The sequence below is a fragment of the Wolbachia endosymbiont (group A) of Crataerina pallida genome (assembly GCF_964028475.1).
GTDB lineage: Bacteria > Pseudomonadota > Alphaproteobacteria > Rickettsiales > Anaplasmataceae > Wolbachia > Wolbachia pipientis.
Map to the genome: position 1 here is coordinate 1,499,458 of NZ_OZ034785.1, position 57,671 is coordinate 1,557,128.

At 36.2% G+C, this 57,671-nt stretch carries 55 protein-coding genes, 5 tRNA genes and 5 pseudogenes (2 of these 65 only partly in view); 29 read left to right on the top strand and 36 right to left on the bottom strand.

The genetic code is table 11. The annotated features are described in order from the left end of the window. The 4 genes in view from ABWU55_RS07465 to ccmE are tightly spaced (at most 4 nt apart) and all read left to right on the top strand, a layout consistent with a single transcriptional unit that may run on beyond the window. Positions 1 to 188, top strand: the final stretch of a protein-coding gene (locus tag ABWU55_RS07465) for an NADH-quinone oxidoreductase subunit N (RefSeq protein WP_209472428.1). The gene continues 1,198 nt to the left of window position 1, outside the view; 188 of the gene's 1,386 nt are visible here — the last part of the coding sequence; its start codon lies off the left edge, out of view; the stop codon is at positions 186 to 188. 4 nt (positions 189 to 192) lie between these two features. After that, positions 193 to 1,065, top strand: a complete 873-nt coding sequence (locus ABWU55_RS07470; protein WP_209472430.1) for a biotin--[acetyl-CoA-carboxylase] ligase — start codon at positions 193 to 195, stop codon at positions 1,063 to 1,065. After that, positions 1,062 to 1,199 (top strand): hypothetical protein, encoded by a 138-nt coding sequence (locus tag ABWU55_RS07475; RefSeq protein ID WP_209472432.1) that lies wholly within the window; start codon positions 1,062 to 1,064, stop codon positions 1,197 to 1,199. Before ABWU55_RS07470 ends, ABWU55_RS07475 begins: the two co-directional genes overlap by 4 nt. Further along, positions 1,183 to 1,575: a cytochrome c maturation protein CcmE gene (gene ccmE / locus ABWU55_RS07480; RefSeq protein ID WP_174515681.1), complete on the top strand. Its 393-nt coding sequence runs from the start codon at positions 1,183 to 1,185 to the stop codon at positions 1,573 to 1,575. The genes ABWU55_RS07475 and ccmE overlap by 17 nt, the downstream gene beginning before the upstream one ends. A gap of 70 nt (positions 1,576 to 1,645) precedes the next feature. On the opposite strand, the gene ABWU55_RS07485 is transcribed toward ccmE, so the two are convergent. Next, on the bottom strand, positions 1,646 to 2,080 hold the full coding sequence (locus tag ABWU55_RS07485; RefSeq protein ID WP_209472434.1) for a hypothetical protein: 435 nt from the start codon (positions 2,078 to 2,080) through the stop codon (positions 1,646 to 1,648). Positions 2,081 to 2,143: 63 nt separating this feature from the next. On the opposite strand from ABWU55_RS07485, the pseudogene ABWU55_RS07490 reads away from it, so the two are divergent. Continuing rightward, positions 2,144 to 2,976: pseudogene (locus ABWU55_RS07490) on the top strand (IS5 family transposase). A gap of 89 nt (positions 2,977 to 3,065) precedes the next feature. Then, positions 3,066 to 3,736 (top strand): annotated as a pseudogene (locus tag ABWU55_RS07495) (IS630 family transposase); the annotation flags it as partial. Positions 3,737 to 3,765: 29 nt separating this feature from the next. On the opposite strand, the gene ABWU55_RS07500 reads toward ABWU55_RS07495, so the two are convergent. The 4 genes from ABWU55_RS07500 to ABWU55_RS07515 form a co-directional block, all read right to left on the bottom strand. After that, a protein-coding gene (locus tag ABWU55_RS07500) for an IS630 family transposase (protein WP_156518142.1) occupies positions 3,766 to 4,625 on the bottom strand; the annotation gives its coding sequence in 2 pieces (ribosomal slippage) (positions 3,766 to 4,301 and positions 4,301 to 4,625; 861 coding nt in all). Between the two features lie 60 nt (positions 4,626 to 4,685). Continuing rightward, positions 4,686 to 4,841, bottom strand: a complete 156-nt coding sequence (locus ABWU55_RS07505; RefSeq protein ID WP_353286310.1) for a hypothetical protein — start codon at positions 4,839 to 4,841, stop codon at positions 4,686 to 4,688. An 82-nt stretch (positions 4,842 to 4,923) separates the two neighbouring features. Beyond that, entirely contained in the window at positions 4,924 to 6,426 is a 1,503-nt protein-coding gene (locus ABWU55_RS07510; protein WP_341810263.1) for a magnesium transporter MgtE N-terminal domain-containing protein, read from the bottom strand. Between the two features lie 212 nt (positions 6,427 to 6,638). Next, positions 6,639 to 6,714, bottom strand: a tRNA-Ala gene (locus ABWU55_RS07515). A 341-nt stretch (positions 6,715 to 7,055) separates the two neighbouring features. On the opposite strand from ABWU55_RS07515, the gene ABWU55_RS07520 reads away from it, so the two are divergent. Next, positions 7,056 to 7,128: transfer RNA gene (locus ABWU55_RS07520), tRNA-Lys, on the top strand. A 19-nt stretch (positions 7,129 to 7,147) separates the two neighbouring features. Further along, a complete protein-coding gene (gene nuoF / locus ABWU55_RS07525; RefSeq protein WP_353286312.1) occupies positions 7,148 to 8,401 on the top strand; it encodes an NADH-quinone oxidoreductase subunit NuoF in 1,254 nt (417 codons plus the stop codon). A 28-nt stretch (positions 8,402 to 8,429) separates the two neighbouring features. Here nuoF and infC read toward each other — a convergent pair whose 3' ends face one another. The 4 genes from infC to nuoI form a co-directional block, all read right to left on the bottom strand. Next, entirely contained in the window at positions 8,430 to 8,948 is a 519-nt protein-coding gene (infC, locus tag ABWU55_RS07530; RefSeq protein WP_353286313.1) for a translation initiation factor IF-3, read from the bottom strand. A 12-nt stretch (positions 8,949 to 8,960) separates the two neighbouring features. Continuing rightward, positions 8,961 to 10,862, bottom strand: coding sequence for a threonine--tRNA ligase (gene thrS / locus ABWU55_RS07535; protein WP_353286314.1), 1,902 nt, complete (start codon positions 10,860 to 10,862; stop codon positions 8,961 to 8,963). Further along, entirely contained in the window at positions 10,855 to 11,142 is a 288-nt protein-coding gene (locus ABWU55_RS07540; RefSeq protein WP_049973587.1) for a hypothetical protein, read from the bottom strand. Before ABWU55_RS07540 ends, thrS begins: the two co-directional genes overlap by 8 nt. Positions 11,143 to 11,257: 115 nt before the next feature. Then, positions 11,258 to 11,740, bottom strand: coding sequence for an NADH-quinone oxidoreductase subunit NuoI (gene nuoI, locus ABWU55_RS07545; protein WP_341820516.1), 483 nt, complete (start codon positions 11,738 to 11,740; stop codon positions 11,258 to 11,260). A gap of 131 nt (positions 11,741 to 11,871) precedes the next feature. Between nuoI and mnmE the strand changes: the two genes are divergently transcribed. The 4 genes from mnmE (at position 11,872) to ABWU55_RS07565 (ending at position 15,454) form a co-directional block, all read left to right on the top strand. After that, complete coding sequence (gene mnmE / locus ABWU55_RS07550; RefSeq protein ID WP_353286315.1) at positions 11,872 to 13,398, top strand: tRNA uridine-5-carboxymethylaminomethyl(34) synthesis GTPase MnmE; 1,527 nt, start codon at positions 11,872 to 11,874, stop codon at positions 13,396 to 13,398. 47 nt (positions 13,399 to 13,445) lie between these two features. Further along, a tRNA-Ser gene (locus ABWU55_RS07555) sits at positions 13,446 to 13,533 on the top strand. 168 nt (positions 13,534 to 13,701) lie between these two features. Next, positions 13,702 to 14,718: an NAD(P)/FAD-dependent oxidoreductase gene (locus ABWU55_RS07560; RefSeq protein ID WP_038199260.1), complete on the top strand. Its 1,017-nt coding sequence runs from the start codon at positions 13,702 to 13,704 to the stop codon at positions 14,716 to 14,718. Between the two features lie 613 nt (positions 14,719 to 15,331). Next, on the top strand, positions 15,332 to 15,454 hold the full coding sequence (locus tag ABWU55_RS07565; protein WP_255317430.1) for a hypothetical protein: 123 nt from the start codon (positions 15,332 to 15,334) through the stop codon (positions 15,452 to 15,454). Positions 15,455 to 15,474: 20 nt separating this feature from the next. On the opposite strand, the gene ABWU55_RS07570 is transcribed toward ABWU55_RS07565, so the two are convergent. From ABWU55_RS07570 to rpmF, 3 genes are read right to left on the bottom strand one after another with little or no spacing between them, the layout of a single operon-like run. Further along, positions 15,475 to 16,431: a beta-ketoacyl-ACP synthase III gene (locus ABWU55_RS07570; RefSeq protein ID WP_209472442.1), complete on the bottom strand. Its 957-nt coding sequence runs from the start codon at positions 16,429 to 16,431 to the stop codon at positions 15,475 to 15,477. Next, a complete protein-coding gene (plsX, locus tag ABWU55_RS07575) occupies positions 16,424 to 17,461 on the bottom strand; it encodes a phosphate acyltransferase PlsX (RefSeq protein WP_209473375.1) in 1,038 nt (345 codons plus the stop codon). The genes ABWU55_RS07570 and plsX overlap by 8 nt, the downstream gene beginning before the upstream one ends. 10 nt (positions 17,462 to 17,471) lie before the next feature. Next, positions 17,472 to 17,654 (bottom strand): 50S ribosomal protein L32, encoded by a 183-nt coding sequence (gene rpmF, locus ABWU55_RS07580; RefSeq protein ID WP_010962967.1) that lies wholly within the window; start codon positions 17,652 to 17,654, stop codon positions 17,472 to 17,474. Positions 17,655 to 18,237: 583 nt separating this feature from the next. Between rpmF and ABWU55_RS07585 the strand changes: the two genes are divergently transcribed. From ABWU55_RS07585 to ABWU55_RS07615, 7 genes and pseudogenes are all read left to right on the top strand, one after another. Beyond that, entirely contained in the window at positions 18,238 to 19,020 is a 783-nt protein-coding gene (locus ABWU55_RS07585; RefSeq protein ID WP_015589313.1) for an MlaE family ABC transporter permease, read from the top strand. Continuing rightward, positions 19,013 to 19,714 carry an ABC transporter ATP-binding protein gene (locus ABWU55_RS07590; protein WP_006279859.1) on the top strand — a complete coding sequence of 234 codons (702 nt, stop codon included), beginning with the start codon at positions 19,013 to 19,015 and terminating at the stop codon, positions 19,712 to 19,714. Before ABWU55_RS07585 ends, ABWU55_RS07590 begins: the two co-directional genes overlap by 8 nt. Before the next feature lie 320 nt (positions 19,715 to 20,034). Next, on the top strand, positions 20,035 to 20,532 hold the full coding sequence (locus ABWU55_RS07595) for a hypothetical protein (protein ID WP_010082318.1): 498 nt from the start codon (positions 20,035 to 20,037) through the stop codon (positions 20,530 to 20,532). A 72-nt stretch (positions 20,533 to 20,604) separates the two neighbouring features. After that, a complete protein-coding gene (gene dxr, locus ABWU55_RS07600) occupies positions 20,605 to 21,768 on the top strand; it encodes a 1-deoxy-D-xylulose-5-phosphate reductoisomerase (RefSeq protein ID WP_070356952.1) in 1,164 nt (387 codons plus the stop codon). Between the two features lie 287 nt (positions 21,769 to 22,055). Next, positions 22,056 to 22,301, top strand: a pseudogene (locus ABWU55_RS07605) (PD-(D/E)XK nuclease family transposase); the annotation flags it as partial. Between the two features lie 633 nt (positions 22,302 to 22,934). Further along, a complete protein-coding gene (gene ltrA / locus ABWU55_RS07610; protein WP_151807757.1) occupies positions 22,935 to 24,482 on the top strand; it encodes a group II intron reverse transcriptase/maturase in 1,548 nt (515 codons plus the stop codon). Continuing rightward, positions 24,479 to 25,291 carry an Rpn family recombination-promoting nuclease/putative transposase gene (locus ABWU55_RS07615; RefSeq protein WP_353286316.1) on the top strand — a complete coding sequence of 271 codons (813 nt, stop codon included), beginning with the start codon at positions 24,479 to 24,481 and terminating at the stop codon, positions 25,289 to 25,291. Before ltrA ends, ABWU55_RS07615 begins: the two co-directional genes overlap by 4 nt. A gap of 34 nt (positions 25,292 to 25,325) precedes the next feature. On the opposite strand, the gene ABWU55_RS07620 is transcribed toward ABWU55_RS07615, so the two are convergent. Then, entirely contained in the window at positions 25,326 to 26,573 is a 1,248-nt protein-coding gene (locus tag ABWU55_RS07620; protein ID WP_010081919.1) for an IscS subfamily cysteine desulfurase, read from the bottom strand. Positions 26,574 to 26,859: 286 nt separating this feature from the next. Beyond that, positions 26,860 to 28,278, bottom strand: a complete 1,419-nt coding sequence (tldD, locus tag ABWU55_RS07625; RefSeq protein ID WP_010962974.1) for a metalloprotease TldD — start codon at positions 28,276 to 28,278, stop codon at positions 26,860 to 26,862. A 62-nt stretch (positions 28,279 to 28,340) separates the two neighbouring features. On the opposite strand from tldD, the gene ABWU55_RS07630 reads away from it, so the two are divergent. From ABWU55_RS07630 to ABWU55_RS07645, 4 genes are all read left to right on the top strand, one after another. Further along, positions 28,341 to 28,425: transfer RNA gene (locus ABWU55_RS07630), tRNA-Leu, on the top strand. Positions 28,426 to 28,495: 70 nt separating this feature from the next. Next, positions 28,496 to 28,993, top strand: coding sequence for a hypothetical protein (locus ABWU55_RS07635; RefSeq protein WP_010962975.1), 498 nt, complete (start codon positions 28,496 to 28,498; stop codon positions 28,991 to 28,993). Between the two features lie 253 nt (positions 28,994 to 29,246). Next, positions 29,247 to 29,954, top strand: coding sequence for a uroporphyrinogen-III synthase (locus ABWU55_RS07640; RefSeq protein WP_353286317.1), 708 nt, complete (start codon positions 29,247 to 29,249; stop codon positions 29,952 to 29,954). After that, positions 29,954 to 30,733: an exodeoxyribonuclease III gene (locus tag ABWU55_RS07645; RefSeq protein WP_353286318.1), complete on the top strand. Its 780-nt coding sequence runs from the start codon at positions 29,954 to 29,956 to the stop codon at positions 30,731 to 30,733. Before ABWU55_RS07640 ends, ABWU55_RS07645 begins: the two co-directional genes overlap by 1 nt. Before the next feature lie 36 nt (positions 30,734 to 30,769). Here the strand turns inward: ABWU55_RS07645 and ABWU55_RS07650 are convergent, their stop codons facing one another. From ABWU55_RS07650 to ABWU55_RS07705, 12 genes are all read right to left on the bottom strand, one after another. Then, on the bottom strand, positions 30,770 to 31,927 hold the full coding sequence (locus ABWU55_RS07650) for a hypothetical protein (RefSeq protein ID WP_353286319.1): 1,158 nt from the start codon (positions 31,925 to 31,927) through the stop codon (positions 30,770 to 30,772). 49 nt (positions 31,928 to 31,976) lie between these two features. Then, a complete protein-coding gene (gene polA, locus ABWU55_RS07655) occupies positions 31,977 to 34,553 on the bottom strand; it encodes a DNA polymerase I (protein WP_353286320.1) in 2,577 nt (858 codons plus the stop codon). A 214-nt stretch (positions 34,554 to 34,767) separates the two neighbouring features. Beyond that, on the bottom strand, positions 34,768 to 34,932 hold the full coding sequence (locus tag ABWU55_RS07660) for an IS3 family transposase (protein ID WP_010082072.1): 165 nt from the start codon (positions 34,930 to 34,932) through the stop codon (positions 34,768 to 34,770). Further along, positions 34,925 to 35,086, bottom strand: coding sequence for a DDE-type integrase/transposase/recombinase (locus ABWU55_RS07665; protein WP_010082071.1), 162 nt, complete (start codon positions 35,084 to 35,086; stop codon positions 34,925 to 34,927). Before ABWU55_RS07665 ends, ABWU55_RS07660 begins: the two co-directional genes overlap by 8 nt. A 3-nt stretch (positions 35,087 to 35,089) precedes the next feature. After that, the gene (locus ABWU55_RS07670) at positions 35,090 to 35,524 is read right to left on the bottom strand and encodes an IS3 family transposase (RefSeq protein WP_338482157.1); all 435 of its coding nucleotides are present in this window, start codon (positions 35,522 to 35,524) and stop codon (positions 35,090 to 35,092) included. Beyond that, the gene (locus tag ABWU55_RS07675; protein WP_007548709.1) at positions 35,509 to 35,802 is read right to left on the bottom strand and encodes a transposase; all 294 of its coding nucleotides are present in this window, start codon (positions 35,800 to 35,802) and stop codon (positions 35,509 to 35,511) included. Before ABWU55_RS07675 ends, ABWU55_RS07670 begins: the two co-directional genes overlap by 16 nt. A 232-nt stretch (positions 35,803 to 36,034) precedes the next feature. Then, the gene (locus tag ABWU55_RS07680; RefSeq protein ID WP_353286321.1) at positions 36,035 to 36,841 is read right to left on the bottom strand and encodes an SDR family oxidoreductase; all 807 of its coding nucleotides are present in this window, start codon (positions 36,839 to 36,841) and stop codon (positions 36,035 to 36,037) included. Positions 36,842 to 36,846: 5 nt separating this feature from the next. Next, complete coding sequence (locus ABWU55_RS07685; protein WP_353286579.1) at positions 36,847 to 37,491, bottom strand: alpha/beta hydrolase; 645 nt, start codon at positions 37,489 to 37,491, stop codon at positions 36,847 to 36,849. A 269-nt stretch (positions 37,492 to 37,760) separates the two neighbouring features. After that, positions 37,761 to 38,126: a hypothetical protein gene (locus ABWU55_RS07690; RefSeq protein WP_155968949.1), complete on the bottom strand. Its 366-nt coding sequence runs from the start codon at positions 38,124 to 38,126 to the stop codon at positions 37,761 to 37,763. 121 nt (positions 38,127 to 38,247) lie between these two features. Next, positions 38,248 to 40,029 carry an aminopeptidase P family protein gene (locus tag ABWU55_RS07695; RefSeq protein ID WP_353286322.1) on the bottom strand — a complete coding sequence of 594 codons (1,782 nt, stop codon included), beginning with the start codon at positions 40,027 to 40,029 and terminating at the stop codon, positions 38,248 to 38,250. A gap of 8 nt (positions 40,030 to 40,037) precedes the next feature. Continuing rightward, positions 40,038 to 41,960 carry a tRNA uridine-5-carboxymethylaminomethyl(34) synthesis enzyme MnmG gene (mnmG, locus tag ABWU55_RS07700; protein WP_264705894.1) on the bottom strand — a complete coding sequence of 641 codons (1,923 nt, stop codon included), beginning with the start codon at positions 41,958 to 41,960 and terminating at the stop codon, positions 40,038 to 40,040. A 187-nt stretch (positions 41,961 to 42,147) separates the two neighbouring features. Further along, positions 42,148 to 42,223, bottom strand: a tRNA-His gene (locus ABWU55_RS07705). A 150-nt stretch (positions 42,224 to 42,373) separates the two neighbouring features. Between ABWU55_RS07705 and murJ the strand changes: the two genes are divergently transcribed. Together murJ and ABWU55_RS07715 are read left to right on the top strand one after the other, a co-directional pair. After that, positions 42,374 to 43,861 (top strand): murein biosynthesis integral membrane protein MurJ, encoded by a 1,488-nt coding sequence (gene murJ, locus ABWU55_RS07710; RefSeq protein ID WP_010962984.1) that lies wholly within the window; start codon positions 42,374 to 42,376, stop codon positions 43,859 to 43,861. Between the two features lie 3 nt (positions 43,862 to 43,864). Beyond that, the gene (locus ABWU55_RS07715; protein ID WP_182282701.1) at positions 43,865 to 46,408 is read left to right on the top strand and encodes an AsmA-like C-terminal region-containing protein; all 2,544 of its coding nucleotides are present in this window, start codon (positions 43,865 to 43,867) and stop codon (positions 46,406 to 46,408) included. 54 nt (positions 46,409 to 46,462) lie between these two features. On the opposite strand, the gene ABWU55_RS07720 is transcribed toward ABWU55_RS07715, so the two are convergent. The 3 genes from ABWU55_RS07720 to ABWU55_RS07730 all read right to left on the bottom strand — a co-directional run bounded on the left by ABWU55_RS07720 (position 46,463) and on the right by ABWU55_RS07730 (position 48,364). After that, a complete protein-coding gene (locus ABWU55_RS07720) occupies positions 46,463 to 47,656 on the bottom strand; it encodes a phage portal protein (RefSeq protein WP_010962986.1) in 1,194 nt (397 codons plus the stop codon). Between the two features lie 235 nt (positions 47,657 to 47,891). Next, positions 47,892 to 48,155 carry a type II toxin-antitoxin system RelE family toxin gene (locus ABWU55_RS07725; protein WP_080717643.1) on the bottom strand — a complete coding sequence of 88 codons (264 nt, stop codon included), beginning with the start codon at positions 48,153 to 48,155 and terminating at the stop codon, positions 47,892 to 47,894. Further along, positions 48,131 to 48,364, bottom strand: coding sequence for a DUF6290 family protein (locus ABWU55_RS07730; protein ID WP_010081986.1), 234 nt, complete (start codon positions 48,362 to 48,364; stop codon positions 48,131 to 48,133). The genes ABWU55_RS07725 and ABWU55_RS07730 overlap by 25 nt, the downstream gene beginning before the upstream one ends. Positions 48,365 to 48,615: 251 nt before the next feature. Between ABWU55_RS07730 and lipB the strand changes: the two genes are divergently transcribed. Both lipB and ABWU55_RS07740 read left to right on the top strand, forming a co-directional pair. Continuing rightward, on the top strand, positions 48,616 to 49,233 hold the full coding sequence (gene lipB / locus ABWU55_RS07735) for a lipoyl(octanoyl) transferase LipB (protein ID WP_010081985.1): 618 nt from the start codon (positions 48,616 to 48,618) through the stop codon (positions 49,231 to 49,233). Continuing rightward, the gene (locus ABWU55_RS07740) at positions 49,233 to 50,210 is read left to right on the top strand and encodes an LD-carboxypeptidase (protein WP_010081984.1); all 978 of its coding nucleotides are present in this window, start codon (positions 49,233 to 49,235) and stop codon (positions 50,208 to 50,210) included. Before lipB ends, ABWU55_RS07740 begins: the two co-directional genes overlap by 1 nt. Before the next feature lie 392 nt (positions 50,211 to 50,602). Here ABWU55_RS07740 and terL read toward each other — a convergent pair. The 5 genes and pseudogenes from terL to pstA form a co-directional block, all read right to left on the bottom strand. Continuing rightward, positions 50,603 to 51,127: pseudogene (gene terL, locus ABWU55_RS07745) on the bottom strand (phage terminase large subunit); the annotation flags it as partial. Between the two features lie 20 nt (positions 51,128 to 51,147). Next, positions 51,148 to 51,980 (bottom strand): IS5-like element ISWpi1 family transposase gene (locus ABWU55_RS07750; protein WP_094189578.1). Its coding sequence is split into 2 segments (ribosomal slippage): positions 51,148 to 51,611 and positions 51,611 to 51,980, totalling 834 coding nucleotides; the frame shifts between segments, so codons are not numbered across the junction. 57 nt (positions 51,981 to 52,037) lie between these two features. Further along, positions 52,038 to 52,985 (bottom strand): annotated as a pseudogene (locus tag ABWU55_RS07755) (terminase); the annotation flags it as partial. A gap of 838 nt (positions 52,986 to 53,823) precedes the next feature. Then, positions 53,824 to 54,621, bottom strand: coding sequence for a phosphoribosylformylglycinamidine synthase subunit PurQ (locus ABWU55_RS07760; RefSeq protein WP_264705898.1), 798 nt, complete (start codon positions 54,619 to 54,621; stop codon positions 53,824 to 53,826). 6 nt (positions 54,622 to 54,627) lie between these two features. Further along, positions 54,628 to 55,878 carry a phosphate ABC transporter permease PstA gene (gene pstA, locus ABWU55_RS07765; protein ID WP_015589336.1) on the bottom strand — a complete coding sequence of 417 codons (1,251 nt, stop codon included), beginning with the start codon at positions 55,876 to 55,878 and terminating at the stop codon, positions 54,628 to 54,630. A 48-nt stretch (positions 55,879 to 55,926) separates the two neighbouring features. On the opposite strand from pstA, the gene ABWU55_RS07770 reads away from it, so the two are divergent. Further along, positions 55,927 to 56,109, top strand: a complete 183-nt coding sequence (locus ABWU55_RS07770; protein ID WP_010962989.1) for a hypothetical protein — start codon at positions 55,927 to 55,929, stop codon at positions 56,107 to 56,109. Positions 56,110 to 56,157: 48 nt separating this feature from the next. Here the strand turns inward: ABWU55_RS07770 and rplS are convergent, their stop codons facing one another. Both rplS and trmD read right to left on the bottom strand, forming a co-directional pair. Continuing rightward, positions 56,158 to 56,535, bottom strand: a complete 378-nt coding sequence (rplS, locus tag ABWU55_RS07775) for a 50S ribosomal protein L19 (RefSeq protein WP_006279489.1) — start codon at positions 56,533 to 56,535, stop codon at positions 56,158 to 56,160. Then, complete coding sequence (trmD, locus tag ABWU55_RS07780; RefSeq protein ID WP_007549279.1) at positions 56,519 to 57,229, bottom strand: tRNA (guanosine(37)-N1)-methyltransferase TrmD; 711 nt, start codon at positions 57,227 to 57,229, stop codon at positions 56,519 to 56,521. The genes rplS and trmD overlap by 17 nt, the downstream gene beginning before the upstream one ends. 74 nt (positions 57,230 to 57,303) lie before the next feature. Here trmD and purC point away from each other — a divergent pair, with 74 nt between their 5' ends. Beyond that, positions 57,304 to 57,671 carry the 5' portion of a phosphoribosylaminoimidazolesuccinocarboxamide synthase gene (gene purC / locus ABWU55_RS07785; RefSeq protein ID WP_010081959.1) on the top strand. Its footprint extends 355 nt past the window's final position, so only the first 368 of its 723 coding nucleotides appear in the window; its start codon is at positions 57,304 to 57,306; the stop codon falls past the right edge of the window.

The following is a 57,671-nucleotide window of genomic DNA, read 5'->3' on the forward strand; positions in this document are numbered from 1 at the left end:
TAGCGAGTGTGATATCATGCTACTATTATTTAAATATCATGAAAGTTATGTATTTTGATAAAGCTAGTGGTAATAAGGTTGCTTATTCTAAGGGTCTATTCATTATCACTTCAGTGGCTTCACTGATCAACCTCGTTCTTTTCTTGTATGTAGAAGATCTTTACTCACTCATTGAACTAAAGGGCTGACAAGGTGATCCCTGAGGGCTTTCATATTCATCATTACAAAGAAGTTTCAAGCACTAATAAAGAAGCGTTGGATTTAATTGATAAAGGAATATCAAATGAAACCGTTATTATTGCCGATAAACAAACAGAAGGCAGGGGGCGCACCGGAAAAAGTTGGGTTTCTCCAGAGGGTAATTTTTATGCGAGTTTGGTGATAAACCTCTTTAACGATTATCTGAATGAAAGCCAGCTTTCGGTGTCATTCCAGCGCGTGACGCTGGAATCTAGAAAAAAAGAAGAATGGATCCCAGTGTCAAGCACTGGGATGACATCAGAGGGCATTGGGATGACAGAGAAGGGTTTGGTGAATAAAATTGCGGATGTTAGCAAATTAACAGAATTGACTTTTGTTACTGCTCTTGCTGTTGGAAATACTATACTGTCATTTATAAATGGTCTAAATCTCCAGTATAAGTGGCCAAATGATGCCCTTATTGATGGCAAGAAAATAAGTGGAATATTGCTTGAAAAAAGATCCAATTCGAATTGGCTCATTATAGGAATTGGAATTAATGTCAGTCATGCACCACTTCCAGGAACAACGTGCATTAGCAATTACGGTGAGTCTGTGTCTAACATAGATCTGTTAAAGGAATTAATAATAAATTTTAATAAGCTAAGAAAGCAATGGCTATTTGATGGGTTTTATGCTATAAGAGAAATGTGGTTAAAAAAAGCATTCAAAATGAATGAGCAAATCAGTGTAAAGTTAGCTGACAAATTGTATGAAGGAATTTTTGCTGATATAGATAAAAGTGGTAAATTGGTGTTGCAGCAAAAGGATGGAAGCTTAATTTATTTTGATGCAGGTGAGTTATTTATTGGCAGTGCATTATGAATACATATGTAATTTTTGCTTACCTTATTAGTTTCACGCTGATTGTTGGAGAGCTAATTTTTACCATTTCTTGCTATACTAAAAGTAAAAAAATTCTAGAAAGCCTGAAAGATAATAATGAAGAAGAAACATAAGCGATTACTTATAACTTCAGGAATTTTCTGCTTTTTAAGCTGCATAGTCTTTTTTATTTTAACAACGCTCAAAGAAAATATCTCATTTTTCTATACAGTAAGTGAGGCAATAGTTTTACCAAATAGTCAAAAGCCAATCCGTGTTGGTGGAATGGTTGTTGAAGATAGTGTGATACGGAGCGAAAGTGAAGTAGTTTTTCAAATGACAGATTTTAACAAAAGCGTTGTGGTAAAATACCAGGGAATACTTCCACCGATGTTTTCAGAAAAAAGTGGTGTTGTTGTGCAAGGTAAAATGTCTGATAATAATACCTTTCTTGCAGATACGGTGTTTGCAAAACATGATGAGAACTATATGCCGAAAGTTTTAAAATAGATTCCTTAATCTGGCTATATTGAAATAGTATGTAGAGAGAGTAACAGCCTGCTAGCAAGCTGTGACTTTCCTAACTACTACAATATATCAGAGTGAGTTGGTGCTTCCCATTCATCATATTATCACCACCAATTGTTCCTGTTTTTAATTTTTCAACCTCTTCTTTTAGGTTGTTAAGGTTTCCTTCCAAAATTTTATAATCCTTCTCAGCCTCTATAGCTATCATCTCAAGCCTATCTAAATCTTTATACAATAGATCCACTTCATCTTGACGATCCTTCAGCTCATTATTCAATTTAGGAACAAATGTGTCGTTTAAATCTGCGATTAGTTTATCTAGAATTTTGTGAACGTAATTGACCGATGCATTCTTTTCTTTATCGCTCTCAAAAGATTTAGGCTTAATTTTGACCTCTATGTCGTCTATTACTCTAGGGTTATCTCCGCCTATTTCGCTTATTAATTCAAAGTTGCTTTCGCTTTCTTTTACACTGTAATTACTCATATTAGAGGTTGTCCGGAAACTAGTAAAAGGCTATAATATCTGAAATTTTAGTACGGGGTAAAGATGAGAAAAAAGTATCCAACAGATCTAAGCGAAAGGGAATGGGCAAGAATAGAAAAACACTTCAGAGTATCATACAAGAAAGGAGGAAGGCCGCCAAAGTATAGCAAAAAAGAAATATTAGAAGCAATTTTCTATGTATTGCGTACAGGGTGTCAATGGCGGTATTTACCAAATGATTTTCCGCTATGGAAGACTGTGTATGAGCAGTTCAGGCAATGGAAGAAGCAGGGAATTTTTGAGAAAATGAATTATGAAATTACAAAATATAGTAGAAGAAAAATAGGAAGGAATGAGCAGCCGAGTGCCTGTATAGTAGATAGTCAATCTGTAAAGACTACAGAAAAGGGGGGATCAAAGGCTATGATGGAAGTAAAAAAGTAAAGGGTAGAAAAAGGCATATAATTACAGACACTCAGGGTTTTATACTAGGTTGTTACGTAGGCGCTGCTAACGAAAATGATAGAGATGGTATTAAAATAGCATTAAACAATATGAGAACAAAATATACTAAAGTTAAAAAAATGTGGGCTGACATGGGATACCAAGGAAGAAATTTAAAGAATCACATAAAGGAAGAATATGACATAGATATTGAAATTGTTAAAAGGCCTCCATGTAGATTTTGGGTGCACAAAGATACGCCACCTGAGCTACTACCAACAAGAGAACAAGGGTTTAAAGTACAGCCAAGAAGATGGGTTGTAGAAAGGACTTTTGCTTGGGTTAATAGGAATAGAAGGCTATCGAAGGAGTATGATTTACTCACAACATCCACTGAGAATTTCATATACCTAGCTATGAGTAGGGTTATGTTAAAGAGGGAATATGCTTGAATTTACTAGTTTCCGGACAACCTCTTATAGCTCTTTCCACAGAAGTCCGGATATGATAAGATAAGGATAGATGGCGATAAGGAGGTTGGATGCCGGCAGCATATAGTTATGATTTAAGAAAAAAAGCAATGGAAGCACTAGACGAAGGGGAAAGCAGAGAAGCAGTGGCAGCAAGATTTAAAATTGGACGAACTACTTTGTGGGAGTGGCAGCAAAGAAAAAAAGAAACAGGCGACTTTCAGTCAAAAAAACTCGGTAATGGAGGTTACAATCAGAAAATTATCGACTGGAATAAGTTTATCGAATTTGCTAAAAAACACGGTAGAAAAACTCTGTCGGAAATGGCTAAACTTTGGGGCAACGTTAGTATCCAAACGATCCACCGAGCTCTCAGAAAAATTGGATTTACGCGCAAAAAAAGACATATGGATACAAGGAAAGGAACGAAGAAAAACGTGCTGAATTCTTAAAAATTATAGCAACAAAAGAACCAGAAAACTTAGTGTATATAGATGAGTCTGGGATTGATAACACGGAGGACTATCCATATGGGTATTGCCAGAAAGGACAGCGATTTTATGCCCTAAAATCTGGAAAAAAAACTCAACGAATCAGCATGGTTGCAGCCTTAAGTAGAAGAAAGATAGTTGCTCCATTAACATTTGAAGGCCACTGTAATATGGATATTTTTAATGGATGGTTTGAGCAATTTTTGGCACCGATCTTAGAACCTGGACAAACTGTCATTCTTGATAATGCTATAGCATTTCTCATAATAGTCCGAATAGGTCATAGGAAGGCAGAATCAACAGCACGACGAAAGGATTCGAATAGAGGAATGTTTTTCCTGGCTCTGTTTTTTATAGCAAACCAATGATGCTCAATTTTGTTAAAATCTGGAGAATAAGGCGGCAGATACAAAATTTCTGCACCGACTCCTTTAGCGAGCTTGATAAGCTTATCAGACTTATGAAAAGTAGCATTATCAAGAATGACAGTTTGTCCAGGTTCTAAGATCGGTGCCAAAAATTGCTCAAACCATCCATTAAAAATATCCATATTACAGTGGCCTTCAAATGTTAATGGAGCAACTATCTTTCTTCTACTTAAGGCTGCAACCATGCTGATTCGTTGAGTTTTTTTTCCAGATTTTAGGGCATAAAATCGCTGTCCTTTCTGGCAATACCCATATGGATAGTCCTCCGTGTTATCAATCCCAGACTCATCTATATACACTAAGTTTTCTGGTTCTTTTGTTGCTATAATTTTTAAGAATTCAGCACGTTTTTCTTCGTTCCTTTCCTTGTATCCATATGTCTTTTTTTGCGCGTAAATCCAATTTTTCTGAGAGCTCGGTGGATCGTTTGGATACTAACGTTGCCCCAAAGTTTAGCCATTTCCGACAGAGTTTTTCTACCGTGTTTTTTAGCAAATTCGATAAACTTATTCCAGTCGATAATTTTCTGATTGTAACCTCCATTACCGAGTTTTTTTGACTGAAAGTCGCCTGTTTCTTTTTTTCTTTGCTGCCACTCCCACAAAGTAGTTCGTCCAATTTTAAATCTTGCTGCCACTGCTTCTCTGCTTTCCCCTTCGTCTAGTGCTTCCATTGCTTTTTTTCTTAAATCATAACTATATGCTGCCGGCATCCAACCTCCTTATCGCCATCTATCCTTAATCTTATCATATCCGGACTTCTGTGGAAAGAGCTATACTTGCACAACAAGTCCGTCATTCATACTTTCAATCAGTTTATCAATAACACTATGAGTATAACTAACTTTCGCATTTTTATCTTTATTCGTTTCGTAATTTGTCGGTTTTGCAAGGGTAACTTTACTTATAATTTTTGGTTCATTGGCCATATAAACTACCTCATTAAAATTTAAAATTTCAAATAAAATCAACTATAGAAATATAAAAAGCTCTTTTCAAACCCATAAATATTTAGCTCAACAATACTTCGTATCCAGTCTGAAAGTACTCTTCCATTACCATTAGTTCAGCATTGGCGTTTTGAAGAGGGCCCTCCCATTTAGGTTCATCAGCAGAATCTCCAAGTTTCTTAATCAGCTCAAGGATTTCCTTTTGTTTTTCATTTTGTTCATCAAGTTTCCCTTTTAATGCATCAATAATAGCTTTAGACTGATCTTGATTGCTGAGATCACCAATCACAGCTGTCACTTTCTCATAAGGCAGTTTGTGAATAATCTCTTTAAGCTCTTCTGCACCTACGTTATCCAAAAGTTCTTTAAACTGCTCATTAGACATATTGCGAGCAAAAGCTTGAAGTTTGTCTGGGTTATCAACTAAAGACTTAATGATAATCTGGATCCTATTAGAATCAGTTAAATCCTGAGCAATTGCTTCGAGTTTCTCAGGATCAAGCTTATTAACTAAGTCTTTCAGTTGGTCTTCTTGCAGACTATTTACTAAAGCTTTCAACTGATCACCTTCTAATTCTTTGGAGAGTATTGTCAAGTGGTGCTCAGCCAAGTCTTTTGCAAGCACTGTAAATTGCTCGTCATTTAAAGTTTTAATAAGTGCTTTGAACTGATCCACTTTTAAGTGAGGTAAAATTTCTTTTACTTGCTCTGAATTTAATTTTCTCACTAGAGCTTCAAGCTGAGTATCATTTAAAATAGGAACAATTATTTGTAACTTTTCTGGATTTAGTTCCTGAGCGAGGGTTTTTAGCTGGTGATTGGTTAGATGATCCACTAAAGCTTGGAGTTGTTCATCTGTTAAGTTCTCTGCTAAGGCCTGCAACTGGCTTGAGCTCAGTTCAGGAATTATTTTTTGCAGTTGCTCGTTACTAAGAGTATTGGCAAGAGTTTTTAGTTGGCCGTCTGTTAGGCCCTGAATAAAAACTTTAGTAAACGCGTTTGATAGCAACAGTAGCACATCTCTTATATGTCTCTCACCGTAGTATAACATAATGTCTTGTAATACCTCATTGTCAGGTGAATCGATTATATTTCCTGCCTCGTCTGAAAAATAATATTTATTGTTGCCAGTATCTGAATCTTCCCATGTTACATATTTGTATTCCAATTTTTTTGATTTAATAGAACTGCTACACATAGTTTTGAAAGGCTGCACAAGCTCTCTTGTATATGATAACTTAGCCAACTCATTACCGTAATATACAAATGTATGGTTACTTTTTACATAATCTAAGTTAGAATCACTTTTATAATCTTTGGCTACCAGATTTCCTTCATTTTCTTCCTCCAGACATATGTAACTGTCTAGGCAAGAACTGCTGCAAAGTTTTATAGGCAATAAGCCTAGTACTACATCGTTTTTATCATCCAGCGATACAAGCTCAACTTTTTTAATAGGCATTGTAGGATCATTACCTTCAGGCCACTTTATCCTTGTAGTCGGGGTTTTTCTAAACACCTCTTTTCCAGGTATCATCTTAAAAACATGCTTTTTTCCACTCATAGGCGTTACCAATAAATTAATTGTTAGTATTCTAACATTTATTGATTAATTTATTGTTAAGTTAGTATATATTACAATTGTAATAACCAACATTACTTGTGTAGAGAAAAGTTACGAAAAGAAATAGAGATTTTCAGGGAAATAGTATAAAATCCTCATAGATTAAAATAAGCTGCTTTGACAGGTTTTGTGGCGGCTAGAGCTGTATAGACTGGTGGAGGCAAGCGGGATCGAACCGCTGACCTTCTGCGTGCAAAACAGATGCTCTACCAGCTGAGCTATACCCCCAGGTAATTCTTGCTTAAAGCATAAATCACTCAGGCTGAAATGCAAGAAATATTTATCTATTAGGCTATTGCTAAATAGTGTACAAATTCTGCAGGGTGTACACACTTCTCTATTTTTTTGTCTCCTTAGCGTTATACGTCACACCATCCAAATAAATCTGTGAACTGAAAATTAACAAGAAGTTTTCCTTTGGAAATTTTTTTAAATTATTCATAGATTTTTTAACTAAATTATCACTAACGCAGTATATTATATAATTTATTTAACCACACATGAAAATTTTAGTTTGATTAAAACGGATAAAAACTGTATTGATGTTTAGTATAGCTGAAAAATGAAATGATCCCGTAGCTCAGCCGGTAGAGCAACTGACTTTTAATCAGTGGGTCACGCGTTCGAATCGCGTCGGGATCACTCACAAATTTTGAAAAACATGCTAAAAGAACAAGACAAAATATTCACCAACCTAAATGGTAAAGGAACTCCACTACTTGAGGGTGCAAAAAAACGTGGTAGCTGGCAAAAAACAAAGGAATTACTGGATTTAGGATCAGAAAAGATCATTGATGAAGTAAAGAAATCTGGTTTGAGAGGTCGAGGGGGTGCAGGATTTTCCACCGGCCTTAAGTGGAGCTTTATGCCCAAAAATCTCCCAAAAGCATATTTAGTAGTCAATGCAGATGAGTCAGAACCTGGTACATGTAAAGATAGAGATATATTGCGATATGAGCCACATAAGTTACTTGAGGGAATTCTCTTGGCCAGCAGAGCGATCAGCGCATCAGTTGCATATATTTATATCAGGGGTGAATTTTATAATGAATATTTAGTTCTAAAAAAAGCACTTGAGGAAGCCTATAAAGAAGGTTTAATTGGAAAAAATGCCTGCAAATCAGGCTATGATCTTGATGTGTTTATCCATAGGGGCGCAGGAGCTTACATATGTGGAGAAGAAACAGCTCAACTTGAATCAATTGAAGGAAAAAAGGGCTTTCCTCGCATGAAACCTCCATTTCCTGCAGGTGTTGGACTTTTTGGCTGCCCAACCACAATAAACAACGTTGAAACTATAGCCATGGTTCCAGATATTCTGAATCGCGGAGGAGAATGGTTTGCATCTCTTGGTAAACCAAATAATACTGGTACCAAGGTCTTTTGTATTTCAGGACACGTAAACAACCCGTGTAATGTTGAAGAAGAGCTCGGAATTCCACTGCGTGAATTGATTGAAAAATACGCAGGTGGAGTGCGAGGGGGTTGGGATAATTTACTTGCTGTAATACCTGGTGGGTCTTCAGTGCCATTAATTCCAAAATCTATATGCGATACTATTGAAATGGATTTTGATTCATTAAGAACCGCACAATCAGGGCTTGGTACTGCTGCTGTAATAGTGATGGATAAATCAACTGATATAATAGCTGCAATAGAGAGGTTATCACACTTTTACATGCATGAGTCCTGTGGACAATGCACACCATGCCGTGAAGGTACTGGATGGATGTGGAGGATTATGAAGAGGATGGTGGCAGGAGATATTAAGCTTGATGAAATAGATAAGCTGCTTGACCTTACAACTCAAATAGAAGGACATACAATTTGCGCGCTTGGCGATGCTGCAGCTTGGCCGATTCAAGGATTAATAAGACATTTTCGCCATGTTATCAAAGAGAGAGCGATAGTTTAACTCTACTTATACTTCTTAAGCCGTCTTGCTACTTAGCAACCAGAGCTAAAAAATATTGATTCCCTTCTCTTTTAGGTGCCAATTCTACCTTTGCGATATCTTCAGTGTCTCGAATTAGCCGTTCTAATTTTTCCAATCCAACTTCAGTGTTTATAAGCTCTCTACCCTTAAATCTCATTGTGACTTTAATTTTATGTCCGTGGGCAAGTAAGTCTCTTGCTTGACGCAATTTTGTTCCGTAATCGTGATCACCAATATTGGGACCCAGTTTAATTTCTTTTATAGTTAATGTTTTTTGTTTCTTTTTTGCTTCACTTGCTTTCTTTTTTATATCATACTTTTGTTTGCTATAATCCAGTATTTTACATACTGGAGGGGTTGAATCAGGTGCAATTTCTACCAAGTCTAAACCAACACCCTGTGCAAGCTCCAAAGCTCCTTCTATTAGCACGATTCCGATCATTTCACCACTGTGATCAACTAAGCGTACCTCCTTAGCTGTGATGAATCCATTAATTCTGTTTTTATTGTTCTTTTTAACTTGCAAACTTTAACTCCCTTAATTCAAATTAATACTTTTTAACAACAATTCAATAGCCTTCTCCAAAGAAAAAGACTCCTGTCTTTCCGATCCTAAATTTCTTACTGACACAGTTTTACTTGTAACTTCATTTTTGCCTACAATCCACAATATAGGAACCTTGTTTGAACTATGCAAACGTATCTTATAACTAATTTTTTCATTGGTCAAATCAGTCTTGACTCTCACACCTTGTTCTTTTAAAATATTGCTAATTTCTGTGGCGTAACCGTCAGCTTCATTTGTAATGGTCAGAATAGCAAGTTGCGTTGGAGCAAGCCAAACTGGAAATTTTCCTGCATAATTTTCTATCAAAATTCCGATAAAACGCTCAAAAGTCCCAAGAATTGCCCTATGTAACATGACAGGGTGATGCTTGTGCCCATCTGCCCCTATATAAAAAGCTCCCAGACGTTCTGGTAAAATGAAATCAACTTGTAATGTTCCACATTGCCAATTTCTGCCTATTGCGTCTTTCAAAACGAACTCTAACTTTGGACCATAAAATGCACCTTCACCAGGGTTAAGTTTATAACTCAAGCCCGCTTCTTTAACGGCTTCAAGCAGCGCTTTTTCAGCTCTATCCCACACTTCATCATTACCTGCTCTAATATCTGGACGGTCTGAAAATTTCACAGAAATTTCATTAAATCCAAGCTCTGAATATACTTCTTTTAAAAGGTCACAAAACTTTATAGTCTCAGAATTCACTTGTTCTTCCATACAAAAAATGTGTGCATCGTCTTGCGTAAAACCACGCACTCGCATCAGTCCGTGCAATGAGCCTGAGCTTTCATTTCTATGGCATGTGCCAAACTCTGCCATACGTATTGGTAAATCACGGTAGCTCCTGGTGTGAGAATTAAAAATCTGCACATGACAAGGACAATTCATGGGTTTTATTGCTAACTTTTTATTCTCAGATTCGTCAACAATAAACATATTTTCACGAAACTTATCCCAATGTCCAGATCTTTCCCACAGCTCTTTACTTACTAAAATAGGAGTTTTTACCTCAAAATAGCCATTATTTATTAGCTTCTTTCTGATGTAAGACTCAAGAACATTATATAGAATATATCCTTGTTCATGCCAAAAAACCTGCCCAACAGCTTCCTCTTGAATGTGAAATAAATCCATATCCTTAGCAATTTTGCGGTGATCACGTTTTTCTGCTTCTTTGAGGCACTCAAGGTAAGCGTTTAATTCATCCTTATTTCCCCATGCTGTGCCATATATTCGCTGCAACATTGGGCCCTTAGAATCACCACGCCAGTATGCACCCGCTACTTTCATAAGTTTAAACGCTTTAACTCTACCGGTTGATGGTGAGTGCGGACCACGGCATAGGTCAACAAAATCACCTTGCCTATAAACAGTTAGGTTTTCACCCTTTGGTATGGATGAGATAATATCAACCTTATATTTTTCGCCTATACCACTAAAGAAATCAATTGCCTGCTTGCGAGTCCAAACTTCTCGAACAAATCTGTGGTTACTTTTTACAATCTCTTTCATTTTCTTTTCTATTGCGGTAAGATCGTCCGTAGTGAAGGTACGACCTGTAGCAAAATCATAGTAAAAACCGTCCTGAATTGTTGGGCCGATAGTAATCTGAGTATTAGGAAATAGCTCTTTCACTGCCTGTGCCATTATGTGAGCAGCATCATGCCTTATTATATCTAAACCCGCTTCGTCACTCAGTTGTATCACCTCTATCTCTGCATCAGCTTCAATTTCACGTGAGAGATCATGCAACTCACCATTTACCTTAAAGGCAATTGCTTCTTTCAAAGCATCTGGTTGTAATATATCAAAGCCAATGACTTTACCACTGTATTCTTTTACTTTTTGTTCGGTTGAAAAAGTAATCCTAACCATAAATAAACCTATACGGACATGTAGCTTGAAGGCGGTTTGCTTCTTCCAACGGTGTCATCCCAGTGTCACGCACATAGCCATACGAACATTCATTTTCGAAGGTAAATTGCACAGCAAATGGTGTCATTCCAGTGCTTGACACTGGAATCCAGCTTTTTTGTAATTTCATTGAAAATGTTGTATAGTGTGCTTGTTCACAATCAATTTTACTGGATCCCAGTGTCAAGCACTGGGATGACACCTTTGTGTTTGAGGCAAAACAGGCTATAACATTTAACATACTGCCCTCGCAAACAAATGTTCGTACAGTTGTGTATCAGCTACTGGGATGACACCACCCCTAGTGGGCACTGCCCCTAAATCATAATGGATAACAGGGTTATAAGCTCTGAACATTAATAATAAGGCCTATTCTTTTTTAACCTGAGTGCAATTACGTCTTCCCAAACTTCACCATTACGCAATAACTTCTCTTTATTGTACATTAGCTCCTCTCTTGTTTCAGTAGCAAATTCAAAGTTAGGACCTTCAACAATTGCATCAACTGGACATGCCTCTTGGCAAAGTCCGCAGTATATGCATTTTGTCATATCAATATCATAGCGCGTGGTGCGGCGACTACCGTCTTCTCTTTCCTCTGCTTCAATAACTATTGCTTGAGCAGGGCAGATAACTTCACATAATTTACAAGCTATGCATCGTTCTTCACCGTTTGGATACCTACGCAACGCATGCTCACCACGAAACCTTGGACTTAAAGGGCCCTTCTCCATAGGATACCTCAAAGTAACCTTTGGCTTAAACATATATTTTAATGTAATAACAAACCCTTTAATTAACTCTACAAAAGACCAGTACCAAGCTAATTTCTTGAGCATAAAATATTTAAAACTTGTGTCAGTCATTATAAATCATATTATCAGTTTTCAAAATAAATATTTTCACCTGGGTGACTTTTTAGGTATTTTGGTTTCTTAAGTGTAATATTGCTAAGTAGTTTATATAAATAATGACAAACACAAATGAAACTATTTTCGCTTTATCGACCGCATTTGGTAAGTCAGGAGTTGCAGTAATCAGAATTTCAGGCAACTACGCGCTTAAAGCTTTAAATCATTTTCATATTAAGAAAGAAATTAAACCAAGATTTGCTACTTTAGTTGATCTATATGATGATTCCAGTCAATTGATAGATAATGGAATAATCATCTATTTCCCTGCTCCAAACAGTCTCACTGGCGAGGACGTTATAGAGTTACAAGTGCATGGAAGCAAGGCAGTTATAAAAATCATCTTGGAGGAATTATCAAAAGTTTTCGTTATGGCCAAGCCTGGAGAATTCTCACTTAGGGCTTTTCTAAATGGTAAATTTGACTTAACGCAAATAGAAGGGATTGCAGACTTAATTGATGCTGAGACGAAAATGCAAGCTAAACAAGCGATTAAGCAGATATCAGGAGAATTGGAGAGACTATACAGCAATTGGAGGCAAAGATTAATAACGATACAATCCAAAATCGAAGCATATATAGACTTTCCAGAGGACATTTGGGCAGAAAAAAGTGAATTGGAAAAAATTAATAATGAAGTGCAATCTCTCGTGCAGTTGATACAAGAGCATTTAAATGATAATAGACGGGGCGAAAGGTTGCGTGAGGGTTTACATATTGTAATAACTGGTGAACCAAATGTCGGTAAATCAACTCTGTTTAATTTCTTAGCCAAGCGTGATATTGCTATTGTTTCTGAATATGCAGGCACAACAAGAGATATACTTGAAGCTCATATTGACATTGGCGGATACCCAATCATTCTCTCTGATACTGCTGGAATTCGTGAAAGTTCAGATCCAATAGAATTAGAAGGTATAAGTCGAGCGAAAAAGAGGTCTTTTGAAGCTGATTTAAGAATAGAGCTATTTCCTTTTGAACAACGACACGATGTCAATTATCAAGCCACAGGCAATATACCATCTGTCGTTGACACACAACTATGCAAATATTGTAATCAACAAACGGTGTCATCCCAGTGCTTGACACTGGGATCCAGATATAAAAATACTTGCAAATTATGCAATAGACAATGGATTCTAGAAACATGTGCTGAAAACAATGTTCATAGCTGGATTCCAGTGTCAGCTACTTGCATGACATCAGACCAAAATGACACCATTTATGTATTGAGCAAAGCTGACGATGTTATCAATAATCACAATATAAAAATTAATGGCATAGATCTTTTACCCATTTCTATTCTAAAGGAAATAGGTACAAACAAATTGATCTCTCTCATAAAAGAGAAGGCAGAGGAAAAATTTGGGCATGATAGAGACACTCCTGTAATCACTCGGCAAAGACATAGGAATCACATGAAGAAAGCACTGGAACATTTACAACGTTTTAATATCGATAATCCAATTGAGTTGATATCTGAAGATTTGAGGCTTGCTGCATTTGAACTTGGTGCGGTGATTGGAATTATTGATGTTGAGGAAATATTGAGTAGTGTGTTTAGCAACTTTTGCGTGGGCAAGTAAAGCTTTTATAGATTGCTTAAAATCAAATGTTGTGATAGAAAAGAAATGGACGGATGGCTGAGCGGTTTAAGGCACCAGTCTTGAAAACTGACGTACGTGATGAGCGTACCATGGGTTCGAATCCCATTCCGTCCGCACAGCATCTCGCTATGCTAGCTGATTTTTAGAGCTTATTTGGACTATGTGGTTCATAACGCTGGAAATCTTGTCTAATCTAGCCACATCTTTTAAAAATACATCCCTTTGTAAATTGACCTTGTTAGCAAAGAAAGCTAATATCTATAAATAGATCACCATCTGAATATGAAAACCGATATAGTAATAATAGGTGCAGGACCTGTTGGAATATTCACTGCTTTTCAAGCGGGAATGCTTGATATGAGATGTCATATAATAGATGTTTTGGATCAAGCAGGAGGACAATGCACAGCTCTTTACCCAGAAAAGCCAATATATGATATACCTGGTTATCCTGTAATCACTGCCCAAAAATTAATTGAGCAACTAATGGAGCAATCTTCGCCATTTAAGCCTGTTTACCATTTAAGTCAAAAAGTGGAAAAGATTTCAAATAACGAAGGTGAAAGCTTTACTGTCATAACGAACATAGGTACAGAGGTAAAATGCAAAGCCGTTATTGTTGCTGCAGGTAACGGAATGTTTGAACCTAACCGTCCACCCTTAAGTGGTATATTAGAATATGAAAATAAATCTGTATTTTACAGTGTAAATAAAATTTCTGATTTTCAGGACAAAACTATAGTCATTGCAGGTGGGGGTGATTCTGCGGCTGATTGGACTGTAGAACTTTCTAAAGTTGCGAAGAAAATTTATGTGATACATAGGAGAAAGGAATTTCGCTGCACTCCTGAAACTAGAAATAAATTAGAATCACTTGAAATTGATGGAAAAATAGAACTGGTAGTGCCATATCAATTACACGAACTAGCAGGAGGTAATGGGCAGTTGAGCGCAGTGATAGTAAAAAACATTGCCTCTAAGGAAGAAAAAGAAATATCCGCTGATTTTTTGCTGCCATTTTTTGGACTGTCAATGAATCTTGGTCCAATAAACAATTGGGGTATACAGTTAGAACATAGCCGCATAGTTGTCGACCCAGCTACACTTAAAACCAGTAGAGATAGGATATATGCAATCGGAGATATAGCTATTTATTCAGGCAAACTAAAATTAATACTAAATGGTTTTGCTGAGAGCGCCATGGCTTGTTATGACATATACAAAGTAATCCACAACTCTCCGGTTAATTTTCAATATTCAACCTCAAAGGGAATTCACGGGAAAGAAAAACTTCCTTGACAAACCTCGCCAGCTCCCTTATCATGAAACTGAAGCTATTGTATTTGCTTTCGCCAATCTGCAGATTAAAAGGTAAGGATTACTTAATGTATCGGCGTCTTATGTTCAATTTTTTGCAGTATATAGATACTGTATGTCTTTACAAAACTTCATCTACATCTAGATTTTTATCTAAATAAGCTGAACGCGCTTACAAAGCGTTACAAGACATCAAAAAATGCCAATACTCGACAGAGATAGTAAAAGACTAGCTAACTCGGGGATTCTTTGTCTTTTTTTCTGCTTAGTAAATTTCTTAAACGTTTGCAGCGTAAGTTAGTTGCAATTAAAAGCAGCTTAATCTCGCTTGTCAAGCGTTTAAAACATAAAAAACGCCAATATTTTAAAGCGGATAATAACCCCAGGGTTTCTTTTGCCTTTTTTTTCATTTGGTAAATTTCTTAAATATTTGTGGCTAAACGACAACCGTCATCCCGCTGCTTGTTAGCGGGATCTAGAGATACCGCGAATGAATCGCGGTATGACGTAGGACTGCTGTCATTCCAGTGCTCCTTTTTTTGTCATCCGAGTAGCTGACACTGGGATCCAGGAAACTTAACTTTACACCAGGTGAATGTACAATAAGAACTGGATTCCAGACTGGAATGACACCGAAGGGGCTACTGGGATGACAAAAGGGGGCACTGGGATGACAGGAGAAAGAGGCACTGGAATGACAAAGAGGGTACTTGGATGACAGGAGGTAATGCAGGAAGTCTAATAGTGCAGCAACACAGAACCCCAGGTTAGGCCTGCACCTATTGAAATCAGCAGTGCCAGGTTTCCTAATTTTATTTTTGATTTTTGTATTGCATAATCAAGTGCTAGTGGAATTGATGCCGCTGAGGTATTTGCATGCTTATCAACAGTATTAATCACTTTCTCTATAGGGAAATCTAACTTCTTTACTACTGCTTCAATAATACGAATATTTGCTTGATGGGGAATTAGCCAGTCAATATCAGTAATTTTCAAATTATTGCATTTCAGAGTTTCCTCTATTAAGGCTGTTAACTTATCCACTGCATGTTTAAACACTTCTCTTCCATTCATGTATATTTTTCCAGAATCACCAGTAGAGGATACCCCTCCGTTCGTACATAGTATGTCCACATTGCCGTCAGAGTATAAGTTTGTTGATATGATGCCGCTTCTACCCATTTCTGATTTCATCACCACTGCACCAGCACCATCACCAAAGAGTACACAAGTTGACCTATCTTCCCAATCAACAATCCTAGACATTATTTCAGCACCTATAACCAATGCATATTTAATTCTATTGTTAGATTTTATGAGCGAATCAGCAACTGTAACTGCATATATAAAACCAGAGCATGCTGCTTGTACATCAAAAGCAAATGCGTTTTTACATTTTAACTTACTTTGTACAATCGTTGCACAGCTAGGAAAAGTTTTATCAGGAGTTGTTGTAGCAACTATAATCAAGTCAATTTCATCTACTGAAATTTTAGCTTTTTCTATAGCACTTTTTGCTGCATTTACAGCTAGATCTGACGTTAGTTCTCCTTCATCTGCTATATGCCTTTGAACTATTCCTGTTCTCTGCCTTATCCATTCATCGCTCGTCTCAACTATCGATGCAATTTCGTTGTTACTCAACATTTTTCTTGGTAGGTAAGATCCAGTGCTTAATATGAAACTTTTATTCAATATGACTTACCCCGTTAATTATCTTTTGATTTAAATTTTCACTAATTGCATTTACTGCAAATTTTATGGCATGGGCAAAAGAAATAGCATCAGAATTTCCATGACTTTTAATGATGATACCATTCAGCCCTAAAAACATAGCTCCACTTCTAATTTTGGGATTAAAACGCGTTAAAGCTTTATTTAGTTTGGATTTTAACAATATACCAACAAGCATTTTCGCTATCCACGAATTGAATACTTCCTGCTTTATTAGATTGATAAAGGTACTAGCGGTTGCCTCAGCCGTTTTGAGCATTACATTGCCAACAAAACCATCAGCAACAATCACATCTATATTACCCTCTAAAAATTCACTTGCCTCTATATACCCTTTGAAATTAATGCCTGGAGCGTTTTTAAGCAACTCAAAAGCGCCGCGCACTGAGTCATTACCTTTAACTTCTTCTGTGCCGATATTTAGCAAAGCAACTTCAGGATTGTCAATTTTTAATGCTATTTTTGCAAATATACTACCCATTAACGCAAATTGAAATAATGAGTCGGCATTACAATCAACATTTGCACCAAGGTCAAGCAAAGCGAAGCTTTTTGTCTTAGTTGGACAGATAGAGGCAATAGCAGGACGATAAATGTTTGGTAATGTTCCTAAAATAAATCTGGAAATTGCCATCAATGCTCCGGTGTTGCCTGAAGACACCACTCCGAAAGCTTTACCTTTTTTTACTGCCTCAATGGCAGCTTTCATACTTGAGTCTTTACGATGCCTCAGTGCAAAAGATGGCTTATCATTTGCAAGGACATTGTCAGAACAATGAGTAAATTCAGAATTGTTACTTACTTTTTTATATTTCAAAAGCAAAGGAGATACTTCTTCCTTATCTCCATAAATATGAAAAAAAACTTTAATGCCTGGGTCAACAAGGTTGTCTAAAAAAAAACCAGCACCCTGAATTACGGAAAGAGGCGCAAAATCGCCCCCCATAGCGTCAAGTGCAATAACTATATTATTATTGACCGTAGGTAACATATCATAATAGTCACTCTGCCTGTTGCTTGATGAAAACCCGTTTTCCTTTGTAACTGCCATCAACTGCTACGTTATGAGGCAACATGAATTCCCCAGTTGTTGAACATACCACAACATTCTTAGGCTCAATAGCATGATGAGAACGATGCATATTACGCCTTGACTTTGACTTTTTTCTTTTTGGAACTGCCAAAATTTCCTCCATTCTACTACAAAATACAATACATTAGTAACATGTTTTTTACAGGAAGTAAACAGGGATAGTAAAATAAGTAAGGTTTGCTTATGTAATTGAGTTCTATAGCTAAAGTGGCTCTACAATTTGAAAAACCGTCATTCCGCTACTCGTTAGCGGAATCTATACCGCGAATGAATCCATAGCTGTACGAACATTCATTTTTGAAGGTAAATTGCACAACAGATGATGTCATTCCAGTCTGGAATCCAGAAATTTTGCTTATAACTGAGCTGATGAGCTAAAGGTAGTTGTCTTACGCTAAAACAAACGTTTTTAATTAAGTTGCATAGAAGCTGGATCCCAGTGTCTGGGCACTGGCCCACTGGTGGGAATTGCTCCCAAACTACAACGTTCGTACAGTTGTGGATACCGTGGCGGTATGACGTAGGGAAACCTTTCTTGGGTTAGCTATATGAGCTTTAAATTAAAACATCAAGTATGTTGAACTTAAAACATATCTCAGCTATACTTTGCGATAAAGTTAATAAAAATTTTAATAAAATCAGTAAGACTAACCTCTAGCTAAAATGAATACAAAGTGAGCTTTTTTGATATAAATAGTGTTAGAATAATTGGTAGGTACTTTATCAATTTTTTGTTAAGGCTTGGTAGTGCATTCATATTTTTTATTCAATCTCTATACCACTGCCTTGTGCCACCATATTATTTTAGCAACATAGCAAGACAAATTATAGAGATAGGCTTTTTCTCTCTGCCAATTGTTGGGCTCACTGGAGTTTTTATAGGAGCGGCAATAGTTTTACAAAGTAGCTTGAGTGACCCATTAATTAACCAAGAACAGATAATACCCAAACTTGTTACGATCACTATCATTAAAGAGTTAGGACCAGTTTTGATCAGCTTAATAATGGTAGGAAAGGTTGGATCATCAGTTGCAGCAGAAATTGGTACAATGCGCATCACCGAGCAAATAGATGCACTTACAACCTTGAACATCAACCCTTTTAAATATTTAATTGCACCAAGGATTTTAGCGTCAATCATAGTATTTCCCATACTTACAGTATGTGCAGATTTAATAGGAATATTTGGAGGATGTATCACTGCAGTCTTCGAATTTAACCACAATTTAAATATATACATTAAACACACAGCTCAGTTCTTTAATACGTATGATTTTATAACTGGGCTAATAAAAGCAACTGTATTTGGCGCCATAATTTCTGTCTCAAGCTGCTATTACGGTTACCATTGCAAAGAAGGTGCACGAGGAGTAGGTGTTGCTACAACATCAACTGTTGTTTTATCGTCCATACTGATCATTTTAGCAAACTACATGATTACTTTGATACATGCGTAACCCCATAATATCAATATTGAACTTAAGCTTATCTTTTGATGATAGGACAGTACTAAAAGATCTAAATTTTGATATATTAAAAGGGGAATCATTAGTCATACTTGGTGGCTCAGGAAGCGGCAAATCTGTATTAACAAAAACAATTATCGGCTTGCTTGCTCCAGACTCAGGGTCTGTTAAAATAAATAGTAAAAGCAAAAATAAATTTGGGGTTTTATTTCAAAATTCCGCTTTATTTGACTACGTTACAGTGTGGGAAAATATATCTTTTAATTATAAAAAGCGCTTTAATATCAGCAAAAAAGAGGCAAAACAGCTAGCAATCGAGAAGTTAAATGATGTTGGACTGGAGGAAAGCATAGCAGATATGTTTCCAATAGAGCTATCAGGTGGAATGAAAAAAAGAGTGGCACTTGCAAGGGCGATTGCACACAATCCAGAAATCATTATTTTGGATGAACCAACTTCAGGATTGGACCCAATTATGTCAGATATAGTAAACGAGATAATAATAAAATTATCTAGAGATCTTAACCCTACAATTATCACGATTACACATGATATTCATAGCGCATTTAAAATAGCTGATAAAATAGCAGTATTATATGAAGGGGAGATCATTTCCCATGGAACTGTTCAGGAAATACAAAATACTAATAACGAATATATAAAAAAATTCATTCATTATATATAGCTAAAGATATATACACTATTGCTAACAGTCATATTTTTAAGTTTTAACTTTGTAAAAGGTAGTGAACATTGGAATTCAGATTTTTTTCAAACTGGATCCTATAGCTAACACATCATACCGCGATTCATTCGCGGTATCTCGGCATAGATTCCGCTAACTAGTAGCGGAATGACGAATTTGTCGTTTTTCAAATTGTCGTAAGTCAGTTTAGCTATATATAGGATGACAGAAATTGTTTGTATTAGCTATATTCAAAAGCTCTATTGATATTTTGCAATATTTGTGATAAAATAATAGCTTAAGGTTGAGAGTAAAAATTTATGAGTGAAGCTCAAGGTCCAAACATTGCAGAATGGCAAGCGCAGCAGCAACACCAAGAGGCTGCTGGTGAGAAAAGTGGTTTTGGTCTTGGTCATAGTGACTCTGTTTCAACAGTTGTCGATGGAATGAAATGGTTGTTCAACTTTCATGAAGGAGCAATTGCTGCTTATAGTAACGTGTTTGAAGGTTTGGTGAGTGGCAGTAGTCTAGTAACATTGTTTGGAAAGTCAGGTAATATGTTTGGCATAAAACTTCTTGAAGGCCTTGCAGAATATTTTTCAGGTGGAGGTGGGGAAGATATGCCATCAGAAGAAATGGATATGGCTCATGGTGATGATGGACATCACTCAGATGATTACCCTCATGCCAATAACGAAATAGCTCATAATGCTGATGGTTTGCAAGACATGCATGATGCAGGTGATCACCATGGTCAATCTTTTTCACCTGGTCCTTCACCATCTGTTGGCGATGACCACGGACATGAACTTGGTTAAACACTTAAAAACTATTGAATAGTTGGAAGAAGGCCTAATAAGAAAAGTTGCTGTTGTTATGAGTTTGTCTTAGTGAAAAAGGTTTCAGTTTTGGGATCAACAGGAAGTGTTGGAAAAAAGACTGTAGATTTGCTCTCAAAGAGAAAAGAAGAATACCAAGTGGAAGCACTAAGTGCCCATTCGAACTTTGCTCTACTGGCACACCAAGCAAAACTGCTAAATGCAAAATATGTTGCTATCTCCGATGAAAGGCTTTACAAAGATTTGAAAGAAAGTTTACTTGGTACAGATGTAAAAATAGCAATTGGTGCTACAAATATTGCTACCATACCTGTTGATCTCTCAGTTGTTGCAATAGTTGGCATTGCAGGCCTTGGGCCAGTTATGGAAGTTATAGAAAGCGGTACCAAAGTCATTGCATTGGCAAACAAAGAAAGCATTGTTTGCGGTGGAAAGTTATTACTCAAAAAAGCTAAAGAAAAAAATGTACAAATAATCCCTATTGACTCTGAGCACAATGCAATTTTTCAAATTTTGCAAAATGACGACAAATGCGTAGAAAAGATCATACTTACTGCTTCTGGTGGACCATTCTTAAATTATAGCCTTGAGCAATTAAGAAATGTTATGGTAGATAAGGCGCTTAGTCACCCCACTTGGAATATGGGAAAGAAAATCTCGGTTGATAGCGCAACAATGATGAATAAGGCACTAGAGATAATAGAAGCACATAACTTGTTTAATATCAGCCCGGATAAAATTGAAGCAATAGTGCATCCTGAGTCAATAGTACATGGAATTGTAACTTATAAGGATGGGTTCAACTTTGCTGTGCTTGCAGAAACTGACATGGCAATTCCTATTTCATATGCTCTATCTTGGCCGGAAAGATCAGCTTTAAATCGTAAATTAGATTTAACAAAGCAAGGAAAATTGACCTTTCAAGAACCAGACCATAAGCGTTTTCCTGCGCTAAAGCTTAGCATGGCAGTGTTAAACTCTTCTGCTCCACAAACAAACAGTATTGTGCTCAATGCTGCAAATGAAATAGCTGTTAATGAATTTTTGAAGTCACGAATCGGCTTTTTAAAAATAGTAGAGGTAGTGGAATCAACAATGGAAAGTTTTGGTAGTTATACTGATATTAATTCACTATCTGATATAATAAATATTGATTATGAAAGTCGTATTATTGCTCACAAAATTGTTGAAAGTAAAGTTGTTGCGTATAGCTAGAGTAATGTAACCAGACTGCATTCTGTGATTTTTAGCAAAACACGATACACAATCGTCATTCCGCTACTTGTTAGCGGAATCTATGCCGAGATACCGCGAATGAATCGCGGTATGAAGGTTCGCGGTGGTATGACGGTTAAGTAATTCGTCATCCCGCTGCTTGTTAGCGGGATCTAGAGATACCGCGGCGGTATGACGGTTCGCGGCGGCATAGCTATCTTCAAAAATATGGTTGAATAATTGTTAATAATAGTGTATAATTATTAATATTTTTAAGCACTTTGGCTATGGCTTTATCTAAGTTTCTCGACCCTAAGCTGGATTTAACCTTCAAAAAAATATTTGGCACTGAAAAAAATAAGAATATTCTCATACATTTTTTGAATGATATTTTAGGGTTTACCGAGATAAATACTATACAAGAAGTGGAATTCCTCAGTACTATAATGGATCCTGAAATTGCCTCTGATAAGCAAAGTATAGTTGATGTTCTTTGCAGGGACTCTAGTGGGGCTAGGTATGTGATTGAAATGGTGCGACCTGAAAGTCTTCGGTCATATTGTTTAAAAGGAGAGGAATTCCTCCAGAAAGAAACTGAAAGGATTCTAAAACTTATTAAACCAGATGTTTTGCCATCTGAGTCTACGCATCAGTGCGAATCGGGCAACCGGTTGGTGCCAAGCGATGCGGACAATGAACCTCCTCTTGAAAAAGAAGATGCTCAATCGTGAGAGGAGCATAAACTACAAGCATCATGTGGTTGGAGAGCTAGGCTAGTGGTATGGTGAACGTAAGTGAAACTTCAAAGTATCGTAATTATGAAGGAGCTAAAGATGCTGATAAGCTCTAACCAAAAAGGTAATGTGGATAAGTTACATTTCTCATTTCTAGATGTACGCAAATAATAACTCCACCGGTATAGAGAAGTCACCTAACCCACTGTTGTATGACAGAAGGAACAGGGTAAGCCTGTATTTTCGCCTACATGGCAAGCAAACCGCAAGGAATGCTGATGGAAGTGCAGGTAAAGGAGAATGGAGAAAGCGAATGCCATTTTGTAACGAAATGGATAGAATTTGTAACATTAATTCGCGTGAAAACGAGCAGACTTCCGTTTGGTCCCTCGTGACAAGAAACTTTGTTAACCACTTAAGGTAGGAAAGCAGATGATTACAAGTAAACCTGTAAGTGCATCTACCGAAAGCTTTGAAGCATGGAAGCAGTTGCCATGGAAGAAATGCCAGAAAGTTATTGTGAGGCTACAAAGACGTATTGTTAAGGCTGTCCAAAAAGGAAGATGGGGTAAGGTAAAAGCTTTACAACATCTTCTCACACGCTCTTTTAGCGGAAAAGCTTTGGCTGTTAAGAGAGTAACTGAAAACCAAGGAAAAAACACAGCGGGTGTAGATCGTCAATTATGGTCAACTTGCAATGCTAAATTTCAAGGAATAAAGCAGTTAAAGCAAAGAGGATATAAACCTTCTCCGCTAAAACGGATTTATATCAGTAAATCTAATGGCAAAAGAAGACCTCTTGGAATACCATCGATAAAAGATAGAGCCATGCAAGCATTATATCTGTTTGCTCTGGAACCGATAGCTGAAACAATCAGTGATCGTCACTCCTATGGCTTTAGGCCTAAAAGATCCTGTGCAGATGCTACAGTAGCTTGTCATTTGTTACTGGCAAGTCGTAATCAACTACAATGGATACTTGAAGGTGATATCAAAGGATGCTTTGACAACATTAATCATGAATGGCTTATGAAGCATATTCCTATGGAGAAGAAAATTCTGCATAGTTGGTTAAAAGCTGGCTTCCTAGAATCGAAAACTCTGTATCCCACAACTGCAGGTACCCCGCAAGGTGGTATAATTTCTCCAATACTAGCCAATTTAGCCTTAAACGGACTTGAAAAGTTATTGGAAAGTCGATTTGGTAAACTCGGCAGTAGAAGAAGAAACAAAATCAGAAGTGGAGTGAACGTAATCAGATACGCAGACGACTTTATTATTTCAGGTTTCACACATGAAGTACTGGAAAATGAAGTTAAGCCTTTAGTATCATCTTTTCTTCATGAGCGAGGTTTAATTCTTTCAGAAGAGAAGACAAAGATTACATCTATCACAACAGGGTTTGACTTTCTTGGTTGTAATGTACGTAGATATAATAAGAAGTTAATTATTAAACCTTCGAAAGAAAGTATTAAAAGACTTCTTAATAAAGCACGTACATTGATAAAAGCAAATATAGCGAACACTCAGGCTATAGTAATTAAGTCACTCAACTCTCTACTGAGAGGATGGGGAAATTACTATCACCATGTGTGTGCTAAAAAAGCGTTTAGAAAGATCGACAATGAAATTTGGCATAGTTTATGGAAATGGGCAAAGAAAAGACATCCTCGTAAAGGATTACGTTGGATAAAGAATCGTTACTTCAAAGTAATGGGTCAACGCCAATGGGTCTTTGCTGCACCCATATGCAAGAACAAACCAAAAGAGATACGGTATTTAAGACTGCTTAAGCTGATTGATATACCTATCAGACGACATGTTAAAATCAGAGCGGATGCAAATCCCCTTGACTTAAAATGGAAAAAGTATTTTGATGAGAGAGTGAAACGAACAAGAATGTTAGCAAGCTCTTTCTCAAGAGAAGGTTCTCTACTGTTGGTGTCACCATTAAGAATGATGTTTCCTGAGGAATCATGAAGGACAAGCCGGTTCTAGAAAAGAAGAACTTAGATAAGGGGCTCAAGCGTAGTGTGGGGAAACCTGCATGCTGCGTTTCTAAGGGAGGGGGTAGTAGTAATACTGCTTCCTTACCTGACCAGCTCACTCGCGATAAAGGCTTCGAAAAACGAGCTCAACTATATGCTGCTAAGGCTTACTCAAGGCAAGCTGATAAATCTGGTAAGTACATTGATTTAAAGAAGGTTTTCTTTATTGCTATCTCTAATTGTAATTTATTTCCTGATAAGCTTGATTATATATCCAGCCACACTATAAGAGATGAGAAAACCAATGAGCATGACTTAAAAGATTTTCAATTTGTATTTATTGAACTACCTAAATTTCCTAAGAATAAGGAAGAACAGCTAGAAAGCATAGTGGATCGTTGGTTATTTTTCTTCAAATATGCAGATGAAACTACGGAAGAAGACTTAAGGAAAATAGCAGAAAAAGCACCAATAATAAAGTTAGCCTACGATGAATTAGACAGGTTTAGCTGGAATGAAAAAGATTTAGTAGCTTATGAAGAAAGAATAATGGATCTACGGAAAGAAGAAGCCATTCTTGAATACAGACTTGACCTTGCTACTGAAAAAGGCATCCAAATTGGCGAAGAAAGAGGCATCAAAATCGGTAAAGAGGAAGGGAAAATTGAAGGAAAAATCGAAGGAAAAATCGAAGTCGCAAAAGCAATGCTGGCTAACAATGTTGATGTCAACACTATTGTCAAATTTACTGGCCTTTCTATTAGTGAGATTGAAGAATTAAGTGTGAACGGTACAGAGTAATTTCAAAGTGCATTTGCAGTTGGAACGGATACATTTAATGAGAGTCCCATTTCACGGTGTTCAAATCTACTCCTTCTTGTACCATCTCCCAAAGTGGGCTCATTTCTCTCAGTCGGCCAACATTTTTAGCAACAAGATCTGCTGCATACAAAACTTCTTCTCTAGTTGTAAATCGGCCTAGGCCAAATCTAATTGATGAATGCTCAAGGTCATGGCCATTATTTAGCGACCGTACTACATAGGAAGGCTCAAGAGACGCAGACGTGCACGCAGAACCAGAACTTACTGCTAAATCCTTGATTGCCATGATGAGAGACTCACCCTCAACATAGGGAAAGCTCAAGTTTAGGTTGCCAGGAATTCTATTTTCATAATCACCATTTAAAACGATATCAGGAAACGCTTCTTTTATCTTGTTATACAAAATATCCCTTAATTCTTCCACTCTAGTTGTTTCTTTTTTCATTTCTTCTCTAGCAATACGTGCCGCTTCACCAAAACCAACTGCAAGAGGTGTTGGAACTGTTCCAGAACGCATGCCTCTTTCCTGTCCACCACCACTAATTAGTGGTATCAGCCTAACACGAGGATTCTTTCTACGTACATATAATGCGCCTATTCCCATAGGTCCATAAATTTTGTGGCTAGAGAGACTCATAAGATCAATGCACATCTCATTAACATCAATTGGAACTTTTCCAAAGCTTTGAGCTGCATCTGTATGGAAAAATATATTATGCTTTCTGCATATTTTACCAATCTCCTTTACAGGCTGAATTACTCCGATTTCATTATTTACCATCATTACTGAAATCAAAATTGTTTTATCAGTAATTGCTTCCTCAAGCTTTGATAAATCTATAATTCCGTTTTGCTTAACAGGCAAATATGTAACTTTAAAGCCTTCATTTTCCAGATGCCGACAAGAATCCAGAACACACTTATGCTCCGTGCAGACAGTGATTATATGATTTCCTTTATTTTTATAAAAGTGAGCAACGCCCTTGATTGCCGTATTATTTGACTCAGTTGCACCTGAGGTAAAGATAATTTCTTTGCTATCTGCGTTCACCAGATCAGCGATGTGTTTCCTTGCTTTTTCCACTGCTTCTTCAGCAGTCCAACCAAATGAATGGCTGCGAGAGTGTGCATTGCTGAACTCACCAAAGTAAGGTATCATCACCTCTAAAACACGGGGATCTACTTTAGTAGTAGATTGATAATCAAGAAATATTGGTAATTTTATTTTAGCATCGTGTATTTTTTTACTTTCAACATTCATAAAGCTACCACGGAGACAAAATTTACAATTATTTTATAGCATTAAAACTTAATTTTTTCAAGATATAATCTTGCATCAAGTACAAAAGTGTCATCCAAGTAGCTGACACATAACTGTACGAACATTTATTTGCGAAAGCAGTGTGTTAAATGTTATAGCCAGTTTTGCCTCAAACACAAAGGCAGTGCCCAGACACTGGGATGACACCCTATTGGTGGCAATTGCTTCCAAATCATAATGTTTGTACAGCTGTGCGCCGTGCGCTGGAATCCGTTTTAGCCCTTATCTATATCTCAGTTCCACCAACAGTTATTGCGTCGACTTTGAGTGTCGGCTGACCAACTCCAACGGGCACATTTTGTCCATCTTTCGAGCATGTGCCAACACCAGGATCTAACTTTAAGTCATTACCAACCATAGATACTTTTTTCAACACTGTTGGACCGTCACCAATTAGTGTTGCTCCTTTTACTGGCTGTGTAATTTTGCCATTTTCTATTAGGTAAGCTTCCGAAGATGAAAAAACAAATTTTCCTGACGTTATATCAACCTGCCCACCACCGAAATTTACTGCATATAGACCTTTCTTTACGCTAGATATTATTTCCTTCGGTGTATACTTTCCGGGCAACATATAGGTGTTTGTCATGCGCGGCATAATAACTTCTTTATAACTTTCTCTTCTACCATTACCAGTTGGGCTTACACCCATGAGTTTAGCGTTCATATGATCCTGCATGTATCCTTTTAGGATCCCATCCTCTATCAATATATTATAACTGGGTGGAGTGCCTTCATCGTCTACGCTGATAGAGCCGCGCAAATTGGGCAGAGTTCCGTCATCAACTACTGTGATGTCACTAGCTGCTACTTGTTTACCCACAGAATTTGAAAATGCTGAGACTTTTTTGCGATTGAAGTCGCCCTCAAGTCCATGACCCACGGCTTCGTGTAACAATATTCCTGGCCAGCCTGGACCTAAAACGACTGTCATTTCTCCGGCTGGAGTTGGAATTGCTTCAAGATTTACCAGTGCTTGTTCTAACGCTTGGTTTGCAACTTCTTTCCACTTTTTCTCAGAAATAAACTTACTATAAGAGTCCCTTCCACCATGCCCTGCAGAACCTCTTTCGGTACGGCCATCTTTTTCTACAATGACTAGCACATTAAAACGTACCAGAGGCCTGATATCGCTTAATCTGTGATCACCCTTTATTATTTGTACAACTTGCCATTCTCCACTTAGAGTTATTTTTACTTGCTTCACGCAGTTATTTTTGGACCTTACATACTCATTAACCTCATTGAGTAGCTTAATCTTTGAATTCAGATCCATTTCATTTATAGGGTTAATCCTCGAATATAGGCTTTTTGTCTCTTCGTTTAAATTTATTGAATTTGTCTTGTTTAAAGACACTGAGCTTTTTACCATAGAAGCAGCATTACTAATTTCTTTTTCGCTGATCTCAGAAGAACAAACGAAAGATGTACTATCTTCACAAAAAGACCTTAAACCAAATCCCCTTCTAGTATTCAAGTCCATGTGTTTTAATATGTTATCCTCAAAAACCAGGGACTCCGACTGGCAAAATTCTAGAAACAGCTCACCACCATCGCTATTGCTCAAAGCGTTATTGACTATTTTATATACGTTATTAATATTAACATTGTTTTGAGCAAAAAATATTTGATCTAGATTTGGCATTACCTTTGAACTAAAAATTGTTTAAGTATATTATTTAACTTTAACATAGTAAACTATAAAAAGCCCGGGTGGCGGAATTGGTAGACGCGCTAGCTTCAGGTGCTAGTAACTTTTTAAGTTGTGGAAGTTCAAGTCTTCTCTCGGGCACTCTTAGCTTCCATATTGCTTATTGAATTAATTAATGTTATAATATAACATATTAGGTAATATTTATGCTATGTATGGTGAAAAAGATAAGTTAGCCTACAGAAAGAAGGTACGAACTTACTCGAAACGCTTAGTTACTACACTATCTACTATCTCTTTCATTGGATACATAGCGGCATTGGTCTTGAATATTCCTGTCTTAAGTCTGTATTTTAGTATTGCCGGCACTATATTCAGTGCACTTTCGTTTGCTTTAAATATATGGTCACTAAATGATCATTCCCGACAACAGAATCTTAATAAGAAATCTGGCATAAAAAACACTCCAGGACAAAAAAAGTTAACAAAGATCTATCTTGATATAGCATCCAGTGCTTCATTTCTAATAGGAGGTATTGCATCTATGTCGCTTTTTGAGTCTTCTGTTATTTATTTTGTTTCTACGCCTTTTTTTATTCTAGGCTGTGTTATTATGGCAGCTAATATCGTTCAAACTATGATTAGTGAACCACAGACAAAAAACGTCCTTGAGAATCTCTCTTCAAATACTGCAAGAGTACAAGCTTAAGTATTAACTTATTTAACTTATACAGGAATATTAGCTATATAATTCCACTGAAGGAAGCCATTCAAAAGAGTTCGATGTAATTAGCGTCAAAAAAGTGTAAGCAGAAATTGTGGGCTTATTGGGGTAGGAGCGCTTAGTACTCCTACTTCCACATAAATTACTTGAATAATTGCTCAAGCTATCAAAATAAAAGTTTTTATTCAGTAATTTGTGTATAAAGGGTACTATTTTACTAGTAGTGAAATAAATCAGAATGAAGTCTATTTTATTAACGAGGCCTTTATTGGACTCGTTCAATACAAGAAATATATTGAGAAAGTATGGATACAAAGTTTTTATAGAACCAGTATTCACAATAAAGTACTTAAATCCTGATATATCTGCGTACGAATTTGACGTTGTGATATCTACAAGTAAAAACAGTGTAAAGGCTCTTAGTCAAATATGCAAAGAGGATGACTTTCCGATTATTACAGTTGGTAATTCAACCATGCAGGCTGCAAAAAATTTGGGATTTTCTGATATAATCTCAGCAGACAGCAACGTTGATGGTCTGATATCATTCATAAAAGCTCATTATTCAAACGCAATAAAGTTCTTGTATATAAGGGGACAAGAAGTATCATGTGACCTAAAAAAGAGATTATCTGAAGAAGATTTTAACGTAAGAGAAGTTGTACTCTATAAAACAATTATAAAAAGGAATCTAACTAATAGGTGTAAAAATTTACTATTGGATGGTAAAATTGATAGTGTTGCTTTTTTTTCCTCACAGACAGCAAGGATATTTTGTTCATTAGTTCTAAAAAGTGGGCTATCTCATGTGATGAATAATACAGTTGCATATACCATGAGTAAAAACATTGCTGATAGTTTAAAGTTAATCAAGTGGAAAAAAATTATAACATCGAGGTTGCCTACTGGGGAGAGTTTAATTGATATAATTAATAAGGATTGCTGATGCTAAAGATTGCAACTTGGAATGTAAACTCCATACGTAAAAGAGTTAACCAACTTTGTAGTTTTATAGTTGATAGTCAGATAGATATAGTTTTGCTGCAAGAGATAAAATGTACGGAAGAGCAATTTCCTTATGCGGAGATAGAAAAGTTAGGATATGAATATGCTATCTATGGACAAGTTGCAAGAAATGGCGTTTGTGTTTTATCTAAATATCCGATACTGGAGAAGTTTAAAATTGACATTGTGGAAAGTCATCAAGAAGCACGTTATATAGAGTGCGTGATAAAGTATACCAATAGTAAGATAAGGGTAGGAAGTGTATACGTGCCAAACGGTCAAAGCCCGGACTCTCACGCATTTGAATATAAACTCAAGTTTTTTGATAACCTATATGAAAGGATGAGCACTTTGTTGAAGAATGAAGAGTTAACTATTATAGCTGGCGATTATAATATTGCACCGGATGAAATTGATGTTTTTGATTCAAATTTATTGAATGGCCAAGTGTGCTTTCATATAAAAGAACGTGAGAAGTTAAGAGCGATCTTGAATCTTGGGTTTAAAGATGCGTTTAGAATATCTCACCCAAATTTGCAACAATTCACTTGGTGGCATTATCAAGGCAATTCACTCAGAAATAATCAAGGAATGCGAATAGATTATATGCTATTATCGCCACAAGCTGTAGATAAATTGGAAACATGCTACATAGATGATAGATTGCGTAAGCTAGAAAATCCGTCTGACCATACTCCTGTTGTATGTGCTATAGAATAATAGTAGACCTCTTACACAACTCACTTTTTGGCAAACTTAGGTAATCCCTGCTTGTTTGTTGCTTGTGTTTTCTTCCCTTCGTTTGTTTTCCTTTCTTGTCCAAGGTTGATCTTGCTGTTTGCTTTCTTCGTTTTCCCTGTTGTTTTCCTGGGAAATTTGCTCAGGAACAGGTTGTTGTTCACTCTTTTCTTTTCCTTGGGAAATTTGTTCAGAAACAGAGGTGCCTTTCTCAGCTCCTTTGACTGGAGTTTTTAAAATTGTATTGATACCATCGCAAATTTTTTTATTCAATTTTGCTCTCTTTTCTGTATCATCTTTATCTTGTGAGCTAGGGTCATACAAAGTACCTTTTTTGTTATTTGAAAAAAGAACTCCCATTCCTCCTTTTATGGCGAATATTGCACCAATAGCAGCAACAACTACTCCGAGTGTAGTAGGACCAAAAATTAACATTGGAATAGTGGAAAGAAGGACAGGAAAAAAGATCTTGCTTAAGAACGTTGTTACCATCTCTTCATCACTAAGTGGTGGTTCATCTTCCTCTTTTTTGTCTTTACCTAAGAATGGTATTTTTTCTTTCACCCCATCCATAAAGGAGCCAGAAATATTTTTCGGGTCTATTTTGATCCCTCCAATTAGCAGCAGCGGCATTTCCAATACGAACTTTATGGATGAATCTTTAGCTTCTGTACCGCGTATATCAGCTACACAGTCATCTACTACTTCTTTTATTTTACCATTCTTGAGATTCTCCTCATTAGCTAATTTTTTCTCTCTAATTTTCTCAAATACGGAAAGTAAAAACTGAGAAAAATTCTCTTCACTGAGTGATTTTATATCTTCTGGATTGACATTGTTGAATATCTTTCCACTATTCTCAAATACAAAAGTAAAAATTTTCTTTTCATTTTCATCCTGTAATCGAGGTAACCGTTCCTTTAATGACTTCAGATCACTCTGTAATTTTTGTTTTTCTTTCAATTTCTGTTTCTTCTTTTCTATTTCCTGTTCCTTCTTTTCTATTTCCTGTTTCGTTTGCTCTTCTAGTTTTTCTGGATTTTTAAAAATATCTAGGAAAGTACGATAGATTAACTGATGTTTCTCTTTTTCAAATTTAAAAACTTTCTCATCTTTGTTAGTTACCTGAGTAGGTAACTTTGGAGGTTTTGAACTTTTTACTTGTGGGCCTATCATGGCTGACCTATTTGCATTTGCTATGTTCTATTCTAACATATTTTTCGTATTAGTTCAAATGATTTATACTCCTAGAATTCACGATGTTTAAGTCATAATTAAGGGAATTTAGACCCCAGTTGTCGCCAACTTTTATTTCTACTTCAAGTGGTACAGAAATTTCTATTGCATTTTCCATTATATCTTTCATAAGTTTTGCTGTTTCTTGTACCTTTTCGTCCTCTACTTCAACCAGTAGTTCATCGTGAACCTGGAGGATTATTTTACCTACTTTCAATTGGTCAAAAAGCTGAATTGTCGCACGTTTTATTATATCAGCAGCGGTTCCTTGCAGTGGTGCGTTTATTGCTGCCCTTTCTGCAAATTGTCTTATATAAGGAATTGTATTGTTTATGTCTCTTACAAAGCATCTCCTGCCAAACAAAGTTTCTACATAACCATGCAATCTTGCGATAGACACTGCTTTTTCCATATAGGCCTTTATTTCTGGGTAACAGGAAAAATAGTAATTAATGTATTCAGCAGCTTCCGCAATGGTAATTCCAAGCCGCTTTGCAAGACCAAATGGGCTAATGCCATATATAATTCCAAAATTGATGGATTTTGCTTTGCGTCTTAATTGCTCATCTATTTCTTGCACTCCAAAAACTTGCCTAGCGGTGATCTCATGAATATCTTGTCCGTTTGCAAAAGCTTCTTTAAATGCTGCAACGTTTGCAACGTGTGCCAGGAGTCTTAACTCTATTTGTGAATAGTCAGCAGAAATTATCTTATGCCCTTTTGGCGCAATAAATGCTTGTCTGATAAGATTTCCCTCTTCGCTTCTGATAGGAATATTCTGTAAATTAGGATTGCTGGAGCTCAGCCTTCCAGTTGCAGTTGCAGTCGTTGAAAAGCTTGTGTGTATTCTACCATCAAGTGGATCAACTTGCTTTATTAATGCATCAGTGTAGGTGCCTTTTAATTTACTTAAATGTCGCCAATTTAAGATTTTACTTGCGATTTCTACCCCTTCTTCTTCGAGTGCCTCTAGAACTTCATAATTGGTGCTATACGATCCAGATTTTTTTGACTTTTTCTTTTTATTAAGCCCCATTTTGTTGAATAAAACATCACTTAATTGTTTTGGCGAAGCAATATTAAATCTTTCTCCTGCCAAATTATATATCTCATCTTCAAGCACGGCAATTACCTGCTGAAATTTATCGGACAGCTCCTGTAATTTTTGTATGTTCAGTAATATCCCATTTTTCTCCATATCAAATATTACTTTCATAAGTGGCTTATCGAAGCGCTCGTAAATTGTGAGCAATTTTTCCTGAAATAACCTTTGCTTTAGCTTTTCATGAATTGCTATTAAAGTTTTTGCCGAGAAAATTTCTGCATTTTCACTCAAATTATGCGCAACTATGTTTGGAATACTGTGATCATGCTTTCCTGTATCCAAGCTATACGACATTATCATCAAATCATCAACTGAATCTAACATCTTCTCTATTGCAGGGAAGATTTTCCTGATCTCTTTAATGTTATGTATTATTTTAAGCACTCCATTTGAGAGCAAAGTTAAGTTAATTATAATGAGTGCATCTTGTATGCTGTCTTGCTCTATATAAAAAATATTACTTTCGCTATAAGATAGACTTAATACATTGTTTTCAAGGTGGTAATGAATTGCAATTTTGCCTTCATATCTACAATGCTCTAAAAATTTCTCTAACTCTTCACTACTATACTCTATTTTTTCTTCTGTGCTAGACCCACTATAGGAAAAAAGCTTTTCCACTTTCCCTATCAAGGAATTGAATTCATACTTCTTTAAAAAGGATAATAGTTTTTCCATATTTGGAGGGCGAACTTCACATTTTGCAATATCATGTTGAAGGTCTACTTTTTCGCATAGTGATAAAAGTTCTCTTGAAATTAGCGCTTTTTCCTTATGTTCAGCAAGAATATTACGAATCCTCGTTTGCTCGATGTTATCAATGTTCTCTATAATATTATTCAATGAATCAAATTCATCTAGTAATTTAGCTGCAGTCTTCGGACCTATTCCCGGAACGCCTGGAATGTTGTCAGATGCATCACCAGTTAGAGAAAATAAATCAAGAAGCTTGTGTGAGTTTACGCCAAATTTTTCTATTACTTGTTTTTCATCTATATATATATTTTTAATGGGGTCGAATATTAAAATATTGTGGTTCAAGAGTTGAAATAAATCTTTATCTGATGAAACGACTACCACTTTAAAGTCTTGGTGGTTGGCGTATTTTGCAGCTAGTGTTGCAATTATATCATCTGCTTCATAACCTTCAATCTCTTCATAGCTGAGGTTAAAAGCTTCTACCGCTTCCCTCAGTATGGTGAACTGTGGAGTTAGATCCTCAGGAGGCGTTACTCTGTTCGCTTTGTACTCAGGATATAAATTGTGCCTAAAATTCTTTTTCCCTGCATCAAGTGCTATAGTTAAGTAGTCCGAATGGGCAATGTACTTAAGAACCATATTCAGAAAGCCATATACACCACCTATTGGCATTCCTGTTGTGGTAATTAAGTGAGGTAGTACATAGTAAGCTCTGAAAAGAAAACCATAGCCATCGATGATTGTGAAAGTTTTTTCTTTCATTGTAGATATTTATGCGTGCTTTTGATGGTCCACTATTTAGCTGAGAAAATCAAGTTTTTGTTTTTCTGCTTTTGAGCGTTGTAAGAGATTTTACCGAAAATAGCATTCATGATGGGGATGTACACATATGACCTTACCCAGAAAAAGTGGAGAGAAAGTGTGGAATGTTTTTTACAAAAAGAATGATGCATCAAATTGTTCTGGAATGCAATAGTTAATAGTGACGTTGTTTGTTATAAAAAATTTCTATGTATTCAAATATTGCAGTTCTAGTTTGTTGAGCAGAGTGTTGTGAAGTATCAATAAGTATTTCTCTTTTCAATGAGCTAAAGAAGCTTTCTGCAACAGAATTGTCGTAACAACAGCCTTTATTACTCATCTATATTCTTTACAGCTAAGAGATATTGATACCCTTGCGCAGTATATTGTGAACCTTGGTCACTGTGCAGCAGTAGATTTTTAACAGGTTTACGCCTATTAATGGCCATTAATAAAGAGTTCATAACCAATTGTTTATTTATTGCACTACTCATTAACTACCATACGTGAGAATTATTGCTGCCAAATATAGCCATCCCTCCTTGGTTTTGATGTAAGTAATCCCATACTTTATTTGGTTGATCAACAATAAAGTTTTGATCTAGTATATTGGGAGCTACAGCTCTATTATCTGTTTGTTGTTTTTTAATTTTAAACTTTCTTTTCAGTATAGCCCTGATGTCATTTTTCTGCATAATACTTTGCACCGTTTTCAAATTGCAACTTTTACCCAAAGCCTTCAATTCAGCATGAATTTTAGGAGCTCCATATCTACATTTAGAAACTTGATATATTTTTTGAATAGCTGCGAGTAGCTCTTTATTTGCTGATTCTCTACTGCTTATTTTTCTTGTGGTCCACTTATAGTAGCCACTAGCAGAAAATCCTACATAATTCCTGTACTTTATAGCAGTTACTATATAAAAAAATATTTTACTCTTTTTGACTGGCCAGGGCTTTTTTTTAAATGTCTCTTTCCCTTGTTACTCTTGCTTTGTAAATCAAACCTCTCTTTGTCATAAGGTGCTACATCTGGAAATGCATTTGCCGCTGACTTTTTTTCGTTATATTTCTTCATCCATTTTCCTAATACACTATCCCTTATTCCTAGATCTCTTGCTACTTTTGCAACTGGTTGACCTACCTTTCTTTGTTCATTTGCCAGTTTAACAGCTTCCAATTTGAATTCTGCTGTATATTCTCTTACCATTTCTAATCCTCCAAAATTTTATTTTACCCAAAAAAACTCTTTTCTTTCTCTCCACTTTTTCTGGGTAAGGTCACTATTTCTTAAGTAATTTACACTTCAGAGTTTATCTGCTTTAAAGTTTACTCTATTCTGTTTCAGCATTTGTCATAAATCCTTAATTATTTCTGACTTTTTAGTTCAGTTTTTAACCATTCTTTCCTTAACTTAATGGCAGTGACAATAAGCCTATCTATCATTCTGATGTGATTTCAGTTTTTTTTACATGCAAACTCTCTAATCCCACCTTGTAGTTAGGATAAATTAGAGAGACATTAAGATCTTTTTTAATTTTAACATTACTTACTCTTTTTGATCCTAAATAAAAACTCTGTGCATAATCTGGTAACTCAATTGGCTCTGGAGGGCTAACATTGAGAAGTTTGGCTGCATACATTATCACTTCAGATTGTGTAGTGGGTAAATCGTCTGCACAATTGTATATTTCACCAGGTTTTATGTTTTGCATGGAAGAAAATAAAATATTCGATATATCTTCAACGTGAATACGAGAAAAAAAATGCCCTTCTTTTTTCACATTTCTTGCTTTGCTAAGCTGCAAGTCAATTAACACGTTCCTACCAGGACCGTATATTCCAGCTAAACGAAAAATATGTACAGGCAATCTGCTATTCAGCCACTTCCTTTCAGATCTAAGGCGCTTTTCTCCTCTGATTTCTATAGGTTTTGTTTCAGATTCCTCATTCACCCAATTACCAGAGTGATCACCATAGACGCTAGTTGCAGACAAATAACCAAGCCATTTTACATTTTGCAGGCAATCACCGTATCTCTCCACAACATCATCGCCATCTGGAGGAATAGAAATTAAAACGTGCGTTGCGCTTTTAAGCAGATCTTGACTAACTTTCTCATAATTAAAGAGGATTACATCTTGTATATTTTTACTTCTTGATGTGCCACTGACTTTCCAACCTAAGTTCAGTAATTTTTTCGATAAAAATTTAGCTACATATCCATAACCAAAGCAAAACAAGTGCATGAAAATTAATTTTTAAAGTTCTTCTTGATAAATTCTACTCCTAATTTTATTCCCTCTTCATTGATAATATGCCCTAATCCATGAATTGGGTGCCCTTCAACATTTACTCCATTTTCTTTCAGAGCTTTAACCGCTAAGTCGAGGGACGAAAAAGGTACCACGTCGTCAGCATCACCATGGATAACACATATGTTAGGTTTTGATTTGATCTCTGGTGCAGTTTTTGAAGGTAAAAGAAACCTACCAGAGTATGCAACAACTGATGCACAGGATTGAGAGCGGGTGAGAGCTGTATGTATTGCAAGCATTGCTCCTTGAGAAAATCCAACTAAAGAAAGTTGCGTATCTTTTAAATTAAGCTCCTTTAATTTTGTATCAATGAAATGATTTACGATTGATGTAGCATTTTTTACTCCATTATATAGCGCTTCTTCACTACGATCTTCCAAGCTAAACCACTGATAACCGTCACCTATTTCTCTCTTAAACGGAGCATTGGGTGCTACAAAACATGAACCCAGTAAAAACTTGCTCATAACTTTAGCAAGGTGAATGAAATTATCGCCACTTGAGCCCCAACCATGTAAAAAAACAATCAAATTTTTCTTATTTCCACCTGCACAAATTTCTGGGCCTTTAAGTTCAATCATTTCTTTTCCTTTTGCATTTATATTTTTATTTAACACTAATTTTCAAATTTGTAAAAACCCATGTGCAATCGTGCTGATACCAAATCTCAGAAATAAGAAAACAAAAGCTGCAGCCTTAAGCAACGTATCTTATTTATTTACGGAAATTGGTATAATAATGTCATGCAAGTAGCCACACTACTTACATGACATCAATAATTGACCTCGACTTACCGTCCAACTAGAAAGTTGTACATAGAATGACAGAAGAGACTCGCGTTAGATATTATTTATTTACTTTCGATCTTTTCTATCAATTTTTTAACTAAACCTCTTAGCTTCTTACTGGATTCATCAAGCTCTTGAATTTGCGAGCTGCGCTCTTTCATTAGTTCCTTATAGTTACCTCTTATGTAGTCAATCATTTCCTTCATCTGAGCAATCATCTTGTTGATATCCATACCACCCAAATCAGGTATCATGTTAGGCATAGCGCCTTCTAACATACCGCCAGCCATAAGCTGCTGAGACATTTGCATAAATGGTTTTAAAGCCTGATTAAGCAATTCAGGATCCTTGGCTAATTTTTCTATTTGCTCTTTGCAAGTATCCATATACTGCTTCATAAATTCATCTTCTTGCCCTTTGTCTGTCATAATTATAACCTACCTAAAAATACGTGTTTTCTATTATATATTGTTTTAAAATTAAAAACAATACAAAATACCTGTTACAATTGCATTAATACTTTTTAAATAATAAAAAATGCTCCTTTGCTTATAAAGGGTCACATACTTTCTTTAACCACCCTTTATCTTCGACGCTATTTTCTAAGTTTTTATAGACAAATTGATGATAGCTATTTATCCATTCAATTTCATCTTTAGTAAGCATTTGCACATCTATTAGCCTTCTATCATACGGAATAGAGGTTAGTTGTTTAAACCCCAAGAAACCATTTTCATGTTTATCAACATACATCAGATTTTCAATTCTTATTCCATACTCTCCCGGAATGTAATAGCCAGGTTCGTTGGATAGTATCATACCTGGTACTAATTTTACTTTATTACTTTTTGATATTGCTTGTGGTCCTTCGTGTACTGATAGGTAACTTCCTACTCCATGCCCTGTACCATGCATATAGTCCATTCCAAATTTCCATAAATGCGTACGTGCTAATATATCCAATTCTCCACCAGTAGTGCCGGGGGGAAAGACGACACTTGCTATAGCAATGTGAGCTTTGAGTACTATTGTATAGTGGGTTATTTGTTCATCAGTTGGATTACCAACTACTACAGTTCTTGTCACATCAGTTGTGCCGTCAAGGTACTGGCCACCAGAGTCAATCAAATATAGTCCATTTTTCTGAATTACCTTATTCGTCTTACTGCTTGCACGATAGTGAATTATTGCACCATTTTCATTAAATGCGGAAATTGTTGGAAAGCTCAATTGTTTAAACAAATTCTGCTCTTTTCTGTATTCTAAAATCTTTTCTTCAGCTTCAAGTTCTGTCATTTCATTGAACTTCTTATCTGAATAATCATCATCTTCCTTGGTGTCATTCCAGCGCGTGACGCTGGAATCTATGTTTTTTTCCTGGATCCCAGTGTCAGCTACTCGGATGACAGTAAATCTATTAGTAAGCCAATGTAGAAAGTTTGTAACTGCCACTCCATCTTTAATGTGTGCATTTATAGCCCCAGCTATTTCAGTTTGATTTTTTACTGCTTTATGAATTAAACAAGGATCCTCTCTTTCAATTACCTGTTTATCTTTTATTACAGCCATGATATTCATTGGAGTTGTGTTTGGATCTATAACTATTGAATTTAGCTTGTGCAGCGAATTTTCTAGCTCACTAATATCAAAAATATTTATATGATTGCCTAAATTTGCTTCTATAGTTGAATGTTCTTTATCTTGAATAAACAAATCAACATTACCGCTTTTATACAATATAGCACGACCCAATATACATGGAGTATATTTAGCATTTTCGTTTCTTAAATTTAATAACCATGAAATTGAATTTGGATCAGTTAAAAGCACTGCTTCAGCTCCTTTATCTACGCTTCTAGCTATTTTTTCACATTTGTCCTTACTACTTTTACCAGCATATTTAATAGAATGTAAAACCACTGCTTGTTTTCGATAGTCACTTTTTTTTCCAGCTAAACAGGGTATTAATTTACAGATATTCTCATACTTTCTTATATCTTCGATGGTAAAATATTGCAAATAATAACCTAGTGAGGCAGTCGATGTTAAGTTTGCTTTTATCCATTCGCGTGGATCCTCTTCTTGTATATTATATACTTGAAAATTGCCCTGATCGAGCTGATTGCGAGCTTGTGTGATATAGCGTCCATCCGTAAAAAATGGGCACTTGTTGTCTTTTGTAACGATAAGTAGCCCATTTGTTCCTGTAAAGCCACACAGCTTTGTTAGCTCCTCTGAATACTCATTTAAATATTCATCTTTAGTATGCAACATAAATGCATCAACGTTTATCTCGTGCATAAAAGAACAAAATTCTTCGATTTTTGACATAGAACACCTCATACAAAATTAGCAGCCACTTTCGTTTTCCTGTTTCTCAAATACACTAATATGCTCACTATCGCTGCAGGAGTGATGCCTTGTATTTGCTTTGCAATGCCAATCGTCGCTGGTTTTATCGTCTGCAACTTTTCTATTACTTCACTTGACAGGCCTTTAACTTGTGAATAGTTAAAATCAATTGGAATTTGAGTGTTAATTTCCTCTCGTAAAAACTTCATATCCGCTTCTTGTCTTATTAGATAAGGTTTGTATTTTGCTTCAATTTCAACCGCTTCGCATATTTCATTCTTAGTTATGCTACCCATTGCGGTGCCATCCCAGCGCGTGATGCTGCTTAACTCCGGCCATATTTCTTGTAATTTATTCCAGTCGATGTTTGGATAGCTAAGTAAATCTAGTGCCGTTTTTCTTATCCCATCATAAGATATTTTGATACCATAAGACCTAAGCTGCTCAGGAGTAATCGTCAGACTCCCTAACTCCTCTTCAAGCTGCTTAATGGATTCAAGTTTATTCTGTAAAACGGAGTATCTCTCATGCGAAACAAGGGAAATATCATAACCTTTTTGTGTTAATCTTCTATCTGCATTGTCTGACCTGATAGCTAGCCTATATTCTGCACGTGAGGTAAATAATCTATAAGGTTCGATCACCCCTTTGGTGACTAGATCATCTATCATTACGCCGATATATGAGTCTGTGCGATGAAGAACAAAGCTTTCTTTTTTTTCAGATGCAGAGAGTGCTGCATTAATTCCGGCAATAATTCCTTGCCCTGCTGCTTCTTCATATCCAGTAGTGCCATTAATTTGGCCAGCAAAATATAGGCCTTTAATTTTCTTAGTTTCAAGAGTATGGCTTAGTTCTCGTGGATCAATATAGTCATACTCAACTGCATATCCAGGTCTTAGTATTTCTGCATTTTCAAGTCCCTTGATACTCTTTATCATTTCACACTGCACTTCAATAGGCAATGAATTTGAAATTCCGTTCGGGTATATAGTATCATCATTCAAGCCCTCTGGTTCTAAAAATATTTGATGACTACTTTTTTCTGCGAATTTTTTAACCTTAGTTTCAATGGATGGGCAGTATCTTGGTGCTATAATATCATCCAAATACGAAGAAGCTGACCTGTGCAGATTCTCTCTAATTATTTTATGCGTGTTTTCATTAGTATGGGTAATAAAGCATGATACCTGAGGTTGATTAATTTTTTCTGTTAAGTAAGAAAACGGCACAGGTGGATTATCACCCACTTGTTCTTGCAATATTGACCAGTTTATAGTGCCACGATCAAGCCTTGGCGGAGTTCCGGTACGCAATCTACCTAATTTAAAATTATATTTCTTCAACGTATTTGCAAGTTCTACGGCAGGCTTATCTCCCATTCTCCCTGAAGGAGTTACCTGCTCTCCTATATGAATCACACCCCGCAGAAAAGTCCCTGTAGTTAGAACGACTTTACTTGTCAGTATATGCTCCCCTGAGCTTGTTATTACAGCTTTAATGCACAATTCTCCATTGTTATTACTCTCTATAAGAAAATCGTCAACCGACTCTTCTTTTACCGTCAAATTATTATAATTTAGAATAATTTCCTGTATTGCTTGCTTGTATAATTTTCGGTCTGCCTGTGCACGCGGGCCCCATACTGCTGCACCTCTGCTGCTATTTAAAATGACTGAGTGTATACTTGCTTGATCGATTGCTCTTCCCATTATTCCATCAAGAGCGTCAACTTCCCTGACTACAACGCCCTTTGCAACTCCTCCGATTGCTGGATTGCAGGACATTTCCCCTATAGTTGAAATTTTATGAGTTATAAGCAGCGTGTTTGCACCAAGGCGAGCTGCAGCAGCAGCAGCTTCGCACCCTGCATGACCACCACCTACTACTACTACATCATATTTATGCATGCCTTCTTGAGTAATTCTTACTCTACTAATATTCTAACTATTAGCGGTTAATGTCAAATTTTACAGTAATTAACTATTTCAATCATCAGTGGCCAATGTATAGCTAACTCACGTCATACCGTCACGGTATCTCTAGATCCCGCTAACAAGCAGCGGGATGACGGTTTTTCAAATTATCGGGTTTTAGTGGGGCGAGCGACCAGGATCGAACTGGCGACATTCAGTACCACAAACTGACGCTCTACCAACTGAGCTACGCCCGCCAAGATATAAAATTTCTAACATAAGAGCGCAAATAGTCAATTGATTATTTAACTCTCCTTTTGCAGAGGGTTTTAAGTTTAGCCAATAAATATTTTCATTGATACTTTTACCATTATAGTTAATTGTATTGACACTAATGAAGTAGTGGTATGTTTAAAAGTATTTTCACATTTAGTTTTTTTACGGCTATTTCAAGGATCTCAGGGTTAATAAGAGATGTATTGATTGCTACGGTTATTGGTGCGAACTCTCTTGCAGACATATTTTTTTCTTCGTTTCGTTTTGCCAATCTATTTCGAGCATTTTTTGCAGAAGGAGCGTTCACTACCTCATTCATACCATTATATTCGACAGAATCATATGATAATAAAAAGGCATTTAATTTTGCAAGTAGTGTAATATCCATTACGTTTATTATCTTAGTAATTTTTTGCCTTATCATGCAAACTTTCTCCCCTTATATGATTCAAATTTTTGCTCCTGGATTTGACCAAAGTAAGTTTACCCTTACTGTTACTTTATCAAGAATTATGATGCCCTACATAATCTTTGTTTCAATTGCATCACTTATTGGTGGAATGCTGCAAGTAAAGCAGCATTTTGCTTCAACAGCTATTGCACCAATCGTTTTGAATCTCTGTTTAATCATCAGTTTGTTTGTGCCTTACGTAAAAACTCCAGCGCACAACCTTTCTATAGCTGTCCTTATAGGAGGAATTTTCCAGCTACTTTTGATACTATTTAGTGCATACAAGTTAAAGGCAGCTTTTTCTTTTAGCCTTGAATTAAGCAATGAAGTAAGGTTATTTTTTAAGCGTGTGATACCTGCAATTATCAACAATTGTGTAACTCAAATAAGCTTATGGATTGATACAATCATGGCGAGTTTTATACCAAATGCGGTGTCCTATATATATTATGCCGATAGACTAAATCAACTACCGCAGGGAATAATCGGTACTGCAATTGGTACAGTGCTTCTTCCTTTAATTTCAAAACAGGTGGATAATACTGAAAATATAGTCAAAATACAGAACAAGGCTCTCAACATAGGATTAATGTTAATTATGCCAACAACTGCTGCCTTTATCATTATTCCCGACATAATTTTACTTACGCTTTTTTCTTACGGCCGGTTTGATCATTATGCAGTGCAGCAAACTGTTCCCACTTTAATAGCATTTTCTCTTTCTTTACCTGCATTTATTATAAATAAAGTATTGCTACCTACATTTTTTGCTAAAGGCAATCTGAAAATACCAACCATATTTTCGCTAATGTGTCTTGGAATTAATGTAGTGCTAAACCTTTTGTTAATGAACGAGTATCAGCATACGGGGATTGCTATTGCTACTTCCGTTTCCACTTGGATAAACTCTATTCTATTAATTAGTTATTTAACAATAAATAAAATGTATAAGGTTAGCCAAGCGTTATTGTTAAATGTCATGAAAATTTTTGTAGCAACGGCAGTCATGTCAATAGCCCTTTATATTTTTAATTCTTTGTTGGCAGGATTATTTTTTGATAAAATGTTGGCTCGTATTGTTTATTTAACGACTTTAATAGCTTTGAGTGTTATTGTTTATTTTGGTATTCTCTATTTAATATTTAAGGGAAACTTTAAGCATGTGTAAATTATGAGACTTTCTTTATATGCTATATTATCAATCTCACTGCTATTAATTCTCATGCATGTTGCTGCAACTTTTAAGGATTGGAGTGGCTACAGGAAATATATCATAAAAGAGTTAGAGAAGACGTATGATGCTAAAGTGCATATTGGGGGAAAAATTAAAGTTTCGTTGATTACCCCAAAGCTCACTATTTATAATGTATACGTACAATATAACGAAAATAAAGAGCAAAAGTTGTCAGATTTAATTAGTGTAAGAAAAATTGAAATAAGGCCATCGTTCCTATCGTTGTTTTTATTTTCGTTGCAACCAAAGTCAATCACATTGTTTGGCATGAAAAGCAACAAAGAAAATTTACTTAATATTATAAATACAAACGCCAGTGGTAACACAGTCGATATAGTAATAAAAGACAGCCAAGTAAGTTTCAAGAATGATTTCGCTGATATTGTTAACATAAAGGAAGTTGCTGTAAAAAAAAATAAGCAGTTTTTTGGTAAAGTAAAGGTAGGTGATAATAATTACGATTTTTCAGGAAAGGTTAATATCACAAAAAGGAATGTACACATTAGTGTTGAATCAAATTTTGTAAATTTGCTATTTACAGGTAATAGAAATCAAGAAGAACTCCAGGGTAATTTAACATTAACAATTAATAACAGTTCCGGTTCTGTGAGTGATTTAGCAAAAATCATTAATCTTAGCTTTCTCTCTTGTGTTATTCCTAGCGAAAATATCAAGATATCATCCAATATAAGTCTTAATGAAAGTGAGTTTACGGCAACTGACTTAAAAATTGATTCCAAAAGCATGCAAGCCAGCGGTACAATACAAAATGATAGAAAAGGCAATCACACTAATTTCAATATTAGCTTCAGTAAAGTTGATTTAGATTCCATACAAAATGATTCACAAAGAACAATGAATATGAAGGATCTTCTGGAATGTTTTAGAGCAGTTGTGCCAAAGAACTTGAGCTTAAATTTTAATATGGAAGCTTCTAACATTCAATATCAAAACAAAATATTGGACAATTTCCGTGCTGTACTAAAATCCACTGATGGCAAAGTAAAAGTTAATACGCTTCTTAAATTTCCTGGAATCAATAATATATCTTACTTATCAGGAGAGATCTCAAACAATAATGTCCTATCTGAATTCAACGGTGATTTATTAGTCGAAGGAAATGATTTTGAGTCATTCATTTCATGTTTTTTCCCTTCTATAAAGATGAAAGAAAACCAGAAAAATCAATTTACACTAAGTTCTAAACTGCACCTTGCACCAAGAATATTATCTATCTCAGACATTAGACTGCTAAATAATAAGGAATCCTTGCAAGGATCAATTAGAGTAAGCCACACAAAAAAACGCAGTGTGATCGATGGTGAATTTAGCATGCATAATCTTGATGCAGATAAATATGATCATTCATTATTTAGCAGTTTACCTAAAATGCAATGGCTGAAAAATTTTCAGTATGATACAAATATAAAGGCCCGTGTTAATAACCTTACATTGAATGATACGAAAATTAAAAATTTGGATTTTTTGCTGAAAATGGAAAAAGGTAAGCTAGTTGCAGATAAAATAAAACTATCTGGAGAAGATTTCGATATTACCGGTAATGCAAAAATATTAGCAGATCAAAAATACGCCAAACCTTTATTAGATGTTAACCTTACGGGCAGTAAATTTAATGGAAAAATTATTACATTACCAAATTTAGTAGAGACGAAAAGAAATTCAAGAAATGAGATAGATCAAATTCAATGGTCAACAAAGCAGCTTGATTTTTTGGATGATAAAGAAGGCTTTGATGCAAATGTGCAAATCAATACTGCAGAATTTAAAACCGAGCAGAATGTTTTAAAAGATTTTAATTTGGATGCGGTAATGAGAAACAACACTATCACTATCAGGCAGGCAAGTTACGTATTAGAACGCGGGCAAGTGTTTTTTCAGGGTTATTTAAGATCAGACTCAATAAATACAAGATTTTCTATTGTAAATTTGGACACTAAAAAGATTGGTAAGGTTATAGGAATTGACAATGTAAATGGTCAGGTAAGCTTAAATGGTGAAATCAAAACTCAAGGAAAAAGTTTTCATGATTGGGCTAGTAACTTATCAGGAGATGTAAACTTACAAGCGCAAGGAATAGAAGTTACTAATGTAGATTTCAATTCATTTATCACTAATTTGTTAAGCAGTAAGAATAAATCTGAAATTTCCACACTTGCTTATGTTGATATATATAATGGCAAGACATTTTTTGAAAATATTAGCGGAAAAGCAAGTATTAAGAGTGGTATATGTTCAACTAGTTTACAGTTCGGGATTGATCAAGCATCAGGATCGATCTCTTCTAATTTAACCTTATCTAACTTCGCTTTAGCTTCTATATTCAGGTTCTTTTTCATACCACCAAATTATAGTAATCCAATCTATATCGATATGCATTTGGATGGCCCTATTTGGCGTCCTAAGATGAGTTTTGATGTAGACCAAATCTTCATCGCTCTGGTTGGCAAGAAAAATAGTTAATTTACTTAGGTGTACGGTTTAGGGGACAATAAACTCATCTGAACGGATACAAACTTAACCTAACTCATCACCACCTGGCAGTGGTGGCAAGCCAAATGCTTCTCTCTTTTCGTTGAGCGTCATGAAGCTTGCGTTTTCTACGTATTTCCACAACTTTTGTCTTTTTTCCATGAGAATTTCTATTGCATCTTTGTCATACGACAAGCACAGATCTTCACCAAATCTTGGTGTCAGCCAAGAATTCAGGTGACAGATAATATTTTCTAGCGTTGGTAAAACCGTCTGCTCCCAGAGGGATAAGCGTGCTTCGACTAAATTGCTATAAGTGTTATCACCCGGTATGCCAAGCAATTGCGGTGGAACGCCAAAAGCTAGCGCAATATCACGAGCTGAGCTGTGTTTGGACTCAATAAAATCCATATCCCTTGGCGATAAGCTCATTTCTTTCCACTCCAAGCCTCCTTCAAGCAATATCGGTCTTCCAGCGTTTATAGAACCTGAATAATGATCATTTATCTGCGCTTTTAAGCGTTGGTACTGCTCTTGACTTAAACTTCCACCACTTCCATCTTTTGCTGATTTTACAACTATTGCACCACTTGGTCTTGCCCCATTTTGCAACATCGCTTGATTCCAAGCACCCGCCTGATTATGTTGATCTATGCTATATGCAGCTGCCTCAATTGGTGATAACCCATACCAATCATTCAAAGGATTAAAGGTCTTTAAGTGCAACACTGCTGAACATCCAGTTAGTTTATCAACTTTAAAGTCATAACTGTTGTTATTTATGGTATAACGATAGATATAAGGAACGTTATTTCTCCCTGGAACAATTTCAACCCTATCGGGGCGCAGAAGATAAAGCTCTGTTGGTGGTTTTCTACTATTCTGTGACTCAACCATCAATATATAAGAATTGCCGTTAACTAACCGATAAGTTACAATCCCCTCAATAAATTCCGATTTTGATGTCATTGGATTAGGAGAATAAAGTAATTTCAGTAATGGATGGGCTTTTAATTGCGATTTTCCCTGTTCAGTAAGCTGGCAGAGAGTAAAAGGTACCGAAGATGCAGCACTTGCAATCATATTAATTGCTCGAAAGGCAATAACATTTTTTATGTAACCTTCCTCAGCAAAACTTACATAATCACGCTTACTCCAACTTGGCTCCATCATTAGCTGCAAAGCAGAATATTTAGTAAATACTGCGCTTTTTTTTCTTTGAAAAATATTGAGATTCATATATGCCTCCTAAAAAATTGAATTTGTGGTAGAATTATATCAATTGGTGTCACAGGAAGGATATACTAACGTACGAACATTATGTTTGAGAGCAATCTCTACACAGTAGTTAAATGGCAGGCACAATAAGGGGTAACAAAAAGAATGAGCTTTTTTTTTGAGCTGAGCGAAGCCACCTAAGGTAGAAAATGAATCAGGAAGGAGTAAAAATATATTTAATATTTATATGATGTACTTACTTATAAATATCTTTTCTGTGTCCTATCTCTGTGATAACCACTTCATATTTTATAATATTTACGGAATAGATAACGCGATAATCACCTACCCTTAATCTTCTTTGTCCTTTAAATCTGTAATATAATGGCTCACCAAGGTTAATGGGATCAACTGTAAGGCGCTTATTTATCGCATTTATGATCCTTAATCTTATTGTTTTTGGAAGAGCTGGAAGGTCTTTCTCAAGAACGCTTTCTATGAAGATAATATTGTATTCCAGTCTACATCCTCACTTCTAATTTTCTTTACACCTGAAACATTACGTTTAGCAGCACGCTCAATTAGTATTTTATCTTCCTCATTTTCAATTGCTTCTTGTATTAGCTTCTCTGTTAGTTCTTTAATGGACTTATTTCTTATTTTAGCCAGTCCAGCAAGACACTCTGAAATTTCGTTGTTGAAAGTTATGCTAAATTTTGAGTTTGCCATATATTTTACCTAAAATCTACTAATAATTATACAACATTTTTCTGAATTTTTCAATAAAAAAAGTTGCCTATACGTAAAGAGGACCTGTGTTGACAAATAATTAAACATTTGTCATGTACTATGTTTGTTAAGGAGAAATAGCACAGAAGTTAGTATTAAGTATATTAGGAATAAGAAAGGCTGCGCCCAGTGTCACACACTGGAATAACAGGAAAAAACGAACTGCTATACTAAAAAAAAAGAAATAGAATATGACAGAATGGCTAATATCTAATCAGCTTATTGATTATAACTGTGCTGTAAAATCCATGGAAGAGAAAATTCAACAAATTCACAATAATTCAGCAGACGAATTGGTATGGCTACTCCAGCACCCTCCACTTTATACTGCAGGAATCAGTGCAACAGCTGATGATATTGTTGAAAAACTATTTCCCATATATAAAACAGGAAGGGGTGGTAAACACACATATCATGGTCCAGGACAGCGCATTATATATTTAATGTTAAACCTTAAAAAAAGAAACAAATGCGATATAAAGCTATATATTAGAGATCTAAGTAAGTGGATCATAAATGTTTTAAAGCAATTTAATATACTTGGAGAGTTTAGAGAAGATAGAATAGGCATTTGGGTAAACCATAACGGAGTAGAAAAAAAAATTGCAGCTTTTGGTATTCGCTTAAGAAAATGGGTAACTTATCATGGCATAGCGCTTAACGTCTTTCCAGACCTCTCTCACTATAAGGGTATTATTCCTTGTGGGTTGCAAGGTTATGGCGTCACGTCAATGGAAGAACTAGGAGTGAAAGTTCCACTCTCTGAATTGGATGATATACTAAAAAAAGAGTTTTATAAGATATTTTAATGATTGTTTACCTTTTATATTTCATTCTCACTTTATGTGCTAACACAGGTATTCATGCAATGGACCAAGTTGATATTATTGCTCCTTCCTCCAAGGGAAAAGAATCAGATCTGACTACTATAAAAGAATATGTAGAAGCTTTGGATTTTAATCCCCATATTTCGGAGAAAATATATAGTAATGATAACCCATTTTATTCCAACTCTGATGAATTCAGAGCAAATGATTTGGTTAGTGCACTAACCGGTGATAGTAAAATAATCTGGTGTATCAGAGGAGGAGAAGGGGCTTCTCGGTTAATTCCCTATCTAGAAAAGTTACCCAATGATAAAAAAGAAAGGATTGCTCAAAACAAAAAGATCCTCATAGGCTATAGCGATATAACTGCCTTGCACATCCATCTACAAGCTAAATATGATTGGCAAACTCTTCACGGCACCATGTTGGAAATGATAGTAAATAACTCCGTTTCTGAAAGCTCTGTTGAAAAATTGAAAGAGTTAATTCTTAACAAGCGGGATTCTATCAGATTTGATAAGCTAAAGATGATAAATAATGGCATTAGACTAAAAGATGGCAGATTAAAGTCTAAAATCATCGGTGGTAATATGACTTTAGTTGAAAACAGTATAGGAACTGTTTGGCAAATAAATGCGAAAGGTAAAATTCTATTTTTAGAGGACATAAGAGTCTACCCATACGCAATAGAGCGCAGTTTAGATCACCTAAAACAAGCTCACATCTTTGATGGAGTACATGCAGTAATCTTTGGGGATTTCGTTAACTGCTATAACGATAACCTTGTTGAAGTTGTAAAAGAAAGGTTTGCAAAAAGTGTTAACTTTCCTGTATTTACTATGAAAGGGGTAGGCCATGGACATACAAATGATCCTTTACCTTTTAACACTCACGCTATTATTAGCGTTCAAGACGAAAAAGAAGGTTTGTTTTTTATGGACGTGCAGAATGTTAGCTAATCTTATAGCTAACGCGAGCTCTACGTCATACCGCCGCAGTATCTCTTAGCCGCTAACACGTACTTAACCGTCATACCGCGATTCATTCGCAGTATCTCATCCGCTAACAAGAGATCCCGCTAACATGTAGCGGGATGACGAATTGCTTAACCGTCATTCCGCCGCAGACCGTCATACCGCCGCGGTATCTCTTAGCCGCTAACACATAGCGGAATGACGAAGTTATCGTCATGCCATCGCGAACCGTCATACCGCCACGAACTGTCATACCACCACGAACCGTCATACCGCGATTCATTCGCGGTATCTCTAGATCCCGCTAACACGTAGCGGGATGACGGTTGTCAGGGTGTCATGCAAGTAGCTGACTACTTGGATCTGGTAGGCTTAAATCACAATGCCCGTAAAGCTGCGACCCTAGAGCTACTATCTCTCACCCACTGCAAATATTGCACGGTACTATCCACTTGATCATCGTGTCGAGTTTCAGGAAACATTAAAATCTCATACTCAAAATCGTTCAGCCATACTGCTTGGTGCGGCAGAAAAACCTTGCCAGACTCTATAATCGGAACAATTTGATAAAATCGAGTGAGTTTGTCATCATGTGGTACTATTTCGATAATTGGTAAATCACTGTTTGTCTTTAGCTCTTGCACCAATTGCTGACCACTTGTTTTTGTTTCGATTAAAATTGCGTGCGGTGTCCATCTTGCAGCTAGTGACAGAACTTGCTCTTTAAGCTTTGGATACTCAAGCTTTGCGCGATATACATCGAGTAAATAGAATTTATTGCCCACTTTTGTCCAGGTGGTGCAGACGCTAAAGTTGCTCATGCTGCTTGTTGAAACTGCAGTGTCCCAGCTCTGAGTGACATATGAGAGACTATCAGAAAAATTTCTATAGCGCTTCAGAGGTTGTCCGGAAACTAGTAAATTCAAGCATATTCCCTCTTTAACATAACCCTACTCATAGCTAGGTATATGAAATTCTCAGTGGATGTTGTGAGTAAATCATACTCCTTCGATAGCCTTCTATTCCTATTAACCCAAGCAAAAGTCCTTTCTACAACCCATCTTCTTGGCTGTACTTTAAACCCTTGTTCTCTTGTTGGTAGTAGCTCAGGTGGCGTATCTTTGTGCACCCAAAATCTACATGGAGGCCTTTTAACAATTTCAATATCTATGTCATATTCTTCCTTTATGTGATTCTTTAAATTTCTTCCTTGGTATCCCATGTCAGCCCACATTTTTTTAACTTTAGTATATTTTGTTCTCATATTGTTTAATGCTATTTTAATACCATCTCTATCATTTTCGTTAGCAGCGCCTACGTAACAACCTAGTATAAAACCCTGAGTGTCTGTAATTATATGCCTTTTTCTACCCTTTACTTTTTTACTTCCATCATAGCCTTTGATCCCCCCTTTTCTGTAGTCTTTACAGATTGACTATCTACTATACAGGCACTCGGCTGCTCATTCCTTCCTATTTTTCTTCTACTATATTTTGTAATTTCATAATTCATTTTCTCAAAAATTCCCTGCTTCTTCCATTGCCTGAACTGCTCATACACAGTCTTCCATAGCGGAAAATCATTTGGTAAATACCGCCATTGACACCCTGTACGCAATACATAGAAAATTGCTTCTAATATTTCTCTTTTGCTATACTTTGGCGGCCTTCCTCCTTTCTTGTATGATACTCTGAAGTGTTTTTCTATTCTTGCCCATTCCCTTTCGCTTAGATCTGTTGGATACTTTTTTCTCATCTTTACCCCGTACTAAAATTTCAGATATTATAGCCTTTTACTAGTTTCCGGACAACCTCTCAGCCACTCTCGTTTAATTATACCACTTGAAAGTGGCAGAGGGTTTTGTTGATATTGTGCAGCAAAAGCGTAACTTCCAAGTTCAACCTTTATCATCTCAACTTCTTCTTTTCCTCCATCGAGGGGATATAGCAACTGACCTTCTTCTCTTGAGTATAATATTACGGGTGGTGTCATTCTAGCACTTGATGCTGTAATCCAGCTTTTGTACTCATTTGTAGTTACTCGTGTGACAGGAACAAGAAAAGGAGGCGCTGGCTTTTTGATTGAATAGATAATCTCCTTATTTTCAGATATCATCGGTAAACAAGTATGGTTCCATATGTTTTTCGGTTTGGAGAGAAGGTGCCCGGTTAAATCTTCTTGATGTAGCCTATGCATCACAAGAACAATTACTCCTTTTTTTCTATTGTTGAGCCTGGCTACTAAAGTCTGGTCAAACCAATTTGTAGCACGCTTTCTAAACGTTTCACTCAAAGCTTGGGCGGGACTCAGTGGATCATCCACGATGATGAAATCACCACCTTCACCTGTTAACGTCCCTCCAACTGACGTTGCGATTCTGTATCCTCTCTGCACTGTTTGAAATTTGTATTTGGTATTCTGATCTTTGGATAGTTCTACCTCTGGAAACAGCTCTCTATACCAACTAGACTGCATTATGCATCTTGTATCGAGCGAGTGCTTTTCGCTAAGCAGCCGAGAGTAGCTTGCAACTATTATTCTTGCAGTTGGCTGATTTCCCAGTATCCATGCGGGCCACGCAACACTAGCGCACAGGGACTTCATTGAACGCGGAGGCATATTGAATATTATTCGCCTCATTTTGCCAACATTTGCCGCTTCAAGTCTGTCTGCTATGACTTTTATATACTGATAATCATTATACTCACACCCCGGCACTACCGTTTGAAAACACAGTTCAATGAATTTTAGAAAGTTCATGATATAATGTTGAAACCAACGCGTGACGCTGGGATGACAAAAAAAGGAGCACTGAAGGCTATAGGTGAGACGTTGCGGTATCTCTAGATCCCGCTAACAAGCAGCGGGATGATGAATTACTATGCCGCCGCGAACCGTCATACCGCCGCGGTATCTCAGCCGCTAACAAGTAGCGGAATGACAACAATCCTACGTCATACCGCCGCGGCGCTAACAAGAGATCCCGCTAACAAGCAGCGGGATGACGAATTACTATGCCGCCGCGAACCGTCATACTGCTGCGGTATCTCAGCCGCTAATAAGTAGCGGGATGACGGTTGTCGTTTAGCTATAAATATTAAGAAATTTACCAAATAAAAAAAAGGCAAAAGAAGCCCCGTGGTTGGCTAATTACTTACATTATACTTTCAAGTATGGCGTTTTTTTATTCTAAACGCTTAATAACCGCGATTTAGCTGCTTTTTAATGCAACTAACCTTTAGTCATAAATGTTTAAGAAATTTACTAAACAGAAAAAAAGGCAAAAGAAACCCTAGGGTAGCTAATTATTCACTATCCATTTTTTAAGTTGGCGTTTTTTGACATTTTAAATGCTTTATAAGCGCATTTCAGCTTATATTAGGTAAAAACCTAGAAATTTTATAAAGACATAAGATGCACATAGTGCAAAAAATTAAACATGGGACGCCAGATACGTGAGTTTTTTTGTCATTTAATCTGTACAGAGAAGATAAATAAATAGCTTCAGTTTCATGATAAGGGGACTGGCAAGGCTTGTCAAGCAAGTTTTTTGCAATATCAGGGGATAATTTCGACCATAAATCCCTATCAATAAATTTTAACAAAAATACTTTAGTGCATTTTCAAATATAAGCATTCCATCGCCATATTTTGGCACAGCAACACCTAAACGCTTGCTCTTTTCTTTTTCAAGGGGCCAATTATCTTGCTGAGTAAAAAATATTCCCCTTTCTGGATGGGGCATTAAAGCTAGCACTCTTCCACTTTTATCTGATAAAGCTGCTAGGTCGTATGTAGATCCATTCGGATTGTAAGGAAATTGTAGGTTAGCATAGTTGCCATTTTTATCAATGTAACGTAATGCGGTGGAATTGCTCTCAATCAATTGGTTCAAAATATCTTGATCCATAAAAAATTTGCCTTCCCCATGAGCAATAGGGAGATATAGTTCACTCAGGCCCCGTAGCCAAACAGAATTACTCTTTGAATTAACTCTCACTCTAATCCAGCGGCATTGGTAATTGCCTATATCATTATGGATTAAAGCTAGATTAGAGAACTCTGGAATTAATTTTACTAATATCTGACAACCATTACATATTCCTATAATCAGCTTGTCCTGAGATAAAAACTCTTGAAACTCATCCAACAAGTTGTTTTTAATACGTAAAGCAAACGCATTACCAGCACCAGTGTCATCACCATAGGAAAAACCCCCTGGAATTGCAAGTATATTGCTTAATTTCAGTTCACCTGGATTATCTATGATATCGTTAATGTGAACGATTTTTACTTCAATATTACCAATACCAAGTTTTCTGCTGCATTCCATAAATGCAAATGCAGTTTCTTTTTCGCAATTTAAGCCATAACCAGATAGGACTGTGATTTTCATGAATTGCTAAAAATTAAAAAATTCGAATTTCCTTTTTACAAAATTTGCTACTAAATTTAACGCAAATAACACCAATAATAAAGCTATAATTGCGATAGCAGCAAGTTCAACAAATGCAATTTCAGGATTGCTTGACCATATGTATATTTGCACAGGTAGAACAGTCGCCGGATCGAAAAAGGACGTAGGTGTATCAGCAATAAATGCCACCATACCCATCATAAGTAAAGGAGAAGATTCACCTAAAATCCTTGCAATTGCAAGCACAGTACCATGTATTATTCTTGGTAACGCAATCGGTAAAGAGTGATCTAATATCACCTTGATGTGAGGTGCACCGAGCGCAAACGCTGCATCTTTTATCGTAATAGGAACATTCGCAAAGGCATTTTTTGTTGCAATTATAATATTAGGTAACATCATAAATGAAAGAGTCATTCCACCAACAAGTGGTGAAGAGCGTGGTAGCCCAAATATGCCAAGATAGAGAGTTAAGCCCACTACACCAAATATTATTGAAGGCACTGCAGCAAGATTATTTATGCTAATTTCTACAATATTAGTCATTAGCCTATTTTTAGGCATAAATTCGTAAAGACAGATGCCCGACATAATTCCTATTGGTAATGCTAATGCTAGGCACACTATAATTGTCATTAATGAACCGATAAACGCTCCTAAAATCCCTGCATTTTCAGGTTCACGAGAGTCAGATTTAAGGAATAAAGACTTATTAAAAAATTTTTTCACTCTCCTCTTTTCTTTTAGCCAATCAAGTAATTTAGCATAACGATCATTCAAATATTTATCTTTATTTATTGAATTAATTATACTTGACGCGGTAAACCAGATCTCATATTCACCACTATCTTTTACTTTCTTACGAAAAAATTTCTCTAGTTCTTTGTAAGAATTACGACTTAAAATTTCGTCACCGTCTTTAAAATCAGTTCCTCCAAACACCTTACGTAAAGAATCGTTGAGTAAGCCAATGGACTTATACCGCAAATCACTAGGATTACTCGCCAAAGTAAGATCAGCATTTATTTCAACTGGCAATAAAATTTTCGTTACTGTTAAGGCACTGTAAGAGTTAACTAATATACTCAACAATATACACACAGGACAGCCAAGTGAGATAACTAGTGCCGTGAAAGAACAAAAGCGTAGCGCTCTGTTCTTTTTATTTTTCCTTTTTATACGAGCATGTACACGCCTTGACTGAAGTAATTTAAGGAATTTTTTCTTTATACTCATTTACTTTTCTTTACACGAGGATTTGAAAAAACTTTCCCCTTTTTTGTCATGCAAGTAGCTGACACTGGGATCCAGCAGGCTTTGCCTGCAAATAATTTTTACATTTTCCATGAAAGCACAAACCAAAAGGAGAATAATGAATGCTGGATCCCAGTGTCGGAGCACTGGGATGACACCACAGCGGGAGGCAAACACAATGTTCGTACAGTTGTGTGTCACGCACTGGGATGACAAGAGAGAGTTCTGAGATGACACAATTGACATCACTCCCTATTGTATCTACTTAGATTTCTTTTTAACATAAGTAGTACGCTCTTTGATCCTTGCAGCTTTTCCAAATAGTTTGCACAGATAATACAGTTTTGCTCTACGAACCTTTCCTTTTCTTGTCACTTGCACTGAAACCAGTGCAGGAGAATAAACAAAAAACTGAGACACTATACTTTCTCCATGGCTCACTTTTCTGACTGCAAAAGAAGAATGTAACCCGCGGTTCCTTTTTGATATACATACACCTTCAAATATCTGTATACGTTCACTTGTACCGTCAACTACTTTAAAAGTGACCTTCAAATCATCGCCAGGACGAAATTCTGGTATTTCTTTAGCTAACACTTGCATTTGCTGTTCGTTAAATTTTTTAAGTAAATTTGTCATTTATCTCTCCACTCAATAATTCAGGCCTACGCTTTTTTGTTATAACATGAGACTGCTTCTGCCTCCAATCACTTATTTTTTTGTGATTGCCAGATAACAAAACCTCAGGTACTTTATATCCCTTCCACTGCTCAGGTCTAGTATATTGAGGATATTCAAGTACACCACCACCATAATTAAAACTTTCTTCAGTAATACTATCGGTATTATTTACTACACCTGGAAGAAGTCTAATGCATGCATCAAGAACCACCATTGCAGCTGGCTCACCTCCTGAAAGTATATAATCTCCAATACTTAACTCATAAGGAGTATACGCATCAATTATCCTTTGGTCAATACCTTCAAATCGACCACACAATATTGTTATATGAGGAAACTCTAATAATTCTCTGGCAATATTCTGATTAAACTTAGTTCCAGATGGAGTCATGTAAATAAACTTAGTGTTTTTATGAACAGAGAGCATACTATCTACTGCATCACCAACTACATCAGAACGCATAACCATTCCTGCTCCACCTCCATATGGAACATCATCCACAGTTGAATGTTTATCTTTCGCAAAAGAACGAATATTTATTACTTCAAGGTTCCATATTTTTTTTTCTAACGCTTTTCCGGCAAGAGAATAGTTCAAAAACCCCGGGAACATTTCTGGGAATATGGTTAATATTGTAACATTGAATGCCATTAAGGTTTATTTTAAGTTATTTGGGGCTATACTCTAAGAATAGTAAATTGATATAATATATAGTTAAATTAAACATGTCACTGAATAAAACGATATACGAAGGTAAAGCGAAAGCCATTATTGAAACTGAAGACTTATCAATTGTCATACAGCACTTTAAAGATGATGTTACAGCATTCAATAAGGAAAAATATGAAATAATCGATGGTAAAGGAATAATTAATAATCATATTAGTGCTTTTATCATGGAAAAGCTTGAGAAAGCAGAAATTAGCACACACTTTATAAAAACTCTAAACGAAAGAGAACAGCTAGTCAAAAAACTCAAGATAATACCTCTTGAGGTAGTAGTTAGAAATGTCGCAGCTGGCAGCTTTTGCAAACGTTTTAATATCAAAGAAGGTGAGAGGCTTGCATCTCCTATAATCGATTTTTTTTACAA

What these genes read in the sequence shown, in the direction of transcription:
- ABWU55_RS07475 (WP_209472432.1), top strand. Translation starts at nt 1,062, where the DNA reads ATGAATACATATGTAATTTTTGCTTACCTTATTAGTTTCACGCTGATT.
- ccmE (WP_174515681.1), top strand. Translation starts at nt 1,183, where the DNA reads ATGAAGAAGAAACATAAGCGATTACTTATAACTTCAGGAATTTTCTGC.
- ABWU55_RS07485 (WP_209472434.1), bottom strand. Translation starts at nt 2,080, where the DNA reads ATGAGTAATTACAGTGTAAAAGAAAGCGAAAGCAACTTTGAATTAATA.
- ABWU55_RS07505 (WP_353286310.1), bottom strand. Translation starts at nt 4,841, where the DNA reads ATGGCCAATGAACCAAAAATTATAAGTAAAGTTACCCTTGCAAAACCG.
- ABWU55_RS07510 (WP_341810263.1), bottom strand. Translation starts at nt 6,426, where the DNA reads ATGAGTGGAAAAAAGCATGTTTTTAAGATGATACCTGGAAAAGAGGTG.
- nuoF (WP_353286312.1), top strand. Translation starts at nt 7,148, where the DNA reads ATGCTAAAAGAACAAGACAAAATATTCACCAACCTAAATGGTAAAGGA.
- thrS (WP_353286314.1), bottom strand. Translation starts at nt 10,862, where the DNA reads ATGGTTAGGATTACTTTTTCAACCGAACAAAAAGTAAAAGAATACAGT.
- ABWU55_RS07540 (WP_049973587.1), bottom strand. Translation starts at nt 11,142, where the DNA reads ATGTTAAATGTTATAGCCTGTTTTGCCTCAAACACAAAGGTGTCATCC.
- nuoI (WP_341820516.1), bottom strand. Translation starts at nt 11,740, where the DNA reads ATGCTCAAGAAATTAGCTTGGTACTGGTCTTTTGTAGAGTTAATTAAA.
- mnmE (WP_353286315.1), top strand. Translation starts at nt 11,872, where the DNA reads ATGACAAACACAAATGAAACTATTTTCGCTTTATCGACCGCATTTGGT.
- ABWU55_RS07560 (WP_038199260.1), top strand. Translation starts at nt 13,702, where the DNA reads ATGAAAACCGATATAGTAATAATAGGTGCAGGACCTGTTGGAATATTC.
- ABWU55_RS07565 (WP_255317430.1), top strand. Translation starts at nt 15,332, where the DNA reads ATGTACAATAAGAACTGGATTCCAGACTGGAATGACACCGAAGGGGCT.
- plsX (WP_209473375.1), bottom strand. Translation starts at nt 17,461, where the DNA reads ATGTTACCTACGGTCAATAATAATATAGTTATTGCACTTGACGCTATG.
- ABWU55_RS07590 (WP_006279859.1), top strand. Translation starts at nt 19,013, where the DNA reads ATGCGTAACCCCATAATATCAATATTGAACTTAAGCTTATCTTTTGAT.
- ABWU55_RS07595 (WP_010082318.1), top strand. Translation starts at nt 20,035, where the DNA reads ATGAGTGAAGCTCAAGGTCCAAACATTGCAGAATGGCAAGCGCAGCAG.
- ltrA (WP_151807757.1), top strand. Translation starts at nt 22,935, where the DNA reads ATGATTACAAGTAAACCTGTAAGTGCATCTACCGAAAGCTTTGAAGCA.
- ABWU55_RS07615 (WP_353286316.1), top strand. Translation starts at nt 24,479, where the DNA reads ATGAAGGACAAGCCGGTTCTAGAAAAGAAGAACTTAGATAAGGGGCTC.
- ABWU55_RS07620 (WP_010081919.1), bottom strand. Translation starts at nt 26,573, where the DNA reads ATGAATGTTGAAAGTAAAAAAATACACGATGCTAAAATAAAATTACCA.
- tldD (WP_010962974.1), bottom strand. Translation starts at nt 28,278, where the DNA reads ATGCCAAATCTAGATCAAATATTTTTTGCTCAAAACAATGTTAATATT.
- ABWU55_RS07635 (WP_010962975.1), top strand. Translation starts at nt 28,496, where the DNA reads ATGTATGGTGAAAAAGATAAGTTAGCCTACAGAAAGAAGGTACGAACT.
- ABWU55_RS07640 (WP_353286317.1), top strand. Translation starts at nt 29,247, where the DNA reads ATGAAGTCTATTTTATTAACGAGGCCTTTATTGGACTCGTTCAATACA.
- ABWU55_RS07645 (WP_353286318.1), top strand. Translation starts at nt 29,954, where the DNA reads ATGCTAAAGATTGCAACTTGGAATGTAAACTCCATACGTAAAAGAGTT.
- ABWU55_RS07650 (WP_353286319.1), bottom strand. Translation starts at nt 31,927, where the DNA reads ATGATAGGCCCACAAGTAAAAAGTTCAAAACCTCCAAAGTTACCTACT.
- polA (WP_353286320.1), bottom strand. Translation starts at nt 34,553, where the DNA reads ATGAAAGAAAAAACTTTCACAATCATCGATGGCTATGGTTTTCTTTTC.
- ABWU55_RS07660 (WP_010082072.1), bottom strand. Translation starts at nt 34,932, where the DNA reads ATGAGTAATAAAGGCTGTTGTTACGACAATTCTGTTGCAGAAAGCTTC.
- ABWU55_RS07665 (WP_010082071.1), bottom strand. Translation starts at nt 35,086, where the DNA reads ATGAGTAGTGCAATAAATAAACAATTGGTTATGAACTCTTTATTAATG.
- ABWU55_RS07675 (WP_007548709.1), bottom strand. Translation starts at nt 35,802, where the DNA reads ATGGTAAGAGAATATACAGCAGAATTCAAATTGGAAGCTGTTAAACTG.
- ABWU55_RS07680 (WP_353286321.1), bottom strand. Translation starts at nt 36,841, where the DNA reads ATGCACTTGTTTTGCTTTGGTTATGGATATGTAGCTAAATTTTTATCG.
- ABWU55_RS07685 (WP_353286579.1), bottom strand. Translation starts at nt 37,491, where the DNA reads ATGATTGAACTTAAAGGCCCAGAAATTTGTGCAGGTGGAAATAAGAAA.
- ABWU55_RS07690 (WP_155968949.1), bottom strand. Translation starts at nt 38,126, where the DNA reads ATGACAGACAAAGGGCAAGAAGATGAATTTATGAAGCAGTATATGGAT.
- ABWU55_RS07695 (WP_353286322.1), bottom strand. Translation starts at nt 40,029, where the DNA reads ATGTCAAAAATCGAAGAATTTTGTTCTTTTATGCACGAGATAAACGTT.
- mnmG (WP_264705894.1), bottom strand. Translation starts at nt 41,960, where the DNA reads ATGCATAAATATGATGTAGTAGTAGTAGGTGGTGGTCATGCAGGGTGC.
- murJ (WP_010962984.1), top strand. Translation starts at nt 42,374, where the DNA reads ATGTTTAAAAGTATTTTCACATTTAGTTTTTTTACGGCTATTTCAAGG.
- ABWU55_RS07715 (WP_182282701.1), top strand. Translation starts at nt 43,865, where the DNA reads ATGAGACTTTCTTTATATGCTATATTATCAATCTCACTGCTATTAATT.
- ABWU55_RS07720 (WP_010962986.1), bottom strand. Translation starts at nt 47,656, where the DNA reads ATGAATCTCAATATTTTTCAAAGAAAAAAAAGCGCAGTATTTACTAAA.
- ABWU55_RS07730 (WP_010081986.1), bottom strand. Translation starts at nt 48,364, where the DNA reads ATGGCAAACTCAAAATTTAGCATAACTTTCAACAACGAAATTTCAGAG.
- lipB (WP_010081985.1), top strand. Translation starts at nt 48,616, where the DNA reads ATGACAGAATGGCTAATATCTAATCAGCTTATTGATTATAACTGTGCT.
- ABWU55_RS07740 (WP_010081984.1), top strand. Translation starts at nt 49,233, where the DNA reads ATGATTGTTTACCTTTTATATTTCATTCTCACTTTATGTGCTAACACA.
- ABWU55_RS07760 (WP_264705898.1), bottom strand. Translation starts at nt 54,621, where the DNA reads ATGAAAATCACAGTCCTATCTGGTTATGGCTTAAATTGCGAAAAAGAA.
- pstA (WP_015589336.1), bottom strand. Translation starts at nt 55,878, where the DNA reads ATGAGTATAAAGAAAAAATTCCTTAAATTACTTCAGTCAAGGCGTGTA.
- ABWU55_RS07770 (WP_010962989.1), top strand. Translation starts at nt 55,927, where the DNA reads ATGCAAGTAGCTGACACTGGGATCCAGCAGGCTTTGCCTGCAAATAAT.
- rplS (WP_006279489.1), bottom strand. Translation starts at nt 56,535, where the DNA reads ATGACAAATTTACTTAAAAAATTTAACGAACAGCAAATGCAAGTGTTA.
- trmD (WP_007549279.1), bottom strand. Translation starts at nt 57,229, where the DNA reads ATGGCATTCAATGTTACAATATTAACCATATTCCCAGAAATGTTCCCG.